This window comes from Achromobacter sp., from assembly GCF_050285585.1.
Classification (GTDB): Bacteria; Pseudomonadota; Gammaproteobacteria; order Burkholderiales; family Burkholderiaceae_B; genus Achromobacter.
In genome coordinates, this window is the sequence record NZ_JBLZXF010000002.1 from 336,665 (window position 1) to 393,641 (window position 56,977).

The window sequence follows — 56,977 nt, forward strand, 5'->3', positions numbered from 1 at the left end:
CTACCGTCGCGCCGTAGATGAAATCGTCTATCTTCGCGTCCTCGTTCAGGTCCGTGCCCAGCCCCGAATAGTAGAAACGGAACCAATATTGATTCACTGGCCGGTCTTCATCCTCGTGCGCATAGTGCGCCTCCCAGAGGCGGCAGATATTCGAATAGAACGTAGGATGCTTCCTGTCCAAATCCCGGTGACGGCCAAAGCCATCGAAGAAGAATCCGATGCGTATCACCGCGCCGCATTCGTTGCAGTCCTGCTTGGGATAAGCCGCCTCGTTCTCCGCCATTTTCTTGAGCACGGAGGCCGGCGTGCGATTCACCTGCGGCATTCCTCCGGATTCCTTGTCAGCCATTCTTGTCTCCTGGCGCCGTGCCCGCCGCCTTCAGCCTGGCGATTTTCTCTTCGGACATGGACTCCACCGCCTGCGCGAAATCTCCCGGTTGGCGTCCTGGCCTGGCCAGCACCGCGGCGATCTCCGGATCGGCGTCGAAATTCGACGCAACCGTGAAATACAGGTACATGTATTGCCGCATATCCTGCTTGTCCTCGATGCCATACTTGAGCCAGGCCGTCTTGGCCACCTTGGCCAAGACACGCCTGACTTCGGAACTGTCTCGATAATCCTGTAGGACATCGCGGTGCTGTAAATACAGCCACCGGGTGGTATCGACGATGGGAATGCGAACCTGCCCGAGCAGCTTGCGGCTGAGCGCCATTTCCATGTGCTCATCCGGATAGATGTGCAATTCGAGATACAGCGGCCCATCGCCAGCCGGGATGGCCGAAGCGGGAAAGTGCACCGGCGTTTCCTTGTTGAAAACCACCTCGTCCAACGTGCCATCGTCCAAGTGCTTGATGGCTTCTTCCCCGTCCACGCCTCTCCATCGCACCTTGAAATCGGTGCCTTTCAGCTTGTAGCAGCAGGTGACTGAACCCTCCCCTCCACCCGCGCCAATCGAGCCCGTTGAAGCCGAATTCCCCTCGGAGTCCGTGATCTCGATACTGTCCAAGTCCCAGGGCGTGTAGTTGTACGTGATGAAGGACAAGCCTCGATAGCTGGGCTCGCCATTGCAGCCCGCCAGCATTCCCAACCACAGCAACAAGACAATCAGGCTTTTACGCATCGTTCTCCTCCGCCCGCGGCAGGCTGTCCCACACCGCGTCAGGCACATCCGCCAAGGCTTGCGACAGGCCCGGGCCCCGGCCCTTGAATGCGCGCAACGCCGGCTGAATCGCCTCGTGTTCATCGAAACGCGGGGAAATGGTGATTCCCCACGCCACATAATCCAGCATGTCGCGCTCGGTCTCCACACCGTAGCCGCGCGCGCGCGCCATCTGCTCCAGCACGCGCTCGTACAGTTCGTCTTGCCGCAGGCCGCTGCCCAGCACTCCCAGATAGAGCCGGCGGATCTGCTGGGCCAGCTTGTCCGGATAATCCAGCTCCAATAGGGCGAGATGCTGTTCCAGCGTGAACGGATGCGGCCGCGGCAGGCCGGCAACGGCCTGCCGGCCGGCGCCGCGCCCCTTCCATTGGGCAAGCTCCCCATCGCGGCGCAGGTAGCGCACCAGGTTCATGGGCGCCAGGAAGCATTCGCGTTCGGCATCGCTCCAGACCTGGAACGCCCGGTCGAGGATGCGGCTGTCGTAGAAGTGCAGGTAGTATTCGCGGCCGTCCGGCAGGCCGTAATCGTTGAAATAGGCGCAATGCGCCATCAGTTCGGCCAGGGCCAAGGGCGACAGCAGGTAGGTCACCGCGAACTGTCCGCCATCCGTCTCGTGCAGCCTGCGCAGCATGCGCAGCAACTCGGAGGTATACGGCTCATCCGTGCCGCGCAGCAACTCGGCGCGCGCCAAGTCGTCGACCTCGATCAGCAAGGGTTCGATTTCACCGTAGACGGCCAGTTCGGTGCCCAGCCAGACCGAGCCGTAGCTGAGTTCGGCGCTGGCCCGGACAGGTTCGGCCAGTTCCGCCCGGCCGCGGAAATCAACCAGCAGGTAGGCATTCGCCGGCACGCCTGCTTCGGTGGAAAGGGTGTCCGCCTGCCGCAGCAGATCGCCAAGTAGGGCTTCCCAATGCTTCATGGCGCGCCCGGCCTCAAGCCTTGTCCGTGATGGACTGCACACCATCGTGCGCATCCAGCACGCATTGCTTGCAGACGGTGTATTGGGGGAAGGCGTAAGGCATGCGGTCCGGCCCCGAGAACTGCTTGTTCCCGGTCTTCACATCGATCCTGCCCGGGGCGGTCACCGTGATGTTGCCGCCTTCGAGCACAATGCTGGCGCCCGCCGCCGTCGCGATGCGGATCCGCTTGGGCGCCGCGCATTCGACGGAAGTCTGGGCGCTGCCTATCCTGATGTCCTTCTGCGCCTGGACGCGCAGGATGTCGTGCTGCGCCTGGACGTCCACATTGCCCTTGGCCGAGATCAGGTCCAATCCGGAGTCCGCCCCGCCCTGCTGCAGGCCGGCCACGATGCCCAGCCCCTGGCCGGTGTGCAGGCGCAGCGCGCCCATCACGGCCAGGTTCTGGTCCTTGCCCGAGGACCAGTGCACGGCTTCGCCGGCGGTGTATTGCATATGCTGGCCGGCGATCTGGGCGAGGCCGGCGCGGGCGGCCATCAGCACCACCGGATCGGTGGGGTGCGGCACTTTTCCTTCTGCCGCCTGCGTGTGCTTGGCCGATGCGTCGCCGCGCGCGCTTTCCAGGCTGTCGCCGGCGACGGTGCCCGACACGGTGCGGTGCATGGCGGCCAGGGGCGCCTTGCCGCCATCGAGCGCGCTCGCTTCCGGCCCCCGGGTGCCCAGCGCGGTTGCCAGGCGCAGCCCCTCGTGCGCGCCGGCCACGCTGTCCAGCGAGCGCGCCATCTGGTCCGTCTGGCCCGCCAGCGCCTGCAGGCCCGCGGCGTCACCCGCTCCGCTGGCGGGGCCGCCCGTGGAAACGTAGGTGCTGAGCAGCACGCCGGCGCCGCCGCGCACCGCGCCGTAGCCGTCGCTGCGCAGTTCCGCGCCCAGGCCGCGCAGGCCGCCGCGGTAGTTGCCGGCCTGGTGGATCAGGTGGCCCAGGTTCAGCTCGCTGGCCTCCTGGCTGCTCTTGATCTGCACGCGCAACTGGCCGTCGGTGTCGTCGAAGACGATCTGGTTGTAGCCGGCCCCGCCGAATTCCTTGCTTTTGAAGCCGCTCAGGGCGGCGGCGTTGCGGTGGTTCGCGTCGCCCGCGCCGGCGCCGTGCCAGGCGGGCGCATTGCCGGATGCCAGGTTGGCCTGCGCGCTGGGCGTGCCGTCGCGCGCGGCGGCGTAGACCTGAGTGTCGGCCTGGCCGCCCTGGCGGCCGCCCGGCGTGGCGGGCGTGCCGCCTTCGCCGCGGCCGTTGTACAGCGCGCCCACCACGATGGGCTGGTCCACGTCGTCGTCCAGGAAGCGCACCAGCACTTCCTGCCCGATGCGCGGCACGAAGCTGATGCCCATGCCCGCGCCGGACTGGCGTTGCGCCACGCGCACCCAGCGGCTCTTGGCCTCGCCGTCCTTGGCGTCGCCCTGCCAATGGAACTTGATGCGCACGTCGCCGCGCTTGTTGCGCAGGATCTCGTCCTGCTCCTTGGCTTGCGCGCCGCCTTCGGCATCGGTCACCACCGCGGTGTGCACCCCGTGCACGGAAGGCGCGCCGCTCAGGCGCGCGCCGCGTTCCTGCGGCAGCTCGGGGCGCCAGGGCCGGTCGCAGCGCACGGCTTCGAAACGATTCGCGTAGCCGACCTCGCGCGCCTTGGCCAGGACCGCGGCATCCGCCGACGGCGCCGCCGCGCCGGCTTGCGGCTCGCCTCCCGGAGGCGGCGGCGCGTCCTCGTCCAGCAGCAGGTGGGCGTCCAGCCCGCCCAGGCGCTGCGCCAGGGAAGCGCGCGTCTCGGGCGGCAGGTTGTTGATGCCCACGTGCTCGATGCGATCCAACGCGAATACCGGCTCGAAGCCGTCTTCGCCCGCCGGCCCCAGGGACGACATGGCTTGCAGCGTGAACCGCGTACCCGAACGGAAGGTGCGCACGCCGCCGCGGCCGATGAAGGTCTCGGCGCGGGCGCGCACGGCCTCCATGGCCAAGATGGCCTGACGCCTGGCCTGTGTCTCGTCGGCAAAGCCGCCGTGCCCCACGGGCTCGTACCATTCCAGGCCCGCCGCGTCGTCGTCGCCGTTGGCCGGGTTGACCAGCGCCTCGGCCGCCACCGCCCGCTTGCTGCTGTCGTGCCAGCCCAGGACGGTGATGCGGTCCGGCACGCGGCGGCGCTGGCGCGCCAGCGCCTGCACGGTGTCGCGGGATTCCGTGGCGTCGGCGCGATGAAAGCGCACGCCGCCGCCGGCGGACTCCTCGTCCTCCTGCAGGCCGCGGCTGTCGGTGAAGATCAAGAGCGCGTGCCTGGCCGGCACGTCTGCATCTTCCACCACGGTCCATCCCAGGCCCGCCTCGGCCAGCAGGCGGCTCAGGAATTCGTAATCGGTCTCGCGGTACTGCGTGACGTAGGGCCGCGGCGCCAGATCGGCCAGCGCCGGTTCCACGTCGGGCGCGATGCGGTAGGCATAGCCCTCGTATCCGTCCAGCACGTGGCGCACGATGTCCAGCACGGGCTTGGCTTCGAAAATGCGGCTGGTGCGGCGCTGCGTGGCCAGCCACAGCCATGGCGCGACCGTCAGTCGATAGCGCGCCAGGCCGGCGTCGCCGGACAGCAATTCCGCTTCGCGGACCACGCCGCTGCGGCTGGCGCGGCTGCCGTCCGCGCGCGTGGTCCACAGGGTGAGCGGGCGGGCGATCATGTCGTTCAGGGACAGACCGGCGCTGTCGGCCAGCGCCACGATGCGCATCTGCGCCACGACCGACAGCGCTTCGCGCCCGATCCAGCCTTCCACCTGCAGCGACGCGAGCGCGCCCTCGCCTTCCAGGCTGTAGAGGCGGGCATCGGAACTGAACAGGCCGGCGGTCGCGGTCGAATCCATTGCGGGTAAAACCTTTATCTAGGGGCTCAGGGCTCGATGTTGGCTTGCGGATTGGGGCATTCGGGCGCGGTTCCCCAATGGCCCGCGCAGACCCGCAAGCGGCACTGCTCGCTTTCCAGGAACCCGAGCTTGCGGCATTGCTCCAGGCGCGTGGGCAAGGGCGAGCCCGGCAGTTCCCGGACGAATACGCCATCCGTCTTGTAGACCTTCGTGCCGGGCGGCGAAGCGGGAGGCAGCCCATAGGACATCAGCGCCGCAAGCAGCGCCGCGTCGGAATCATTGCGCGGCGCCTTGGCGCGCGGCGGCGCGGACGGCGTCGTTGCGGCGTGCGCGCCGCCCGCGGCATGCTCGGCGCGCCGCACCGTCGGTCCCGCGCCCTTGGACGCCTCTGGCGCGGACAAGGCGGCTTGCGGCGGCGCGGCCGTGACCGCGAGCGCCGAGAGCGGGTTCTGCGCCACGCGGGTGTCGTCCTCGTCGGGCCGCGTCAATTGCGCCAGCGGATGATCTTCGATGATGGCCGCGGAGGATGGCTGCGCGCCGGCCTCGCTTGCAGCCGCGGGCCTGGCGGCTGCCGCCGCAGGCGGCGGCGCGGCGGCCGGCGGCGCATCGGATTTCGCCACCACGGGCAGGTCCGGCACATCGAACACGGCGAGCAGGCCCGCGCCCGCTGCGCCGATCAGCAACAACAGCAGCAACAGCAGCGGCGCCCGCGAACGGCGCTTTGGCGCCAGGTGCTTGACCTCGGCGTCTGGCACTCGCCCTTCGAGCGTTGCGAGAATGCGCGACGAGGCGCGTTCATTCGGAGACGGTGAACGTCCAGCCAGCAAACTAGGAACGGAGGTCGGTGATCGCGATCTTTTTTCGTCTTCTGCCATGCGAGGTCCCGTGTTTGCAGGGAAGCTTGCGCCCCCCTGTAACCAAGGGGTTCGAGAATACCCGATGACATCTGCCCGATCATCATTTCTTGTTACGAGTTCTAAGCCACGGACGCGTTTTGCAACGTCCAGGCGCTTGCCTGAATCCCAAATAGAACAAAAGATTACGCCTTCGTAACCGAGGGACCTCATTGCTTCTCCTGCTGCCCCTATATTTCCTGCTCGCCATCGGCGTGTCCGCGCTGCTCGTCTTCCCGTCATTCCGGGAGGCCGCCGCACGGGGCACGCGCGCGCTCGCACAGGGCGTGCGCCAGAGAATGGCGCGCGGCGCGGGCCACGCGGGAGGGGTCGTCGAAGGGTCCGCGCAGGCGGTCCGCGCGGGCTTCGGAAAGGCCGGCGGCGCATTCTCGGCCTACCGCTGGCATATCGCGATCGGCCTGCTGATCGTGTTGTTTCCGTCGCTTTTTGCTTTCGTCATGCGACACAATCACACATTTGTTTACGAGGACCGGACCGCCGGTCCGGACCCCCGCGTCCAGGCCTTGCTGACCGGCGAAAGGCTGGTGCCGCCCCCTCCGCTTCCCCCCGAAGCCTTCACCACGCGCGAAGTGGAACTGGTGCGCCCGAACCTGGGCGGCGCAAGCCGCGACTGGAACCTGCTGGACGCGGACTATCGCCAGCGGCTGCTGGCCGCGTACCGCGTCATGCGCGAGGAGCATGGCTACGAAATGGTCCTGATCGAAGGCTACCGCAGCCCCGAGCGCCAGACGCAGCTGGCCGGCATGGGATCGCACGTGACCAATGCCGGCGCCTACCAGAGCTACCACCAGTACGGGCTGGCCGCCGACAGCGCCTTCCTGCGGGAGGGGAAAGTAGTCGTCTCGGAGAAGGATCCCTGGGCCATGCGCGGCTACGAGCTCTTCGGCGAAACCGCCGAGCGCGTCGGCCTGACCTGGGGCGGGCGCTGGAAGATGATGGACTTCGGCCACACCGAGTTGCGCCGTCCGGGCGTCATGCGGCGCGACGGAGCCGCGAAATGATCCCGAACGCCCTCGCCGCCAACCTGATAGACCGCCCATGAGCCGCATCCTTAAAACCGGCCTTCTGCTGGCCCTCGTCTTCGGCGTCGTCTGGCTGGCCGTCATTATCTGGTGGCAGGAGTCGCACACGCTGCCCACGGGCACGGACATCGCCCTGTACCTGTTCGCGCTGCCGCTGGCACTGATCGCCGCCGGCTGGGCCGGCGGCCGGATCGTCCGTGCGCGCCGCGAGGCCAAGGCCGCGCCGGCTCCGGCCGAGCCAGCCGGCGAAGAGGAAGCCGCCCCGGCCGAGGACCTGGCGCGCGTGGTCGTGCTGGCGAGCACGGCGCGCGCGGCGCTGGGCTCCGATCCGGCCGCCATCCATGCCGCCCTGTCCAAGCATCAGCGCCCCGCGCTGGACACATCGCTGAAGAACGCGCAAGGCTTTCCCGTCTTCACCAGCCGCGCCGAGTACCTGGACACCGCCGCGCTGCGCGAAGCCGCGAGCGCGGAACCCGGCGCCGACGGCGCGCTGCCCGACGACTGCCTGCGTGCCGCCGCGCTGCTGTCCGAGGTCGTCGAAACGCTCTCGCAAGAAGCTCGCGCCCGCGTGCTGGACAAGGACGAACCTCGGCGCGACGAAGATTGGCCGCAGCTGCAGCTGGAGCTCTTGCTGCCGGCCGAATGGCCGCAGCGCGCGCGCATGCATGCCCAGGACCGGGCGCGCGACGCGGCCGTGTGGGTGCCCGGCCGCCTGGATGTCCGCGTCCACAGCGCTCCTGGAGCGCTCGCCAGCGATACGCTGCTGCGCCAGCTGGCGCAGGAACCCTTGAACGAGACGAGCGCCACGCTGCGCCTGGTGGCCGCGGCGGACTCCTATATCGATGCCGGCCTGGTGCAGGACTGGGATGCGGAAGGCCGGCTGGTCAGCACCGCCAATCCCCAGGGCCGGGTGCCGGGCGAGGCCGCCGCCGGCCTGCTGCTGGACCTGGCGCTGAGCGCGCCGGACGCCGCGCAGCCGGACGAGCCGCCCGCCAACGCCCTCGCGCTGACCCTGTCGCCGACCGCGCGCCGCGCCATTGAGGCGGACGCGCGCGGTGCCATCGGCGAACCGATGCTGGCCGAACTGACGACGCTGCTCCTGGAACGCCAGAAGCAGCGTCCGGACGATATCCGCGCGGTGGTCAGCGACGCTGACCACCGCGGCAGCCGCCCGCTGGAAACCGCGGGCCTGGCAAGCGCGGTATTCCCCGCGCTGGATCCGAACCAGGACTGTTTGTCCGTAGGCTCCGCCTGCGGTTACACGGGTGCCGCGTCGCACCTGCTGACGCTGGCGATCGCCGGCGAAACCTGCGCGCAAACGGACGCGCCAGTGCTCGCCGTCATGACCCAGGACCCCGCGTTGCGGACGCTGGCGCTGGTGTCCCGCCCCTGCCGCCCCTCTGCCTGAACCACAAGAAAACCCTTGAAAAACCATGCGTAGCCCCTCAGGTTTCTTCTCCAGCATATCCAGCGCGATGAGCGAAGGCCGACATTGGACGTCGCGCGTGCTGGCCAATCCGCGCACCTTCATGGTGATCGGCGTGATCGCCTTGCTGGTGTTCCTATTCCTGTTCGCCGGCACCGTGGAAATCGGGCTGGCCTGGGCGGGCATCGCCTTCGGCGCCTGCCTGCTGCTGTGGCTGTGCGCCTACCTGTGGCGCCGGCGGCGCACGCGGCGCGCCAACAAGAACCTGGGCGACATGCTGGAGCAGCAGGTGCAGACGGGCGCCGCCGCCAACCGCAACGACGTGGAGGCGTTGCGCTCGCGCCTGACCCAGGCGGTGCGCACCATCAAGACCTCGAAGATCGGGCAAGCCTCGGGCAACGAAGCGCTGTACGAGCTGCCCTGGTACATCGTGATCGGCAATCCGGCGGCGGGCAAGAGCAGCGCGGTCATCAATTCCGGCCTGCAGTTCCCCTTCGCCGATAAGAATGGCGCGGCCGTGCGCGGGGTCGGCGGCACACGCAACTGCGACTGGTTCTTCACCACGGAAGGCATCCTGCTGGACACGGCCGGGCGCTACTCGGTGCACGAGGAAGACCGCAACGAATGGATGGGCTTCCTGGACCTGCTCAAGCGCCATCGCCCCAAGGCGCCCATCAACGGCATCATCGTGGCCGCCAGCATCGAGGAGCTGACGGGCGCGGGCCCCGAATTCGCGATCAACCTGGCCAAGAACCTGCGCCAGCGCGTGCAGGAACTGACCGACCGGCTGGAAGTGTTCGCGCCGGTCTACATCATCTTCACCAAGGCCGACCTGATCTCCGGCTTCAGCGAGTTCTTCTCCGACAGCGACCAGCGCGAACGCGACCGCGTGTGGGGCGCCACCCTGCCCTACGGCGCGGAAGAAAACCGCGACGTGCTGGCGCTGTTCGATGAGCGCTTCGACGAGCTGTACGAAGGGCTGAAGGAAATGGGCACCGCGCAGATCTCGCTGCGGGCCAACCGCGAACTGCCCCCCGGCCTCCTGACCTTCCCGCTGGAATTCGCCGGCATCAAGCCCGCGCTGCGCACGTTCCTGTCCACGCTTTTCGAAACCAATCCGTTCCAGTACAAGCCGATGTTCCGCGGCTTCTACTTCACCAGCGCGCTGCAGGAAGGCGTATCGCAAAGCTCGTCCACCGAACGCCTGGCCGAGCGCTTCGACCTGCGCCCCGCGCAGCGCGCGCTGTCGCGCAACGTGTCCTCGCACAACGGATTCTTCCTGCGCGACCTGTTTTCCAGCGTGATCTTCGCCGACAAGAAACTGGTGCGCCAGCATGCCAGCCCGGCCAAGACCCGCATGCGCTACCTGACGTTCTTCGGCCTGGTGCTGGCGCTGGGCCTGGTGCTGGGCGGCTGGAGCTGGTCCTATCTGGGCAACCGCCAATTGGCGCAGAACGTGCAGGCCGACCTGGACAAGGTGGTGCGCCTGCAAAACGAGCGCACCGATCTGCAAAGCCGCCTGGAAGCGATGGAGATCCTGCAGGACCGCATCGAGCAACTGGACCGCTACTCGTCCAGCCGGCCGTGGTCGCTGGGCCTGGGGCTGTACCAGGGCGACGTGCTGAAGGACCGCCTGCTGGCCGAGTACTACAACGGCGTGCGCCAGTTCATGCTGGCGCCCGTGAAGACCAGCCTAGAGGATTTCCTGGCGAAGGTGGATACCTCGGCCGCTGCCGCCACCGGAGGCACGCCGCAACCGGCGCCGCAGCAAGCCCGCGCCGCGCACGCCCCGGGCGGCGACACGCTGTTCCAGGACGCCTCGCCAACCAACGCCGACGACGCCTACAACGCGCTCAAGACGTATCTGATGATGGCCAATCACCAGCACGTCGATCCCACCCACCTGTCCGACCAGATCACGCGCTTCTGGCGCGGCTGGCTGGAGACCAACCGCGGCGCGATGCCGCGCGACCAACTGATCCGCAGCGCCGAGCGCCTGATCTCGTTCTACGTCAGCCGCGCGCCGGACGCTGGCTGGCCGCAGATCGACACCAACCTGGCCCTGGTCGAGAAAACCCGCGGCAGCCTGCGCGCCGTGATGCAGGGCATGCCGGCCCGCGAGCGCGCCTACGCAACGCTCAAGGCCCGCGCCGCCACGCGGTTCCAGACCATGACGGTGGCGCGCATCGTCGGCGAGAACGACGCCGGCGTGGTAGCGGGCAGCTACGCCATCCCGGGCACCTTCACGCGCGAAGCCTGGGAGCAATACGTCCAACCCGCCATCAGCGAGGCCGCCAAGAAGGAAGTCCAGACCAGCGACTGGGTGCTGGGCGTGAACGCCCGCGACGACCTGACGCTGGAAGGCAGCCCCGAGCAGATCCAGAAGAGCCTGGCGACGATGTACAAGACGGAGTACGCCGAGGAATGGCAGAAGTTCCTGCGCGGCGTCACGATCAAGCCGTTCACGAGCTTCGAACAATCGGTCGGCGCGATGAACCGCCTGGGCGATCCGCAGACCTCGCCCATCGCCAAGCTCATCAACACCACGTACGAACAGACCTCCTGGGACAACCCCTCGCTGATCAACGCCGGGCTGCAGCAGGCGCAAAGCGGCGTGGTCGGCTGGTTCAAACGCGTGATCCTGCGCCAGACGCCGCCGGCGCCCGGTGCGACCACCGCCAATGGCGAAGCGATCCCCATGGGCCCGGTGGGCCGCGAGTTCTCCGACGTGGCGCGCCTGGTCGTCACGCGCGACAACCAGTCGCTGCTGGGCAACTACATGGGCGCGCTGTCGAAGATCCGCACCCGCTTCAACTTGCTGAACAACCAGGGCGATCCCGGCCCAGGCGCGCTCACGCTGATGCGCCAGACGCTGGAAGGCAAGGATTCCGAGCTGGCCGACGCCTTGAAGCTGGTGGACGAGCAGATGCTGGCCGGCATGAGCGCGACGCAGCGCGAAACGCTGCGCCCGCTTCTGGTGCGCCCGCTGATCCAGGCGTACTCCGTGACCATGCAGCCGGCGGAGGCCGAGCTCAACAAAGTCTGGAACGCGCAGGTCTACCAGCCGTTCAACCAGACCCTGGCCGAAAAGTATCCGTTCGCCAGCCGCGCCAGCGTGGAAGCCAGCAGCGACGAAATCGGCCAGGTCTTCGGCCCGCAAGGCAGCATCGCGCGCTACGTCAACGAGACCCTGGGTCCGCTGACCGTGCGCCGCGGCGACATCCTGACGGCGCGCACCTGGGGCGATATGGGCGTGAGCCTGCAGCCGACCTTCACGGCCAATTTCGCGCAATGGGTGGCGCCCCTGTCCGGCGGCGCCGCGGGCGCCGGCGCGGCCAGCCAGCCGCAGACGCTGTTCCAGATCCAGCCCAAGCCGGCCGGCGGCGTGACCGAATACACCATCGAGATCGACGGCCAGCAACTGCGCTATCGCAACACGCCGCCGCAATGGGTCAATTTCGTCTGGCCCAACGCGCAGGGCGCGCCGGGCGCGCGCATCACCGCCACCACCTTCGACGGCAGCGTGGTCGAGATCGTCAACGAGCCCGGCCGCTTCGGCCTGGAGCGCCTGATCTCCACCGCCCAGCGCACGGCGAATCCGGACGGCAGCTTCAACATGAGCTGGGGCAAATCCAATGTGACGGTGCCGGTGAAGCTGCGCATCATCAGCAACGCCCAGGCGCCTGGCGCCGGCGGCAGCGAGCCCGGCGGCAGCCAGGGCTTGCGCAACCTGCGCCTGCCCTCCTCCGTGGTCGGCACCTCCCCTGAATCCTCCGCCCAGACGCAATCCGGAGCGCCGAAATGAGCAACACGCAGTCCCCCCTGTTCCGCACGGCCTACTTCGGCAAGATCCCCAGCCGAGGCGATTTCGTGAAGAACACGTCGCATCCGCAGCTCATGGCCACGCTGGACGCCTGGGTCGCCGACACCATGGAGATCCTGGCCCAGGAACCGCACTGGAAGGCGCTCTACGACGAGGCCGAACCGATGCCCTTCGCCATCCTGGGATCGCGCGGCAAACTCGCCATCGCGGGGCACCTGCAGCCCAGCCAGGACCAGTCGGGCCGGCGCTTCCCCTTCCTGTCCGCCACGTCCCTGGAAGTGCAGCGCCCGCTGGAATTCATTGCGCGCAGCCCCATGGCGTTCAGCCGGCTCTGGAACCGCATGGGCGGCGCCGCGGCCATGCTGGCGACCGACAGCGACCCGGCCGCGGCCCTGCAGGCCCTGAACGAACTGGAAGGCGAGATCCGCACCGCCGCCGACGACGGCTTCGACGCCTTCGTGGACCTGCAGACCGTGGAACGCCTGGAAGCGATGCTGCGCGGCAACGGCCATGCGGCAAGCGTGCACGACATCATCCTGGCGCTGGGCATCCTGCTGGAGCCGGTGATGTCCAGCGGTTCCTCGCAGCTCGACAAGGGGCTGTCGCTGCCGCTGCCCGACGATCCCCTCTACATCAACCTCGTGGCGGCCTACTGGATGGCGCTGATCGCGCCGTTCCTGTCGCGGGCGGACTTCGAGATCACGATTTTCATCGGCCGCATCGGCGGCAAGCACCGGCTGGCGGTGGGGTTTCGCGGCGCGTCGCCGCAGACTCTGGCCAGCCTGCTTTCCACGCCACAGCTCTACGCCGAACAGCACATCGTGCTGGAAGACGCGCCCTGGGTGCGCAACCACGTGTCGGCCAGCCACGGGCTGGCCAAGCTTTCCAGCTATCTGGACCAACCGCGGCTATCCCTGCGCATTGCGCTGGACACCTTCCGCGAAGTCTTCACCGGAGCCTGACCATGCGCGTCTCTCTCCTGATCATGGCGGCGCTGTATTCCTGCGTCGCGGCGGCGCAAGACGGCGCGACCGTCGTTCCCGCAAACGTCATCCCCCAGCCGGGCCAGGTCGTGGCCAGCGGCGCCGTGCCCGACGAAGCCACCAAGGCCGACGTGCTGGCGCGGCTGCAACAGGTGTATGGCGTGGGCAACGTCATCGACCGCATCGACGTGGGCGGCGTGGTGGCGCCTCCGAACTGGTCCGAGCACGTGGGCAAGCTGATCGGCCAGCCCCTGAAGCAGATCAACCGCGGCCAGCTGGAAATCGACGGCACCCAGATCCGCCTGCGCGGCGAAGTGCAAAACGAAGCCTCGCGCCAGCAGATAGCCAGCAATTTCGCGACCTCTCTCAATCCCACCTACAAGATCGTCAACGGCCTGCGCGTATCGGCCGGCAAGGATGAGCAGGGCCTGCTGGACAACCTCCTGGCCAACCGCGTGGTCGAATTCGAAACCGGCAGCACCACGCTGACCGCTCGCGGGCGCGAGTTGCTGGACCAGGTGGCCGACGTGGTGCCCAAGCTGCACAGCGACAAGGTGCAGATCATCGGCCATACCGACAGCTCCGGCAGCCGCAGCACCAACCTGGCGCTGAGCCAGGCGCGCGCGGACGCCGTCAAGGCCTATCTGGTGGACAAGGGCTTGCCGCCCGGGCGCTTCGAAACGCTGGGCGCGGGGCCGGACCAGCCGGTGGCCACCAATGCCACCGCCGAAGGCCGGGCCAAGAACCGCCGGATCGAATTCCGGGCCAGCCGCTAGCGGGCGGCCGTCAGCCGTTGCTGTCCGACGGCTTCTGCACGCCCAGCAATTCTTCCAGCCCCGATAGCGTCTCGTCGTTCTTGAGAACCGTGCGCAGCCACAGGTGCAGCGACATCTCGCCCCAGCTGGCGGCCTTGTCGGCCAGATAGGCGACGGGGCTGTGGGGCTCGGTGCGGCGGAAGAATTCCGCCACTTCGCGCAGTTGCGCCAGCGCCTGGTCGCGCGTCTGGAGCGGGCCGCGCGCGGGCGCGGGCGCCGCGAGCGAGTGATCGGCAGGGGGCAAGGTCGGCTCCAGGCGTGTGGCGGGTTGCGCGGGCGCGGCTGCGGCGGCAGGCGGCGGCGTCATGTCCGCCCGCACCAGCAGGCCGGCGTCGCGCGCGAAGCGGTGCACCAGCTCGGTCACGTCCTTCAAGGCGTCGCGCACGGGGGAAAATGCCGGGCCCTCGTCGCCCAGGCGTTCGGCCAGGGTCTGCTCCAGCACGTCCAGCGCGGCGAAGCAGCTTTGCAGATTGGCTTCAAGTTCCGAATAGAAGGCCGGCGGCGTATCGCGGCGGGCGGCATCGAACTGCTCCAGCGTCAGCTTGCCGCGCGTAAGCTCGGCCGCGTTCTGAGGCGAGCGCTTGACCGCGTTGGCCAGCTGCGACGCGCTTTCCCATAGCGCCGCGCCGAAGCGTCCGCCCTCGGACTGCGTCAGCGGTAACTCTCGGACCAGTTGCTGGGATCTCGACAGCAGCCACGCCAGATTGCCCACGCGCTGCTGCACGTCGCCTTCGTCGGGCACGGGATGCAGGCCGTCCCAGTAGCGGCGGCACAAACCGTCCAGCAGCAGGAAGCCATCGCGCAGGCCGGCGAACCCGCGAGTCTTGGCCCAGGCTTCAGCCAGCCAGGCGGCCACGCGCACGTCCTTGCTGCGGTCGCGCAGCACGCCCGTGCAGATGCCGATCACTTGCGGCCAATCGGCTTCCTTGATGTCGATGACCCAGTCGCCCTGGTCCAGGTGCGGGTCGTCGTGGCGGCGGGCTTCGCGGATGGCGTCGAACTCGGCCGAGAACACCATGTCGGCGCCGCATGGCGCTTCGCCCGGAATGGGCTGCAGCAGTGTGTCGATATCGCTCATATTGGTCTTGTTGGATGTCTGGATGGGCCCCGCCGCGCTGCGCGCGGGGCGCCTGGAAGAGGCCCGATCTTCCCATATCTGTAACGGCGTTGCGTTTGAAGATGACACGTCCTATTACAAAGCGCATCACGCAGCCTGGATATCATGCGATGTCACCGGATCAGGAATCACCATGAACAAGTCATTCCACATGCTGCCCGACGGCCGCTTCATCAACGGCAAGCCGCGCCGCTGCCCCGACGGCACCTACGTCGGCGACGGCGGCCCCATTACACGGGCGCCCGACGGCACCTACGTGGCCGGCAAACCGCAGCGCGCCCCGGATGGCCGCTACCTGGGCGGCGACGGCCCGGTCCGCATGGCGCCCGACGGATCTTTCGTCATCGGCGTGCCTCGCCAGGCGCCGGACGGCACCTACCTGTAAGCACATATAACAAACCTGACAAAGCAACGAGCAGCCATGGCGCAGCTATCGGTGATACGCAAAGGCGACCGCACGTCCCACGGCGGCGTGGTCGTTACGGGCGACGAAACCGTCATTATTTTTGGCCAGCCCATGGCCCGGCTGGGCGACCGCGTCACCTGCCCCAAGTGCAGCGGCACCCACACCATCGTCGAAGGCACGGCAGGCGTCAGCTCGGACCGGCGGACGGCGCTGGAAGGCATGAAGACGTCCTGCGGGGCCACGCTGATCGCCAGCCAGCAGTTCTATCGCCTGGAGCACGGCTAGGGGCCGGCCCCCCGGGCGCGGACCTTGCGCCGCAGCCGGATGGGTCCGCCCGATCTCCGAGAGCATGGCTGCCCGCCCGCCTATTTCCAGGCAACGGACTCGGACGCCGTGCAGGCCTACCGGAAGCGTTGCGACGGGCCTCGGACCAAGCGCAAGTCCCGGCCCGGGGGCCTGGCTGCCGGCGCCGCGGCACACCCCAAGGCGTAAAATAGGCAGCAACCACAAGCTGCACGCTACGCGCCTGCCGTAGGGGCTCGCGCAGGAGACCATCATGAAATCTGCTCTGGTACGGCTGCTTTCCCTCGCGGCGGCGGCATTGTTCCTCGCCGGCTGCGCCCCGGGCGAGGGCGGGCCTCCCCACCCCGGCGCCGCGAATCCCTATAGCAGCGGCGGCTTCAGCGACGCGGGCCCCAACTATCCCGACACGGGCCGCTGACGCGGCGTCCGCTCGCGGTCAGGCATCCGACAGGACGCCCGACCGCAGCAAGGGCGCCAGGATCCCGGCCGTGTAGACGCGCGCCACATTCACCAGGAAATCGGTGAAATCCACCTTCGCGGCATGATCGGCGCGGTCCGAGATCACCCGCAGCACCGCGTAGGGAATACCGAACTCGTGGCAGACCTGCGCCGTCGCGCCGCCCTCCATTTCAAGGCAGAGCGCCTGCGGCAAGCGCAGTCGCAGTTCGTGCGCCTCGTCATTGTCATTGACGAAGACGTCCCCCGTCGCGATCAGGCCACAATGCACCCTCGGCCGGGGCCGCGAGGCCGCGCGCGCGTCCAGCGCCGGCGCATGGTTGCCGAGGAATTCCATGGCGCTATCCCGCAGGTGCCCGCTCAGGGCGGGATCGGCGTCGAACTGCGCGCGCCCCAACAAGGGAATCTCGTACTGGCCGAACAGGGGCCGCGCATCCATATCATGCTGCATCAACGCGCTGGCCACGACCACATCGCCCACCGCGACGTCCGCGTGCAGCCCCCCGGCCAGGCCGGTGAAAATCACGCGCGACGCCTTGAATTCCTGGATGACGATCGATGCGGTCGCCGCCGCGGCCACCTTGCCGATGCGGCTCAGCGCGATCACGCAAGGCGTGCCCCACAGGATGCCCACGTGGAAATCGCGCATGGCGATGCGGTGTATGACGGCGCCCGGGTCCATCGCGGCGAGCAGGTCGGCGATTTCTTCGTGCAAGGCGCCCAGTATGGCTAAACGTCCCATGAACTTCTTCTCTGTCGGTCATGCGCGGCCCGGAGCCGCCCAGCCCGCAACATACTCCAAGGCCGGCACGGGCGCCAACGCGCTCTCCGCGCGGCTCGCGGCCGGCCGCCCAGGCCTTCCGGCACGAGATATTCCGACTTAATGCGACACAAAACCCGAACCGCCGAAATGATGCGGGAAAACAATGCTGCCGGCGATCCATTTCAAGTAATCTGCCGCCAGTCATTGATCCGAGCCAGTGTCTTCGCATGTTTCGCAATGTCTTCGCTCTTAAATCCCTGGAAAGGTATTTCCTGACACTGGCCGCCGGCGTAGCTCTGCCGGTTTCCATGCTGACCGCCATCGTGGTGCAGCAGAACTGGCGCTCCCTCACCGCCACCGACGACGCCTTGAGAGGTTTCGTCATCGTGCGCGCGACGCTGAAAGCCATGGAGGCGGTCTCGGCCGAGCGCGGCCCCATGAACGCGGCCATGGGCGCCGACCCTCCCCTGCCAAGCCCGATCACGCGCGCGTTGGAAGACGCGCGCGAGCGCACGAATGCGCAGATCGCGGACCTTCTCTCCCTCTACCGCGCGCCCCAGAATACGAACGGCGCCAAGGAATTCACCCATCTCCAGCGCATCCGCCAGTCCCTGCTCGACGCCCGCGAAGGCGCCGACGCGGCGATCGCCGCGCCCAGGGCAAGCATCTCGGGCTTCAATCTGTGGACCGTCGTCGGGAACATGGTCGCGCTGGTCCCCGAACTGCGCGCGACGATGTCCGACGGCATCGCCCTGGTCGCCCGGAACCAGGGCGAAGACTTCGACCTGCTGACCCTGGCCTTGCTGGCCGGAGACCTGCGCGAACAAGCCGGACTGCTGGGCTCCACCTTCGCGCCCGCGCTGACCAAGCGTCGCTCGCTCACCGCCAGCGACCAGCTCCGGATTGAGCGCGTCGTGGGCCGCATCGATAAGTTGCGCGGGCTGATCGAGGCGAACATCGCCAGCATGCCGCGGCACGCCGCGTCGCCGGCATACCGGGATATGCAGGCGCAGTACTTCGGCGAGGGGATGAACTACATCGAAAGCGTGCGCGCCCAGGCGGAAGGCGCCGACGAAGGGGCTTCGGTGACCATGTACGAACTGGGCGCGAACTACGTGCCGCGGATGCAATCGATCGTGCGCTTCCGCGACCTCATGCTCGACGGCGTGGAGCGGCGCATCCGGGAAAGCCGGGTGGCCGCGATCCGGGTATTGCTGACCACCCTCGCGGCCGCGGCGATGCTCACGTCCGCCCTCATCATCGGGCTGGCCCTCTTCCGCAAGCGCGTCATCCGGCCCTTCGTCAGGGCCACCGACATCATCGGCAAGATTGCAAACGGCGGCGCGGTGGCGGACATCCCCGCGGATGAGTATCGCGGAGAGGTGAATCACATGTTCAAGGCCCTGAACGTGCTCAACGACAATGCCGCCGCCGTGCGCAAGCTGGAACTGGAGCGCGACCGCCTGATACAGGACCTGGCGATCATGGCCGAAACGGATTTCCTGACCGGCCTGCTGAACCGGCGCGCGTTCGAGAAGCGGCTCGAGGCCGCGTTGCGGGACCTGCGCCGCGATGAGGAAGGCCTGGCCTTCATCCTGTTCGACATAGACCACTTCAAGGCCGTCAACGATACGCACGGCCACGCCACGGGCGACGAAGCGCTCAGGACCGTCGCCGATCTGTGCCGCAGGACTTTCCGCCAATCGGACGTCGTCGCCCGCGTGGGAGGCGAAGAGTTCGCAGTGCTCTGCCGCAGCCGCGACGCCGATGCGGTCCACGAGATTGCCGAGCGCATGCGCGTGAGCATCTCGGACGCGCGGATAGCCGCCGGCGACGGCCGGCGCTTCGGCTTGACCGCAAGCTTTGGAGTCGCCCATGCCCGCGGCAGCGACGCCCGGGCCCTGGCGCAGCTTTCGCGCCGGGCCGACGAACTGCTGTACAAGGCCAAGCTGAACGGACGCAACTGCGTGCTGTGGGAAAGGCGGGTCTGACGCCAGGCCCGCCCCCCAACGTTCGATGCCCCCAAAAAGGAAGCGCCGTTGTCCCCGGGGTGATTCAAAAAAAGACCCCGGCGATCGCTCGCCGGGGCCAGTCCCGCACACGGCATAGATTGCTCAGTTCGAATACACCTTGATCTGATCGCTCTTGAGCGCGTCCGGCGTCAGGTTCTTTTCGATCCATTCCATCGACGTGTCGGTCACGCCCGGGGTGACCAGTTCGGCCGGGACGATCGTGATGTCGGCCAGCACCTTGAACGGGTACTTGTCGCTCTTTTTCGTCACGCCGAACAGCTGCGCCTCGAGGCCCTGGCCGTCGGCCCGGTGCATCTTCACGTCGCGGCCAAAGCCCTTGAAGGTCACGTCGTGCATGGCGGCCGCCACTTGCTCGGGGGTGGGCCATGCGCCGCCGTTGGCCTTGATGGCCTGCTCGTAGCCCGCCTTCAGGCCCTGGATCGCCTGCACCATGTGGTAGACGGAGTAGATGGGATAGGCGCCGGTCTTGTCGTGGAACTTCTTCACGAAAGCCTGGTGCTGCGGATCGTCCTTGGTCTCGGGGTGCAGGAAGTAATGGTCGCCCCGCGCGCCGACGTAGACGCCTTCGGGCAATGCGTTGCCCAGGCGCTCCAGCGAGCTCTCGGCCAGCGACAGGACGAAGGTCGAGTTCTTGAACAGATTGCGCTGCGAGGCCTGGCGCACGAAGTTGTCCAGATCGCCGCCCCACGACGTGGAGACGATGACGTCCGGGCGCAAGGCCTGCAGGCGGCTGATCTCGGTGGAGAAATCGGCGGCCCCGAACTTCGGGAACATCTCGGCCACGACCTTGACGTCAGGCTTGAACTTCTTCAGCGCGGCCAGGAAGATATCGCGCGAGTCACGGCCCCAGGCGTAGTCCTGGTTGACGATGGCGATCGTCTTGAAATCGGGCTTGACCTTCATCAGGTACAGCACCTGCGCGACCATTTCAGTGGTGGCGTTGGCCTGCGTGCGCACCACGTACTTGTACTTCTTGCCTTCCAGCGCCTTTTCCGTGCCGCAGTCCCACAGCACGTTCAGCACCTTCAGATCCTCGGCCACGGGAGCGACGATATTGCAATGGCCGCTGGAAATGGCCGACAGCATGACGCGCGTGCCGCCTTCCGCCAGGCGGCGGTACTCGGACAGGAGTTTCTCGCCGCCGCCGCCTTCGTCGATATAGCTGGGCACCAGCTTCACGCCGTCGATGCCGCCGTTGGCGTTGATGTCCTGGATCAGGATCTCCGCGGCATCGCGCGCCGGAACGCCGAATACCGAGGCCGACCCCGACAGGTAGGTCGAAATGCCGATGTTCAGTTCCTTGGGCTTGTCCGCCGCGTTCGACAGCGCCGCGGCGCCGGACAGCAGGGAGGCGCCCGCGAGCGCCGCCAGTCGAGAGAGTTTCATGGTCTAGTCTCCAGTGTTGTTATCGGGTCTGCGCCCTTAGAAAACGATGGCGTCGCGCAGGCTGCCGCCGGTGGCGAGGTGGTCGAACCCCTCGTTGATCTGGTCCAGCGAAAACGATTTGCCCATCATGCGATCGACCGGCAGCCTGCCCGCCTTGTAGAGGTCGATGTAGCGGCTGATGTCGATGGCCGGAACGCCCGAGCCCAGGTAGCTGCCCCGGATCTCGCGCTCTTCGCCCACCATCTGCGACAGCGACAGCGGAAAGCTGAACTTGGGATTGGGCAGGCCCGAGGTCACGGTCGCCCCGCCGCGGCGCGTGAGCTTGTAGGCGGTTTCGAAGGCCGGCACCGCGCCGGCCATGTCGAAGCCGTAGTCGACGCGGCCGCCGGCCAGATCGAACAGATCGTCGTCCGACTTGACCTGTTTGGGATTGACCACGTGCGTCGCGCCCAGCTCCTTGGCCAGCGCCAGCTTCTCGTCGCTGAGATCCACCGCGACCACGCGCCGGGCGCCGGCGGCGACGGCGGCCAGCAGGGCGCTCAGGCCCACGCCGCCCAGCCCGACGACGGCCGCGGTATCGCCCATCTTGATGCGGGCGCGGTTGATGACCGCGCCGGCTCCCGTCAGCACGGCGCAGCCGAACAGCGCGGCCTCGCGGTGGCTGAGCTCCACGTTGACCTTCACGCAGGAGCGGCGCGACACCACCGCATACTCGGCGAAACACGACACGCCGGTATGGTGGTTGAGGTACTCGTCGCCTATGTGCAGGCGGCGCTCGCCGCCCAGCAGCGTGCCCTTGGTATTGGCCGCCGCGCCCGGTTCGCACAGCGCCGGCCGGCCCTCCATGCACGGATTGCAGCAACCGCAACTGGGCACGAACACCAGAGCGACGTGGTCGCCCGGCTTCAGGTCCGTCACGCCGAGACCGGCTTCCACGACCTCGCCGGACGACTCGTGCCCGAGCACAATGGGCACGCCGCGGGGCCGGTCGCCATTGATGACCGACAGGTCGGAATGGCACAGTCCCGCCGCCTTGATCCTGACCAGCACCTCGCCGAAGCCCGGCGGGTCCAGTTCGACCTCGGCAATGCTCAATGGCCGGGTCTGGGCGTAGGGGCCTTCCACCCCCACTTCCCTCAACAGCGCCGCTCTGATTTTCATACGCCTATCATCCACAGAAAGAGGGGAACGCCCGGGCGGTGCCGGGCCTGCGGCCGCTATACCGTGCGGCCGCCGTCCACCGGAAACTCGACGCCGGTGATGAACTCGGCCGCGTCGCTGGCCAGGAACAGCGCCGCGGCGGCGACGTCGGACGGCTGGCAGAAGCGGCCCAGCGGAATGGTCGACACGAACTTGGCCCGGTTTTCCGGCGTGTCCGGCAGGCCCATGAAGAGTTCGAACATGCCCGTGATGCCCATGACGGGGCAGATGGCGTTGACGCGGATGCCGTCGGGGCCCAGCTCCACCGCCATGGACTTGGACAGCACGTTGACGGCGCCCTTGGACGCGTTGTACCAGCTGAGTCCCGGACGCGGACGGATGCCCGCGGTCGAGCCCACGTTCAGGATCACGCCACGCTTCTGCTCGCGCATGACGGGCACCACGGCCTGCGCCATGTGGTAGATCGACTTCACGTTGATGTCGAACATGCGGTCGAACATCGCTTCGTCCACATCCAGCATGGGCTGGTTCTTGTGGGTGATGGCGGCGTTGTTGACCACGATGTCCACGGAGCCGAAGGTTTCCCGGCAGGTGCGCACGACGTTGTCGATGTCGGACCGGCTGGATACGTCGGCCTTGATCGCCAGCGCGGCGGGGCCCACTTCGCGCGCCACGCGGTCCGCGGCTTCCTTGTTGATGTCGGCGATGACGACCTTGGCGCCTTCCTTGGCATACAGCTTCACGATGCCTTCGCCGAAACCGCTGCCCCCGCCCGTAACGATGGCGACCTTGCCTTGCAACTGACTCATTTCCTGTCTCCGCTTTTTGTCCGGCGATCACTCGCCATAGAATTGGATGATCGTCTTGGTCGTGCTCATTTCTTCCAGCGCGATGAAGCCCTTCTCGCGTCCGTGGCCGCTCTTCTTCACGCCGCCGAATGGCAGCTCCACACCGCCGCCCGCGCCGAAGCCGTTGATGTACACCTGGCCGCACTTGATGCCGCGCGCCACGCGTTGCTGACGCCCCCCGTTCTCCGTCCAGACCGCGCCCAGCAGGCCGTAGTCCGTCGCGTTGGCCAGACGGATCGCCTCGGCTTCGTCGGCGAAGGGCAATGCCACCAGCACCGGTCCGAAGATCTCCTGGGTCATCAGATCGGAGTCATGGGTGGCCGCGCTGAAGAGCGTGGGTTTGACGAAGTACCCGCCCTCGGGCACGCCGTCGGCGATACCGCCCTCGGCCACCACCTTCAGCCCATCCGCCAGCCCCTTGGCGATATAGCGGTTGACCCGGTCGAACTGCGCCTTGTTGACCACGGGACCGCAAGTGAGGTCCATGTCCGGCGTGCCGGCGCGCACCTTGGAGAACTCCTCCGCGAGCGCTTTCATGAAATCCGCGTAGATGCCCTGCTGCACCAGCAGGCGGCTGCCGGCGGTGCACGTCTGGCCGGCGTTGTGGACAATGCCCTTCACGATGGCGGGAATGGCAAGCTTGTAGCTGGCGTCGTCGAACACGATGTGCGCCGACTTGCCGCCCAGCTCCAGCACACACTTGACCGCGTTCAGCGCCGCGGCCTGCTGGATCAGCACGCCGACCTCGTTGGAGCCGGTAAACGTGATGAAGTTGATGCCGGGGTGGCGCGACAGGCTGGCGCCCGCCTCTTCGCCCAGGCCCGTCACGATGTTCAGGGCGCCCGCGGGGAAGCCCACTTCCAGGGCCAGCTCCGCCACCCGGATGATGGACAGGCAGGCGTCTTCGGCGGGCTTGACCACCGCGGCGTTGCCCATGGCCAGCGCCGGCGCCACGCTGCGGCCGAACATCTGCGCGGGGTAGTTCCACGGGATGATATGGGCAGTAACGCCGAGCGGCTCGCGAATCAGCTGGACGGAGTAGTCCTTCTGGAAGGGAATAGTCTGTCCGTGCACCTTGTCGGCGGCGCCGCCGTAGAACTCGAAGTAACGCGCCAGCACCGTAATGTCCGCGCGCGCGGTGGACATGGGCTTGCCGGTGTCACGCGATTCCAGCTGGGCCAGTTCCTCATGGTGGGCCAGCACGCTCTCGCCCAGGCGCAGCAGCAAGCGGCCGCGATCCAGCGCCGTCATGCGGCCCCATTCGCCGTCCAGCGCGCCGCGCGCGGCCTGCACCGCCGCATCCACGTCGGCCTGCTGGCCGCGCGGAATGGTGGTGAACACCTTGCCGTCCACCGGCGAAACCACCTCGATGCTGCGGCCGTCGGCCGCGTCGACCTGGCGGCCGTTGATGATCATCTGCGTCATGAATGTCTCCGTCGAATTCAGTTCAAGGAAATCGAGCCGCGCTCGATCGTCCAAATCTGGTCTGGGATGTCGCCAAGCAGTTTCACGTTGGACTCGGTGATCACCACGCAGAGGTCGGGTTGCAGCTCCTTCAGCCGCGCCAGCGCTTCGGTATAGTCGCGCGCCAGCTTGGGCGCGAGGCCCTGGAAGGGTTCGTCCAGCATCAGGAGGCGCGTGCCCACCATGACGGCGCGCGCCAGCGCCACCATCTTGCCCTGCCCGCCCGACAGGGCCGAGCCCGAGCGCTTGAGCATCGGCTCCAGCTGCGGCACCACCTTCAGCACCGCGGCGACCCGCGCCTGTATCTCGTCCCTGGACTGGCCCTGCACTTCGCAGGGCAGGTGCAGGTTCTCTTCCACGGTCATCGTGGGAAAGATCACCCGGTCCTCGGGCGCGTAGCCCACTTTCAGCGCCGCGCGCCGGTGGCCGGGCAGCGCGGTCAGGTCGATGCCGTCGAAGGCGATCTTGCCGGACTTGATCCGCGTCAGGCCCATGATGGTGCGCAACAGCGTGGTCTTGCCGGCGCCGTTGCGGCCGACGATGCCGATGGTCTTGGCGGGTTCGAAGGAAGCGCTGACGTCGCGCAGGATGCGGTTGCCGGCCAGGTCTACATTGACGCCCGATAGGTTCAGCATGTTCTCAGGCTCCCAGCACTTCGCTTTTGATCTGCGCGTTGTTCAAGACTTCATCGGGCGTGCCGTCCGCGGCCACCTTGCCCGCGATCCACGCCGCGACGCGGGTGGCGTAGCGCGACACGATGTCCACGTCGTGCTCGACGAACCAGCTGGTCACGCGCCGTTCCTCCAGCGCGTGCATGACGGTCTCCATCAGGCCGAACTTGTCTTCCGAGGCCACTCCGCTGGTGGGCTCGTCCATGATCAGCAGCTTGGGCTGCAGCGCCAGCGCCATCGCGACGTCGAGCAGCTTGCGCTTGCCCTCGGGCAGGCCGATGGAAAGCTCGTCCGCTTCCGGCAGCAATCCGACCAGGTCCAGCGTGGCATCGACTTCCTTCGCGTCGATGGTGCTTTCCAGCGAACGGAACCAGCTCAATTCCTTGTTGCGCCGCGCGGCGGCGATCTGCACGCACTGGCGCACGGTGTGCTCGGTGAACAGCTGCGGCAGCTGGAAGGAACGCCCCATGCCCAGGCGCACGATCTTGCGCGGCGCCATCGCGGTTACGTCGCGCCCGTCGAAATAGACCTTGCCCCTGGAGGGCGCCAGGTAGCCTGTGCAGATGTTGATAAATGTGGTCTTGCCCGCTCCGTTCTGCCCGATCACCGCCAGGCGTTCACCCTCGTGGAGTTCGAAATTGATATTGTCGGCGGCCACCACGCCGCCGAAGGCCAGGTACAGGTCTGTCGTCTTAATGAGGGGTTTCATCGTCAATTCCTCACCGGGATCCGCGCCGGGGATTCCACCCGGTTCTGCTCGCGCTTCTGCGCCTCGATGCGCTTCATGATCTGGCCGACGAAGCCGGTGGGGAACATGAAAATGACCAGGATCAGCGTCAGGCCCAGCAGGAATTGCCACAGGCCGGGGAAATAGGCGGCCGACACCAGCTTGACCGACTCGAATCCCACCGCGCCCAGGAACGCGCCCGCCGCATGGCCGGCGCCGCCCAGGATGGTGATGAACACGAACTCGCCGGATCGCAGCCAGGATCCGATTTCCGGCGTGACCAGCCCCTGCATCAACGCCAGGATGGCGCCCGAGAAACCCACCACGACGGCCGACAGCAGGTAGCCCTTCCACATGATGAAGTAGGCGGAAAAGCCGAGGTATTCCAGGCGCGTTTCGTTGGTCTTGATCGCGGACAGGGCCTGGCCGCTGCCCGAGCGGAAATAGCGCTGCACCCACCAGGCCAGCGCCAGCGACAGGACGAGCGTCAGCACCAGCAGCGCGCGCTCGAACGACTCCCGCTCCATCGCGATGCCCGCGATGGCGGGACGCACGATGCGCAGCCCGTCCGAGCCGCCGGTCAGCGTATAGAGCTTGCCCAGCAGCGCGAACAACACCATGCTCAGCGCCAGGTTGAGCATGCCGAAGAAGATGCCCCGGTACCGCACCACGAACAGGCCGATCACGATGGCCGCCAGGAAGCTGGCGAGCACGCCGGCCAGGATCAGGGTCAGCGCGTCCGCGCCTGGCACGGCGCGCGCCAGGAAGGCCACGGTATAGGCCGAGATGCAGGAGTACATCGCGTGGCCGAACGAAATCTGCCCCGCGCGGGCCATGACCGACACGCCGAGCGCCGCGATGGCGTAGGTCAGGCCAATGACGATGGGCGTGATGGTCCAGGAATACGTGTAGCCGAGAACGAGAGTGGCCAGCGCGGCCAGCAGGCTGATTGCGGGCACTTTCATCAGATCGTCCTCGCCTGGGCCACGGTGAACAGGCCGTGCGGCCGGATGATCAGCACCAGCACCATGATGATGTAGGGAACCGCCACTTCCAGTTCCGGCGCCGCGTAGACGGCAATCGCGCGGATGACGCCGATCAGCAGCGAGGCGATGAGCGCGCCGGTGATCTGACCCAGGCCGGCGGTGGCGACCACCGCGAACGACAGCACGGTCATGTCCGTGCCCGCGCCCGGCACCAGCGACGTGGTCGGCGCGGCCATGGCGCCGCCCAGCGCGCCGAGCATGGTGGCGATGACGAAGGTGACGTAGCCGATCTTCTTGGCGTTGATGCCCAGCGAGGTGGCGACCTCTCGGTTGTGCGTGGTGGCGACCGTCTGTTTGCCCAGCTTGGTGTGGCGCAGGAAGAATTCCAGGCACACGTAGGCCAGCAGCGCCGTCACCGGGACGACGACCAATTGGTACGTGGTGTAGGTGATGTCGCCGAGTTCGATGTTCCCCAGGCGGTTGACCACTTCGCTGGCGCTGTAGGGCTGGGCGCCCCACAGCATGCGCTGGATATCCTCCAGCATGAGAAAGCCGCCGAAGGTCAGCAGCAGCTTCAGGATGGGATCGTAGTTCTGGGCGCGCCGGATCAGCACGAACTCCATGATGCTGCCCAGCGCGAGCCCCACCGCGACGGCCGCCGCGAACAAGGCGGCGAACAGCAGGATGGGAGAGTCCGTCTTGGGCGCGAGGAACATCACGAAGCTGGCGGCCGCATAACCGCCGAACGCGTAGAAGGCGCCGTGGGCGACGTTCAGGATGCCCATCACGCCGAACACGAGGGTTAACCCCATTGATACCAGGAACAGCAGACTGGCGTATGCCACGCCATCCACCAAGGCGAGAGGCAGTAGATCCAAGGTCAAGCGTTTTCTCCCATTACGCTGAGCACCCGCCGCGCCCGCGCGACCGTTGCCGCAACAACGGAGACCGCGAGCCTTGCCGTGCGGGCTGTCGCCCTGGCGCGCACAGCGCGCCGATGTCTCGTTATCAACCTTTCCGTGTCCGGACGCAGCGTGTCGCGAGTCGGAGGAAAGGCGCTTATCCGGCACGTGCCGCGGGCCGTTGAGGGACGGGCGGAACCTGCCTGTTAATGGATTTGAAGTATAGGTATGCGCCTGTTCAGCGACTATTTATCTTTGTGCAAGCCAGGTTTCGCGATCCGTAGAGAGGCCGCGCATCAAGGGTTGTCCAGCGCCATCGCCGCAAGCGGCGCGCGGGTCTGGTAGGCAGGGATGATCCGGATCTGCTGCTCGCCCGGCACCTGCACATAACGGCCTAATCCATCCGGCACAAGCGCGCCCACGTCCAGGCTCGCCAGCGTGGCGCCGGCGGCGTCGCGCACTTCGATCCGCAGTTGCGCAGGCGCCAGCCCATAGGGCTGCCCCGGCTGCGGCGCCAGCACGCGGTCGCTGCGGGCCTGCGAGAACAACGCCACGAAGTCCGCCGCGTCGAACCCCCTCCCTGCTTCCGGCGGCGCCGCGGTCCAGTCCTGGGCGCCCCGGCGCATCCGCAAGGTGGCGCCCGGCGTAGCCAGGATCACCTGGGCGGCCTGGGCCGCGTCCCACGCATACAGACGCGCGGGCTTGCCGGAATCGTCGTGCAGATGAGTATGGCCGCCATGCGCTTGCGGCGACTCGGCCGCCTCGCGCCATTGCCACAGCGACAAGGCGATGCCCGCCGCCAGCAGCAGCGACCATCCGGCGCGGGCGGCGCTCACCGGCGCCTCCACCACATCAGCAGCCCGGCCAGGAGCGCCAGCATGGGCAAGGCCACGGTGCTGGTCCAGAAGACCGTCCGCATCTGGCGGTTGGTCAATTCCACCCGGCGGTTCTCGTAGTGGCGAGGCCGGATCGTCAGCAGCGCGTCCTCGCCCGCCAGCAGCGACACGGCGTTGGTGAACAGCGCGCCATTGCCCAGCACGGCGAAATGGCGATTGGTCGCGAAATCGCTGTCGCCGGCGACCAGCAGCGTGGGCCGCGCCGACCCGTCCTCGCCAGCCGCCTGGGCGTTGCGCGTGGCCAGCGCCATCAGCGCATAGCGCGCGGCGGAGCGGCCGGGCAATTGCGCCTGGTCCGAGGTCTGCGCCAACGGCGTCACCACCACGCCCCGGGGCAGGCTGTCGCCCGCCGGCTCCAGGCCCGCAGCGCCCGGAAAGAAACTCAAGGGCAGGCCGCGCGTCATCTTGTGGCGCGTGTAGTCGCTGACCGCCGGACTGCCGGGATCGTTGCGGTAGTGGCTGGCGGCATCCGCCAGCGCGCCCGGCGGCCGCGCGATCCCGAACGCGCCCAGCAGCGAGTCCAGTCCGTGCGGCGCATCCGGTTCGAGCAAGAGCAAAGTCTTGCCGCCGGCCAGGGTCCAGTCGCGCAGCGCCTGCGCGTCGCCGTCGCCGAAGGGCGCGCGCGGGCCCGCCGCCACGACGACCGCGCATCCCGGCAGCGCCTGCGCCAGGCCGCCCGCGTTCACGCCGCGGGTGGCGAACCCCAGGGTGCGCAAGGCATTACGGGCCAGCGCCATGCCGTGCTGCTCATGCACCTCAACGCGGGCCACCAGGTTTTCGTCGCCGTCGTGTTCTTCCAGATCGTCCAGCGACGACAGGCTGTCGAGCGGCGCCTCGCGATGGCCCTGCGTGAAGCAGATGGTCTGGGCGCCGCGCTGGCCGATGCGGATCAGGGCGTTGGTGAAATCCGTCTCGGTGCCGCCGTTGATCGTCATCCGGCGGGCGCCCGAAGCCAGCACGGCGCTGCCGGCGAACTGGATGCCCGCCTCGCGCGCCTCGGCCGGACGCAGCGCCGGGTCCACGCCGCGCACGCGGATCAGCGGATTGGCGCGCTCGTATTGGCGCAGCAGCTCCAGCGCGTCGACCATGCTTTTGTTGCGCAAGTCGTAGAACCAGGTCACCTCGACCGGCTGGGCGACCTGCCTGGCCACCTCCACGCTCTCCGGGGCCAGGCTGTACAGGCGCTGCGCGGTGAGATCGACGCGGCCCAGGTGGCGCGCGGCCCAGAGGTTCAGGGCCAGCAGCAGCGCCGCCACGGCCATCACGGGCAGCCACAACGCCAGGCGCTGCCCCGCCCTGCGCACGGAATGGCGGTTCATCGCAGCCTCCAGCGCTTGAGATTGACGGCCGCCACCATCAGCGCCAGGACCGTCAGGCTGGCCAGCGTGACCGTCGCCGGGCCGGGCAGCACGCCGCGGATGAAATCCACGTGCTGCGCCGACAGCGACAGCGCCTGGAAGAACGGCGATAGCGCCGGGAAGGCGTCCAGCGCCGCGGGGTAATCGATGAACCACAGCAGCACGAGGATGCCCCAGGTCGCGCTGGCCGCCACGATCTGGTTGGTGCAGGCGCTGGATACCGCGATGCCGATGGCCAGGAACAGCGCGCCATAGAGGAACACGCCGATATAGCCGCCGGCAATGGGTCCGTAGTCCGGCTGCCCATACCAGGCCAGCGGCAACACGGCGGAAGCCGTGCCCGCAAGCATCAACGCCAGCACCGTGAGTCCGGCCGCGTACTTGGCGGCCACCAGCGTGAAATCGGGCAGTGGCAGGGTCAGCAGCAATTCGAGCGTTCCCTGCCTGGCCTCCTCGGCGAATGCGCGCATGCTCACCAGCGGCATCACCAGGATCAGCAGGATGGTCATGTTGTGGAAGGCGGTCACCATCTGCCCCGTGCTGACGAAAAACAGGTTGAAGCTGAACAGATAGCCCGACAGGGCCCAGAACACGGCCACCACCGCCAGCGCCACGGGCGATCCGAAATCGGTGCGCAGCTCTTTGCGGTATAGGGCGAGAAAGCCTCTCATGCGCGCCTCCGCAATGGTGCGTCGCCCGGCGCCAGCGCGGCCAGCAGCCGCGCCTCGACGGCGTCCTGCATCGACAGGACCGCTCGCAGTTCCGCGTGCGCGAGCACGATGCGCAGCACCGCGTCGCAGGTCGCGCCTCCGCCCGCCTGGCTGTCCCAGCCGATGCGCCATTTGCTGTGCATTGCATCGACGGTTTCGGCATCTGCGCCCTTGACGCCGGGGCAGGCAAGCAAGGCGGCACGCAGGTCCGCGTGCCTTGCCTGGGGCAGCGCCAGGCTCAGTTGCAGCGCGGCCGGCGCCTCGCCCAGCACGGCGTCCTCGACCAGCCGGCCCTGGCGCAGGATGGCGATGCGCGTGCACAAGGCCTCCACTTCCTGCATCAGATGGCTGCTGAACACCACGGCGCGCCCTTGCGCGCAGCGCCGGATCATCGCGCGCGCCTCGACGATCTGCACGGGATCCAGCCCGTTGGTCGCCTCGTCCAGCAACAGGACCGGCGGATCGTTCAGCACGGCCTGGGCGAGGCCCACGCGCTGCCGCTGCCCCTTGGAGAGACGCCCGATCACCGTGCGGGCCACGCCTTGCAGGTCGAAACCCTCGATGGCCCGCTCGATCGCCTGCCGCCGGACCCCGGCGCCGCCGGCCACCTTCACGCCCGCGACGAAGTCCAGGTACTGCGACACCGTCAGCGCGTCGTACAGGGGCGCGCGTTCCGGCAGGTAGCCGATGTCCGCGTTGCCGCGCCCCGCGGCCGGCTGCCGGCCGCGGATCGTGATGCGGCCGCTGTCCGGCGCATAGAAGCCCGCCATCAGGCGCAAGGTGGTGGTCTTGCCGCTGCCGTTCGGACCCAGCAGGCCCACGATCTCGCCCGGCCCCACGGAGAGGCTCAGTGAGTGCAGGACCTGACGCGGCCCGAACGACTTGCAGACTTCATGCAAGGCGACAACCGGCTGCATGGCGGCCCTTAGTCGAAGACTTTGGTCTTGGCGTTCTGCGCGTGCTGTTCCGCGTCGTGGCTGTACCAAAGCTGGCCCTGCCGCGCATCGCGGATCTGCTTGAGGCGATCGATGGCCAGCATGGACGCCGCCGTATTCCAGGTAATGCCCGGAATCACGCCCGCCTCGTTCTCGCCGGTGTAGATCGCGTCCGCCGCCAGCAGCACCGTGCCGGTGTTCTTCAGCTTGACCTGCAAGGACTGGTGGCCCTGGGTGTGGCCCTTGGTGTCCAGCAGCACGATGCTGCCGTCGCCGAAGAGGTCGAAATCGCCCTCCACCTGAATGAAATCATAGTCGCGGGTGGTGTCGAAATCCTTCATGACGTAGGCGGCGCGCTGGAATTTCTCCGGCCACCAGGCGGCGCGCAGCTCCGCCTTCTGCACGACGTGGCGCGCCTTGGGGAACATCTTGATGTTGCCGGCGTGGTCCAGGTGGAAGTGCGAATAGACGACGTACTTCACGTCGTTCACGTCGAAGCCCGCGGCCTTCAGCTGGCGGTCCACCACCTCGTCGCGCCCCTGGATGGAATTGAACGCGCCGCAGAGCCCCTGGCCCCAATAGTTGGCACAGTTGCCATCGGCGGTGCCCTGGTTCATGCCGGTATCGAAGAGCACCAGCCCCCGGGGGTGCTGAATGACATAGGCCGGCACGGGAATCTTGATCTTGGTGCCCACGTCGACCATGGCCGTCATGAAGCCCTTGTCCAGCTCGATCTTGCCGACGGACAGCTGCATCAGCTTGATGTCCGGCGGCGCGTCCGCCGCGTGGACCCATCCACCCGCCACGACAGCCGCCGCGCCTAACAGCGTTTTCCAACTCTTGCTCATTGTTGTCTCCTCGAACCAACAGGGGAACCACGGCCGGACGGCCGCAGCCGATCAGCCGGCGCCCGGTGTATCCCGGGTTCGCCGCTGGCATGCAAAGGGCAGGATGTCTTCTGTGTGCGGGCTTCTCGGCGGCCGCGCCGATCCGCGCGGCCGGAAACGGCATCTGACGGCCGTTTTCCATGATGCGCAACTCTGACCCAAGCCCGGGGGAATGCCAATTGAGAATTGCTTAAGCAGGGCTTCGGCCGGCGCGAAGTGGCGGGGAATCCCTAATGACCCGCCGGTCGGGGCGGCCGGCGCGCCGGGGACAGGCGGTTCAGGCCGGGTGCCGCGCCTGCAATTCCGCGAACGATGTCAGCTCGCCCGCCAGGGCGCTGGCCATGACCGTGGGCGGGCTGGCCAGCCAGACGCGGCCGGGGCCCGAGCGCCCCGGGAAGTTCCGGTTGATGGCGCTGACGGTGACCTGCCCCGCATCGGTGGACGAGCCCGGCCCGCAATTGGCGCAGGCGCCGCAGGATGGCTGCAGGATGCGCGCGCCGGCCGCCGCGAAGGTCCGGTCGTAGCCTCGCGCCACGCAATAGTCCCGCACGGCGGTGGTGCCGTATTGCAGATACAGCGCCACGCCATCCGGAATGCCCAGGCCGCGTTCCACCGCCCAGGCCAGCACCTCGTGGTAGCGGTCGAAATCCTCGCGCTTGCCGGCGGTGCAGGAACCGCCATACGCGATGTCGATGCGGGGACGATCCCTCAGCGATGCCAGGGGCACGCCGTTGCCGGGATCGCCCGGCGCGGCCACCACGGGCGACAGGGCGCCGCAATCCACCGTCAATGTCATGGCATAGGCGGCGCCGGGATCGCTGCGCATCCACGGTTCGATGGGCGCATCCACGCCTCGCCGCTCGCGCAGGAAGCGCGCCGTCTCGGCATCCGGCGCCACGATGCCGGTCAGCCCGCCGAGTTCGGCGGTCATGTTGGTCAGCGTCGCGCGCTCGTCGATGGACAGGGCCGCCACCGCCTGCCCCGCGAACTCGAATACCTTGCCCACCCCCGCGCCCGACCGGATTTCCGGCAAGGCCAGCAAATGCAGCGCCACGTCCTTGGCCGTCACGCCCGGCGGCAGCTCCCCCGCCAGCTCGACCCGCAACGACTCGGGCACGGTCAGGCGCACGGCGCCGGTGACGAAGGCGTTCGCCATGTCGGTGGTGCCCACGCCGAACGCCACGCAGCCCAACGCGCCGCTATGCGGCGTGTGCGAATCCGTCCCCACCACCAACTGCCCCGGCCGCGCGTAGTGTTCCGCCATCATGGCGTGGGAGATGCCGGCCACGTTGGCGCCGGCGTCCTGGGCGGCCTGGGCCTCCGTCAGCGTGCGGTGCTGCCGCAGGCCATAGGTTTCGGCGAAGTCGCGCTGCGCCTGGCACATGGCGCGCACGTTGGGGACGATGCCGGCCCGCACGTGATTGGGACTCTCTTCCACGTAGGAAGTATGGTCCTCGAAGACCACGATGCGCTCGCTGTCCACCAGGCGTAGCGGCCTTCCGAAACGGGCATGCAGCATATGGGCCGCCATTCCGGTGTAGTACTCGTGGATGAAGCGCCAGTCCGCGCGGACGAACACGCCAGCCCCCGGCCCGGGCGCGGCCGGGGTCGCGGACGTGCTCAGCAGGTGGCGCCGGATGATTTTCTCGAACAGCGTGCGCGGCGCAGTATCCGCCGCGGCCGGCTGCGGCTCGACGCCGCCTAGCGCCGCCTGGCCGAAGGCCAGCAACCCGCCGGCCTTGACGATCTCGGCGGCCAGCGTGTCGCGGCCCGCCACGATTTCATCGATGCCGATCCTCTCCCCTCGCACCAGGCGTTCCGCCAGCCCCATGTCGGTGCTGGTGTACAGGCCGATGTTGTCGGCGTTCTGCCGGTAGATGCGCTCGAAGCTCTCGGCGATCACCAGCCGGACGCCGGCGGACTTCTCGGCCATGGGGCTGTGTTCGCGCGAAGACCCCTTGCCATAGCGCTTTCCGCCCACGACGACATTGACGCCGGCCTGCCTGATCGCATCCAGGCCGATCGGCAGGGCATCGCCGGCCCGCAGCCCGGTGTAGGGATAGCGGCCGAGCTTCTCGTCGAAATGGGTCAGGATCGGCACCGGCGTGATCTCGTCGGTGGAAATGTCATCGCGCAGCGGCCCCGCCTGCGCGAGGGTCAGGGACGCGCCCGCGAGTTGCGCAGCGATCCGCTCCGGATCGCGCGACAGGAACAGCAGGCGCGCCGGCGCCTCGAGTACGAAGGTAGCCATGTCGCCGCGCTATTCCGGAGTGACCGCCGCGGCCTTGACCAGGGCCTGGCTTTTGGAAATTTCGGCGGCCAGCGTCTGGACCGCGACCTCGGTGCTGCTGCCCTGCGACACGAATCCCTGCGGCGTCAACGTCTTCAGGACCGCCGGATCGTGCATGGTCTGCTGCGTCGCCGCCTGCAGCCGCTGGACGATGGCGGCAGGCAGCCCCGCCGGGCCGATCAGGGAAATCCAGGCGTCATACGAATAGCCCTTCACGCCGGACTCTTCCAGCGTGGGAACGTCGGGCAGCGCGGCGACGCGTTCGGGAGTGCTGACGGCCAGCGCGCGCAGCTTGCCCGCCTGCACCTGCGCAAGCACGGAAGGCACCGCCAGGAACGCCACCTGGATCTGGCCGGACATCACGTCCGTGATCAATGCGTTGCCGCCACGATAGGGGATGTGCATCATGTCGACGCCGGCCCGGGATTTCAGCAGTTCGCCGGCCAGGTGCAGCACGCTGCCGCTGCCCGACGAGCCGTAGTTGATCTTGCCGGGCTGCGCCCGGGCGGCGTCCAGCAGTTCGCCGATGCTGCGGTACGGCGAGTTCTCCGCCGCCACCATCACCAGCGGCGTCGTGCCGATGACCGAGATCGGCGTGACGTCCTTCACCGAGTCGTACGGCATGGTCTTGTACAGACTGGGATTGATGGCGTGATTGGACGAGACGATAGCCAACGTGTAGCCGTCGGGCTTCGCGGCCACCAGCTGGCGGGTTCCGGGGATGCCCGCCGCGCCCGCGAGATTCTCCACGATCAGGGGCTGGGCCAGCGTCTTGCCCAGGTTCTCTGCCACCACGCGCGCCACCACGTCGGCGGTGGAGCCGGGCGAGGTCGGCACGATCAGGCGGATCGGGCGGTCCGGGTAGCCCGCCGCAAACGCCTGGGCGCCCGGGCCGAGGGCGCCGAGCGCGAGCATACAGCCCGCGAGGAATCGGATGGGGGTCTTCATATTGTCTCCTTGTGAGGCGCAGCGGGGTCTCGTAGCCCCGTCCCGTCGCATGACGCGCCTTGACTATAAGGAGATGCCGCCGTACGCCGAAGTGTCCTCTCGGCACGCCTGCCATCGCGAAGCGAGATGGCGTCAGCCCTGCTGGGCGAGGAACTTGACCAGCGTGCCCGCCGTGGCGGACAGCTGGCTCTGGTCCAGGAACACGATGCAGAGCTGGCGCTGCGCCCAGTCGTCGGACAAGGGCCGCACCACCACGTCCAGGGATTGCAGATACAGTTCGGCCACCTGCTGCGGCATGACCGCGATGCCCAGGCCCGCATGGGTCATGCGGCACAGCGCGTCCAGGCTCGCCACCCGGATCTTGACCGACAGCGTGGCGCCCAGGGCCGCCGCCTGCGCCGCCAGCAACTGCGTCAACGCACTGTTCTCGCGCAGGCCGACGAAGGTTTCTTCCGCGATGTCCCGCAGGCTCAATTGCCGGGCGGCGGCCTTGGGATGCCGGGCCGGCAGCATCACCGCCAGCCGGTCGCGGCGGTACGGCAGCTGTTCCACTCCTTGCGCGCAGGCGATGCGATTGCAGATCCCGAAGTCGGCGGCGCGTTCGCGCACCAGGCGCAGCACGTCAGGGCTGTGCTGCTCTTCCAGATCGATGTCCACTTCGGGAAACAGGCGCTGGAACGCCGCCACGTCCTCGGGCAGGAACTGCACGATGGCCGACAGGTTCGCCACCAGCCGCACATGGCCCTTCACGCCGGCATACAGCCGCGAGAGCTCCGCCCCCATGGCTTCCACGTCGCCGATGATGCGTCGCGCATGGCGCAGCACCGTCTGCCCCGCCGGCGTCACGCTCACGCCTCGGGTATGGCGTTCGACCAGCGCCAGGCCGACCAGCGACTCCATGTCGGCGATCCGCCGGCTGACCGCGGAAGGCGCGATGAATTCGCGCTCGGCGGCGCGCGCGATGCTGTTTTCCTGGCACACCGCCGCGAACAGCCGCAGCGAAGTCAGGTCGAGTTTGCGCAGAAGGTTTTCCATGGTCGGGCGGGCGGGCGCGGGGCGGCGCCCCTCGATGCCGGCGATCGTACACCACGCCCGCGCCTCAGGCCGCCAGGGGCTCCCGCGCCCGCCCGCGGTAGCGCTCCCACAGCGCGGCCTCGCGCGAGCGCGCCCGTTCGACGCTTTGCTCCTTGACGTGGCCATAGCCGCGGATATCGTCCGGCAGCGCCGCCAGCGCCAGCGCCGCATCGCGGTTGCCCGCCTCCAGCGTCCGCGAGAATTCCTCCGCCAGGGCGAGGTAGTCGGCGGCCAGTTGCCGTTCCATGCGGCGCTCGGCGGTCTTTCCGAACACGTCCAGCCAGGTGCCGCGCACCCGCTTCATGGGCGCCAACAGCCGGAACGCCCGCGCCATCCACGGGCCGAAGGCGCGCTTGCGCAAGCGGCCCTGCGCGTCGCGCCGCGCGATGGCGGGCGGCGCCAGATGGTAGCGCAAGCGGTAATCTCGCCCCGGCTCGCCTTCGAACTGCTCGCGCAGCCTGGCTTTGAAGGCCGGATCCACGTACAGGCGGGCCACCTCGTATTCATCCTTGTAGGCCATGAGCCTGGCCAGGTTGCGGGCGACGGCCCGCGTGACCTCGAAGCCGCCCGGATCCGCCAGCAAGGCCTCGCGGGCGCGCACGGCCTCCACCGCGTCCACGAACTTCGCCGCATAGGCGTCGTCCTGGTAGCTTCGCAAGTGCGCGGCCAGGCGGCCGATGCGGGCATCCAGGGATTCCGGCAGCGCCAGGACTCCGGCCGCGGACTGCGGCCGGAGCGCGTCCGGCCCCCGGTGCGCGGCCTGGCGGCCCAGCTCAAAGGCGGCCAGGTTCTTTTCGACCGCCACGCCGTTCAATTCGATCGCGCGCCGCAGGCTGTCCAGCGATAGCGGCAGCCCGCCCTGCTGCCAGGCGTAACCCAGCAGCAGCGGATTGGCGTAGATACCGTCGCCCAGCAGCGCCTCGGCCAGCGGCCCCGCGTCGATGAAGCCGCAGTTGCCCCCCGTGCTGCGCGCCAGCGCGGCCTCGGCCTGCGCGCCCGGAAAGCGCCAGCCCGGCTGCGACAGGAACGCGGCCGTCGGCGCGGCCGCGCTGTTCACCACGGCCCGGCCGCGATCCGGCCGCAAGCGCGACAGCACTTCGGGCGACGCCGACACCAGCGCGTCGCAGCCGATGACCAGGTCCGCCTCGCCCAGCGCCACGCGCGTTGCGTGCAGGTCTTCGGGATGGTTGGCCAGCTGCACGTGACTGAGCACGGCGCCGCCCTTTTGCGCCAGTCCCGCCATGTCCAGCACGGTCACGCCCTTGCCTTCGATATGCGCGGCCGCCCCCAGCAGCGCGCCGATGGTCACCACGCCTGTGCCGCCCACGCCCGCGATCACCACGCGATAGGCCGCGCCCGCGGGAATATCGGCGCGAGCGGGCAGCGGCGCCTCGGGCAGCGCCGGCGCCCCCACCGGCCCGCCCGGCTTGCGCAGCACGGCGCCTTCGGCCGTCACGAAGCTGGGGCAGAAGCCTTCGACGCAGGAAAAATCCTTGTTGCAGGACGATTGGTTGACGCGGCGCTTGGTGCCCATCGGCGTATCCAGCGGCTCGACGGACAGGCAGTTGGACTTCACGGAGCAATCGCCGCAGCCCTCGCAGACGGCCTCGTTGATGAACGCGCGGCGCGGCGGGTCGGGATAGTCGCCGCGCTTGCGGCGCCTGCGCTTCTCGGTGGCGCAGGTCTGGTCGTAGATCAGCACCGTCGTGCCCGCGATGTCGCGCAGCGCGCGCTGCACCTCGTCCAGTTCCCGGCGGTGGTGCACCTCGACCGCGGCCGGCAAGGCGCCCGCGCCGGCGTATTTCCCCGGCTCGTCCGTCACTACCACCGTCTTCGCCACGCCCTCCGCCTGCATCTGCGCCGCGATCTGCGGCACCGTCAGCACGCCGTCCACGGGCTGCCCGCCCGTCATCGCGACCGCGTCGTTGTAGAGGATCTTGTAGGTGATGGACGCGCGCGCCGCGACCGCGGCGCGGATCGCCAGCAATCCCGAATGGAAATACGTGCCGTCCCCCAGGTTGGCGAAGATGTGGCGCTCGGACGTGAAGTCCTTCTGGCCCAGCCAGGCCACGCCCTCTCCGCCCATCTGGCTGAAGGTATCGGTCTTGCGATCCATCCACATCGCCATGTAGTGGCAGCCGATGCCGGCCACCGCGCGCGAGCCCTCGGGCACGCGCGTGGACGTGTTGTGCGGACAGCCCGAGCAGAACCAGGGCTTGCGCTCTTCCACCAGCGTGGGCCGGGCGGCCTCGCGCTCCTTGGCGTCGATCACCGCGAGCCGCGCCGCGATGCGGGCGCGCAGCGCCTCCGACAGGCCCGCCTTGTCCAGGCGCGCGGCAATCGCCCTGGCGATCAGCGCCGGCGACAGCTCATGGCGCGCCGGCAACAGCCAGCCGCCGCGCGGCGTGGACCATTCCCCGCCGCCATGCTCGCGTTCGTCGAACTTGCCGTATACGCGCGGCCGCACGTCATCGCGCCAGTTGTAGAGCTCTTCCTTCAGCGCGTACTCCAGTATCTGGCGCTTCTCCTCGACCACCAGGATTTCCTTCAGCCCCGTCGCGAACTCGCGCGCGTCCTGGGCGTCCAGCGGCCAGATGCAGCCCACCTTCAGCACGCGCACGCCCGCCTCGCGGCAGGCGGCCTCGTCCAGCCCCAGGTCATTCAAGGCCTGGCGCACGTCGAGATAGGCCTTGCCGGCCGTCATGATGCCGAAGTGCGCGCGCGGGGAATCCAGCACGATCCGGTTGAGCTTGTTGGCGCGCACGTAGGCAAGCGCCGCATACCATTTGTGGTCCAGCAGCCGCGCTTCCTGCGCCAGCGGCGAGTCCGGCCAGCGGATGTTCAATCCGCCCTCGGGCAGCGGATCCCGCGGCAGCGCGATGCGCACCCGTTCCGGGTCCACGTCCACCGACGCGCTGGACTCCACCACGTCGGTCACGCATTTCATGGCCACCCACAATCCGGTGTAGCGGCTCATGGCCCAGCCATGCAGGCCGTAGTCCAGGTATTCCTGCACGTTGGACGGATACAGCACCGGGATGCCGCTGGCGATCAGCACGTGCTCGGACTGGTGCGCCACCGACGAGGACTTCGCTGCGTGGTCGTCTCCCGCCAGCATCAATACGCCGCCATGCGCGGACGTGCCCGCCGAGTTGGCATGCTTGAGCACGTCCACCGACCGGTCCACGCCGGGCCCCTTGCCGTACCACATGCCGAATACCCCGTCGCGGGTGGCGCCGGGAAACAGATTCAGCTGCTGCGATCCCCAGACGGCGGTGGCCGCCAGGTCCTCGTTCACCCCCGGCTGGAACACCACGTCGTGCGACTGCAGGTGCCGCTTGGCCTTCCACAGCGCCTGGTCGAGCCCGCCCAGCGGCGATCCGCGGTAGCCCGAGATATAGCCGCCGGTGTTCAGGCCGGCCAGGCGGTCGCGCGCCTTCTGCATCAGGGGCAACCGCACCAGCGCCTGCGTGCCGCTCAGGTAGATGCGCCCTTGGGTCCGGGTGTACTTGTCGTCCAGCGTCAGGCCATGGGTATCGGCCGCGCCGGTGGGAAGTGAGGCGTTCACGCTTGTCTCCTGCGTTCCGGGTTTTGATGTTTTCCGCAGTGTAGGAACGGCGCTGGATATCGTATATTCATATATTCAGCTACCAGATATTCGATAAACAGATGGCTAACGACGTCACGCTGCGCCAGCTGCGCTACTTCGCCGCGGCCGCCCGCGCGGGCCGGTTTTCCATGGCGGCCGCCGATGAGCACGTCTCGCAATCCGCCGTCACCAACGCCGTCCTGGCGTTGGAAGCGCAGCTGGGCGTGCGGCTGTTCGACCGCCACCCCCACGGCGTCACGCTGACGCCCGAAGGGCACAATTTCCACCAGCGCACGCGCGACGTGCTCGACTCCCTGGACGACGCCCTGCGCGAGCCCGGCTTCCAGCGCTATGCGCTGCGCGGATCGGTGCGGATAGCGGCGTCCTACACCGTGCTGGGCTACTTCCTACCCGACCTGCTGGCGCGCTTCCGCCGGCGCTATCCCGACGTGGTGCTGGACCTGGTGGACCTGGACCGGCCCGACATCGAATCGGCGGTGGCCAGCGGCGAGGTCGAGTTGGGGGTGGCGCTGCTGTCCAACGTGGAAAACCGCGAACGCTTCGGCCACCAGGTGCTGGTGCGTTCCCGCCGCCAGCTATGGACGGCGTCCGGCCACCCGCTGCTGCAAGCTCCCGCGCCGCCTTCGCTGGCCGATATCGCCCGGTATCCCTACATCCTGCTGGAGATGGACGAAGGCGAACGCTCCGCGCTGGCCTATTGGCAGGCCCATGGCCTGCGGCCCGACATCGCATTCCGCACGAGGTCGATGGAAGCCCTGCGCGGGCTGGTGGCGCACGGCTTCGGCGTCACAATGCTGTCGGACATGGTCTACCGCCCCTGGTCGCTGGAAGGCCGCAAGATCGAGGCGGTGCCCATCGTCGACGCGGTGCCGCCCATGGAAGCGGGCCTGCTGTGGCATCCCCGCGCGGCCATCTCCAAGCCGGCGGAAGCCTTCCGCCAGTTCATGACGTACGCCTGCGGCGTCTGACGCCGCCGCTACACCAGCCCGGCGCCCTTGCGCCGCGTGAACTGAGCCAGCGAGCGCAACGCCAGCGCATGCATGGCGGCCACCGAAGGCAGCAGCGTTTCCTCCTTGCGGGTCAACACGCCTACGATGCGCTCCACGGTGGGTTCGGCCAGGGGCACGAAAGCCAGGCCGGTGGCGGCCGCCGGCCGCGCGAGCACCGGCAGCACGGTCACGCCCAGGCCGCTCACCACGCTGGCCAGCAGCGACGCGCGATTGGAAACCACCATGAACGGATCCTCGACCGCCCCGCCCAGCTGGCGGTTCCGCAGGGTATCGAAGGTGGCGTTGCCGATCAGCCGTTCGCCGGCCAGCGCGGACCACGGCACCGGGCCGCGCCGGCGCGCCAGCGGATGGCTCTTGCGGCAGACCAGGCCGAAGGCATCGCGCGCCACGGGAGTGAAGGCGACTTCGGCGGTGCGCGGCACCTGTCCGGCCACCCCCACCTGCACCTCGCCATTCAAGACCAACCGATGCACGTCCTGCGAAGACTCGTCGAAGGCGCGGATGCGGATCGCGGGGTGGCTGCGTGCGTAACGCTCAAGAAGACGCGGCAGCCACTCATCCGCCAGCGACGGCATGACGGCAAGCGACACCGGCCCCTGGCTGCCCAGCCCAAGTTGGCGAGCCGCGTCCAGCACCCAGTCGTGGGTGGACAGCAGTTCCCGGAACAAGGGCGCCACGGCAACGCCCAACGGCGTGAGCTGGGCGCGCTTGCCCGGCTCGAACAGCGGCGCGCCCAGTTGCTGCTCCAGATCCTGCATGGCCGCCGATACCGCTGCCTGCGAACGGAACGTGCCTTCGGCCGCCAGCCGGAAGCTGCCGTGATCGGCTGCGAGCAGGAACTGGCGCAGGTGCTGGATCTTCAATGGCGAAGGCATGGCGGCGGGAACTGAATTCGGATTTTCCGAAATTAACTTACGTTAATTTGGATTGTCAAAATCTCCAGGGGAGCCCAACAATGGACGCGTCTTTCATCCAATAGGTCGTGGAGCCGCGGAATGTCTCTCCAAGTGCGCAAGGTAGTCAGTTATGTCGAAAAAACCCTGATCGAAGGGGGCCGCGCGGCCGAACGCCCGCTGGTCATGATCGTGGCCGCCGCCGTGATCCGCAATCCGTGGGCCGGACTGCCATTCCAGGAAAACCTGCGCCCGCAGATCCTGGAAGCCGCGCCGCCGCTGGGCGAGCTGCTGGTGGCGGAGATCCTGCGCCAGGCCGGATCGGCGGATCAGGTCGAGGCATATGGCAAAGCGGCGGTGGTGGGCACGGCCGGTGAAGTGGAGCACGCCTCGGCCCTGATCCACACGCTGCGCTTCGGCAACGCCTACCGTAACGCCGTCGGCGGCACCAGCTATCTGAGCTTCACCAATATGCGCGGCGGGCCGGGCTGCGTGATCTCGATCCCCCTGATGCACAAGCAGGACGAAGGCCTGCGTTCGCACTACCTTACCGTGCAGACCACCATCAACGACGCCCCCGCGCCCGACGAAATCGTGGTCGCGCTGGGCGCCGCTACCTCCGGGCGCCCGCACCACCGCATCGGCAACCGCTATTCCGACCTGCAGGAACTCGAGCGCGAGGCCCAGGCGAAATGAGCGCCAGTTCCCGCCGATCCGGCCACGGCGAACCGCTGGTGCTGTTGCATGGCGTGGGTCTGGACCACACGTTGTGGGACGAGCTGACGCCGCTGCTGGAGCCGCATTTCGAGGTGCTGCGCTACGACCTGCTTGGCCACGGCGGCGCCCCGGGCGTCGACGATAGCGTGGCCGTGCCGGACTTCATCGCGCAGCTTGACGCCGAGCTGGACCTCGCCGGCTGGAGCCGCGCCAACGTGCTCGGCTACTCCATGGGCGGCCTGATCGCGGGGGCCTATGCCGCAGCCCGCCCGCAACGGGTCAAGCGGCTGGCGCTGCTCAGCACGGTGTTCCGCCGCAGCCCCGACGAAGTGCGCGCCGTGCTGGCGCGGCTGGAGGCGGCCGCCACTCAGGATCCGGCCGCCGCCGCCCAGGTGTCGCTCCAGCGCTGGTTCACGCCTGCCTTCCAGGCGCGGCGTCCGGAGCGGGTCGCCAGCATCGGCCAGCGCCTGCTGCGAAACAACCGCGCCCATTTCCTTGCCGCCTACCGCGTGTTCGCGCTGGGCGACCCGGTCCTGGCGCAAGCGGCCCCGGACATCGCCTGCCCCGTGCTGGTGATGACCGGTGAAGAAGACGTGGGCTCGACCCCGCGCATGACGCGCGAACTGGCAGCGGCCCTGCCCGATGCCCAGGCCCGTGTGGCGGCCGGCCAGCGGCATATGCTGCCTGTAGAGGAGCCCGCGGTCGTGGCATCGGCCCTGCACGGATTTTTCCTGCCGCAGGCCGACGAATCGTCCATTTCTTAGAGACGGCCGGCGGCTGGACCGCCAGGCGTGGACACGGAGACATAAACACATGAACCGCAGAAAGCTATTGAAGAACATGGCGGCCCTGGCCATTGCGCCGATGGGCGCCACGCTGGGCCGCGCCGCGTCCGCGCGCGAAGCGCCCTTGCGCGTGATCGTGCCGTTTCCGCCGGGCGGCGGCACCGACGTGCTCGGCCGCGTCATCGCCGCGTCGCTGGAGGGCGCACTGGACCGCTCGGTCGTCGTCGAGAACAAGCCCGGCGCCAGCGGCATGCTGGGCGCCGACTACACCGCCAACGGCGTCAAGGACGGCAGCGTGCTGCTGTTCGCGGGCCTGGTGCCTTCGGTGCGCTACTATGCCCGCCCCCCCGAGGACGTGCTGAAGCAACTGGCCCCCGTCTGCCCGATCGCGCGTTCGCCGTATATGGTGGCGGTCAACGCGGACCTGCCGGCCAAGACCCTGGCCGAACTGGTGGCCCGGGCCAAGCGTGAACCCAAGGGCCTGACCTTCGGCACCCCTGGCAACGCCACGCCGCAGCATCTCGCGACCGAACTTCTGCAAGCGGCCTGCGGCATCGAAATGCTGCACGTGCCGTACCGTGGCACGGGCCCGATGATGACGGATCTGCTGGGCGGACAGATCCAGGTGGTGGTTGCGACCGTCGCGGCCGTGGAGCCCTATCTGCAAGGCGGACGCCTGCGCGTGCTGGCCGTGACCAGCCCGCAACGCCTGCCCAAGTATCCTGACATCCCGACCGTGGCGGAAACCGGCTACGCCGGCTTCTCTGCGCAGATCCAGTTCGGCACTTATTGCGCCGCCGGCACGCCGGAAGCCACCATCGCGGCGCTGAACCAGGGCGTGAACCGCGCGCTGCAGGCCGAATCGGTGCGCTCCAAGCTCGCCGAGCAGGGCTTCCAGCCCACGGGCGGCACGCCAGCCCAGCTGCAACAGGCGCTGCTTGCCGAAATACGCGATGTGGCCGGGCTGGTGCAGGCCGGCAAGGTCAAGGTCGACCTGTAGCGATCTGTAGCTACCGGTAGCGAAGCGGCGCGCGGAAGAGGCAGGGACCCTGATTAGAATCCGGACTCCTCATCCTCTCCGCGCCCACGATGTCCCGCACTCCTCTCTTTCTGGTCCGCACTCTCATATTGCCCGCCCTGCTGGCCTGCGGCGCCGCCCAGGCCTCGGCGGAATGCCCCGAGGCCGCCGGCATCGTGAGCATGGCCTACCGGGGCAGCACGGCGCCGGATGCCCAGGGCCACATCCGCCTGCCCGACGGCAGCGGGGTCATCGAACTTTCCAACGCCGATTACGGCGCGCCTTTTTCCGTGACCTGCAAGGCCTGGCCCGCCAACCCCGACCTGCTGCTCGCCGCCGTGCCGCTGATGCAGGACGGCCCGGATCCCAACGACGGTCACGAAGGCGATCTGGACGTGCTGGTGCTGGACCGGCAAACCCTGCAGGTGCGCCAGCAACTGCGCCTGCCCGATCTGATGTCCGACGATGCCGTGCGCATCACCCAGGTGTCGTTCGACACCGCGCGCTATGACGTGGCGCCGGGACAGCGCGCCTTTGGCATCCGCATCGACCGCGAAGGGGCTTCGCGCGCCAATCCGTTCGCCCAGACCAGCCTGCGCCTGTTCACGATAAATGGGACCGAACTGGACCTCGTCCTGGACGGCCTGATTGTCAACAGTTCCTCGGGCGAGTGGGACACCAACTGCGCGGGTGAATTCAACGAGCGCGCGGTCAGCCTGGCGATGGGCGGCGCCCAGGGCCAGGGCTATCGCGACATCATCGCCACCGAATCCCACTCCGCCAGCCGCGCGGCGCCGCAGGACGGCGATTGCGTCGAGCGGCCGATTAATAAGGGCAGGACGCGCCATACGCTGCGATTCGACGGCGAGCAGTACCGCATTCCGGGCCCCTTGCGGGCAATGGACGCCACGCCCGCCGGATAAGCCGCCCTTTTGGCTGGCGGTCCGTCCGAGGCCGCTTGCACCCTGCCCATAGCCAGGGTAAATTGTTGACAATCTGATGCCGAAAGGCACGTTATTCCTATTTTTTCCTCAAAAACCGGAAAAATTGTCGACACAATGAGCAAAGTGCTGACGCTGCCGGGCGCCGCCCCGGGCGATAGCGAGACGCTTTCGGAACACATTTTCCGCAAGATCCAGTCCGCCATCGTCAAGGGCGAGATCGCCCCCGGCAGCAAGATTTCCGAACCCGAGCTGGCCCGCGTCCATGGCGTCAGCCGGGGGCCGCTGCGCGAGGCCCTGCACCGGCTGGAAGGCCAGCGGCTGCTGGTCCGCGTGCCGCATGCCGGCGCCCGCGTGGTGTCGCTGACCCGGCAGGAACTCTCCGAACTCTACGAAATCCGCGAATCGCTCGAAGGCACGGCCTGCCGCCTGGCCGCCGAACGCATGCCTCCCGCCGAGATCGCGGAGCTGCGCGGCGTGCTGGAAGCGCACGAGCGCGACGAGGCCTTCCAGGCCGGCCTGGGCTACTACCAGCAGGAGGGCGATTACGATTTCCACTACCGCATCGTCAAGGGCAGCGGCAACCAGATGCTGTTCCGCATGCTGTGCGACGAGCTCTACCAATTGGCGCGCATGTACCGCATCCAGTACTCGACGACGCCCAACCGCCCCCGGCAGGCCTACGCCGAACATCACCGCATTCTTGACGCCATCGCCGACCGCGATGGCGAGCTGGCTGAAATCCTGATGCGCCGCCACATCCGCGCATCCCGTCTCAACATCGAACAGCAGATCGCGCAGGGCAACCTGCAGCGCACCGAGGCATGAACCACAACTACCGCAAGCCCCTGCCCGGCACCCGCCTGGACTATTTCGACACCCGCGCCGCCGTCGAGGCGATCTCGCCCGGGGCCTATGACCGCCTGCCGTACACGTGCCGCGTGCTGGCCGAAAACCTGGTGCGCCGCTGCGACCCCGCCACGCTGACGGATTCGCTGAAGCAGCTGATCGAACGCCGCCGCGACCTGGACTTCCCGTGGTTCCCGGCCCGCGTGGTCTGCCACGACATCCTGGGCCAGACCGCGCTGGTGGACCTGGCCGGCCTGCGCGACGCCATCGCCGAGAAAGGCGGCGACCCCGCCAAGGTCAACCCGGTCGTTCCGGTGCAGCTGATCGTCGACCATTCTCTGGCCGTGGAGTACGGCGGCGACGATCCCGACGCCTTCGCCAAGAACCGCGCCGTGGAAGACCGCCGCAACGAAGACCGCTTCCACTTCATCGACTGGACCAAGCAGGCCTTCCGCAACATCGAAGTCGTGCCCCCGGGCAACGGCATCATGCACCAGATCAACCTGGAGCGGATGTCGCCCGTCATCTACACGCAGGACGGCGTTGCCTTCCCCGACACGCTGGTCGGCACCGACAGCCATACCCCGCACGTGGACGCGCTGGGCGTGATCGCCATCGGCGTGGGAGGCCTGGAAGCCGAGAACGTCATGCTGGGCCGCGCCTCCTGGATGCGCCTGCCCGACATCATTGGCGTAGAGCTGGCCGGCCGCGCCCAGCCCGGCATCACCGCCACCGACATCGTGCTGACGCTGACCGAATTCCTGCGCAAGGAAAAAGTGGTGGGCGCCTACCTGGAGTTCTACGGCGCAGGCGCCTCCAGCCTGACGCTGGGCGACCGCGCCACCATCTCGAACATGGCGCCGGAATATGGCGCCACGGCCGCGATGTTCTCCATCGATCAGCAGACCATCGACTACCTGCGCCTGACCGGCCGCGAGGACGAGCAGATCGCGCTGGTGGAAACCTACGCCAAGACCGCGGGCCTGTGGTCCGACAGCCTGAAGAACGCCGAATACGAGCGCGTGCTGCGCTTCGACCTGTCCAGCGTGGTGCGCACGCTGGCCGGCCCGTCCAACCCGCACCGCCGCCTGCCGGTCTCCGACCTGGCCGAGCGCGGCATCGCCGGGGCGGTGGAAAACGAGGCCGGCCGCATGCCCGACGGCGCCGTGATCATCGCCGCCATCACCAGCTGCACCAACACCAGCAACCCGCGCAACGTCATCGCCGCCGGCCTGCTGGCCCGCAACGCCAATCGCGCGGGCCTGACGCGCAAGCCCTGGGTGAAGAGCTCGCTTGCGCCGGGATCCAAGGCGGTCTCGCTGTACCTGGACGAGGCCGGCCTCACCGAAGACCTGGAAAAACTGGGCTTCGGCGTCGTGGCCTTCGCCTGTACCACCTGCAACGGCATGTCGGGCGCGCTGGACCCGAAGATCCAGCAGGAAATCATCGACCGCGACCTCTACGCCACCGCCGTGCTCTCCGGCAACCGCAACTTCGACGGCCGCATCCATCCCTACGCCAAGCAGGCGTTCCTGGCCTCGCCGCCGCTGGTCGTGGCCTACGCCATCGCCGGCACCATCCGTTTCGACATCGAGCGCGACGTGCTGGGGCAGGACGCCAGCGGCCGCGATATCCGCCTGAAGGACATCTGGCCCAGCGACGAAGAAATCGACGCCATGGTCAAGTCTGCCGTCAAGCCCGAACAGTTCCGCAAGGTCTACGCGCCCATGTTCGGCATCCAGGACGAGCGCCGCGCCGCCGTCAGCCCGCTGTACGACTGGCGCCCGATGAGCACCTACATCCGCCGCCCGCCGTACTGGGAAGGCGCGCTGGCCGGCGAGCGCACGCTGCGCGGCATGCTGCCGCTAGCCGTGCTGGGCGACAACATCACCACCGATCACCTGTCGCCGTCCAACGCCATCCTGATGGACAGCGCGGCCGGCGAATACCTGCACAAGATGGGCCTGCCCGAAGAGGACTTCAACTCCTACGCCACCCATCGCGGCGACCACCTCACCGCGCAGCGCGCCACCTTCGCCAATCCCAAGCTCTTCAACGAGATGGTGAAGAACGACGACGGCACGGTGAGGCAGGGCTCGCTGGCGCGCGTGGAACCGGAAGGCAAGGTCATGCGCATGTGGGAAGCCATCGAAACCTACATGAACCGCAAGCAGCCGCTCATCATCGTGGCCGGCGCCGACTACGGCCAGGGTTCCTCGCGCGACTGGGCAGCCAAGGGCGTGCGCCTGGCCGGCGTGGAGGCCATCGTGGCCGAAGGCTTCGAACGCATCCACCGCACCAACCTGATCGGCATGGGCGTGCTGCCGCTGGAGTTCAAGGCCGGCGTGAACCGCAAGACGCTGGGACTGGACGGCACCGAAAGCTACGACGTCATCGGCGAGCGCAAGCCGCGCGCCGATCTGACGCTGGTGATCCACCGCCGCGACGGCAAGACCGAGCAGGTGCCCGTCACGTGCCGCCTGGACACCGCCGAGGAAGTGTCGATCTACGAAGCCGGCGGCGTGCTGCAGCGCTTCGCCCAGGACTTCCTGGAAGCCGAATCCGCGGCCGGCGCCGACAAGAAGGCCGGCTGACCGTCCCTCCGCAAGGCGGGCGCCCCCCGCGCCCGCCCTTCCCTACACCGATACATCAGGACAGCCTCATGGCCCACGCTCCCCAGACCAAGATCACCGCCACCTACATGCGCGGCGGCACCAGCAAAGGCGTCTTCTTCAAACTGGACGACCTGCCCGAACCGGCGCGGGTGGCAGGCGCCGCCCGCGACGCGCTGCTGCTGCGCGTGATCGGCAGCCCCGACCCCTACGGCAAGCAGATCGATGGCATGGGCGCGGCCACGTCCAGCACCAGCAAGACCGTCATCATCGGCAAGAGCAGCCGCCCGGACCACGACGTGGACTATCTGTTCGGCCAGGTTTCCATCGACCAGCCCTTCGTGGACTGGAGCGGCAACTGCGGCAACCTGTCGGCGGCCGTGGGGCCCTTCGCCATCGCCAACGGTCTCGTCGATCCGGCCCGCGTGCCGCAAAATGGCACCGCCATCGTGCGCATCTGGCAGGCCAACATCGGCAAGACCATCGTCGCCCACGTGCCCATCACCGACGGCGCCGTGCAGGAGACCGGCGACTTCGAACTGGATGGCGTGACCTTCCCCGCCGCCGAACTGCGCCTGGAATTCATGGATCCGGCCGAAGACGGCGACGGCGGCTCCATGTTTCCCACCGGCAATCTTGTGGACGACCTGGAAGTGCCCGGCGTCGGCACGTTCAAGGCCACCATGATCAACTCCGGCATCCCCACCATCTTCCTGGACGCCGAGGCCCTGGGCTACACCGGCACGGAACTGCAGGACGCGATCAATGGCGACGCCGCCGCGCTCGCGCGCTTCGAGACCATCCGCGCCCACGGCGCCCTGCGCATGGGGCTGATCGGCAAGCTGGAAGACGCCGCCGGCCGCCAGCACACGCCCAAGGTCGCCTTCGTTGCGCCCCCCAGGGAATACGTTTCGTCCAGCGGCAAGAAGATCGCCGCCGGCGATATCGACGTGCTGGTGCGCGCCCTGTCCATGGGCAAGCTCCACCACGCCATGATGGGCACGGCCTCCGTCGCCATCGCCACCGCCGCCGCCGTGCCCGGCACGCTGGTCAACCTGGCGGCGGGCGGCGGCGAACGCGACAACGTGTGCTTCGGCCATCCGTCGGGCACGCTGCGCGTCGGCGCCGAGGCCAAGCTCGTGGACGGAGAATGGAAAGTCACCAAGGCCATCATGAGCCGCAGCGCGCGCATCCTGATGGAAGGCCGCGTGCACGTGCCGCGCGAAGGGTTCTGATCCGCCTTCTCAGCCCCGCGCCCCTGCCGCCTCCAACATGCGCGCGATCTCGGCCTGGCCGCGTTCGCGCGCATGCTTCAGCGGGGTCACGCCCTTGCCGTCCGCCAGGTTGACGTCGGCGCCGGCCTCGATAAGCCGCTTCACGATCGCCTGATGGCGCGCTCCGCCGTCGCCCAGGATCACGGCCTCCAGCAGGCCCGTCCACCCCAGGTTGTTCACGTGGTCCAGGTCCACGCCGGCCCGGATCAGCATATCGACGACTTCGACGTGCCCGCGCTCGCAGGCGGGGATCAGGGCCGTGCCGCCGTAGCGGTTGGTGCTTTTCAGATCCGCGCCGTGCGCCAGCGTCATCGCCAGGATGTCGCGGTAGCCTCGGGCGCCGGCAAGCAGGTAGGCGCTGTCGTGGATCGCATTCTTCGCGTTGACGTCGGCGCCTGCATCGATCAGGGCACGGGCGGCCTCCACATGGTTGCCCTGGGTTGCGCGCAGCAGCGGCGTATTGCCGCTGCCATCGCGCGTCTCCAGCGCGGCTCCCTGCTGCAGCAACGACCTGACGCGGCCGGCGTCTCCATCGCCCGCCGCCGCGAGCAGCGCCGCGTCCGGGCCCGCGGCGGCGGCTCCGCCCCCCACGCTCAGCAGAAACGCCGCCAGCCACATGCGGCATGCGCCAAAAATAGGCATATCGAAATCTCCCTTGATAAAGCGTCTCCGGACCGTCCCGGGCACGGGTCCTAGTATGGCGATACGGCGCGGTATTATGAAATTAATTGGCTTAATAGCTTTCAGTGGAAGTCCCAATGCTTGATCCGGTCTTGCTGCGCAGCTTCGTCACCGTCGTGGACACGGGCAATTTCACCCGGGCGGCCGAGTACCTGCACCTGACGCAGTCCACCGTCAGCCAGCACGTGATCCGCCTGGAAGACAACCTCGATTGCCGGCTGCTGGACCGCACTCAGCGCCACGTCCTGCCCACCGAGGAAGGCGAGCGCCTGCTCGGATATGCCCGCAGCATTCTCCGGCTGGCCGAGGAAGCGCGCGAAAGCGTCTCCGCCGCCCAGGCGAGCGCGGTGCTGCGCCTGGGCGCGCCCGAGGAGTTCATGGGCGCCACGCTGATGCCCACGATCGCGGCCGTGCAATCGGCCTATCCGCTCCTGCGCGTGGAGGTCGAGGGCGGGCTCAGCCACGAACTGCTGCGGCGCTACCGCGAAGGCGAGCTGGACCTGCTTCTCGTGAAGCAATGGGAGGTGGACGCGGACTGCCATGCGCAATGGCCCGAGCCGCTGTGCTGGATCGCCGCCCAGGACGCCGCGCCGCCCGCGCCCGACACGGCCGTGCCGCTGGTCGCCTTTCCGGCCGGCGCGCTGTATCGCCAGGAAATGACAGCCATGCTGGAGACCGGCGGAAAGCCGTGGCACGTGCGCTTCTCCAGCCCCAGCCTGCCCAGCCTGGTCTCCGCCGTCGCGTCGGGGCTCGGCATCAGCCTGCTGCCGGCCGCCTGCGTCACTGCGGAGCACCGCGTGCTGACGGCCGCCGAGGGCTTCCCCGCCCCCGGTGGCCTGCGCCTGGCGCTGTATGCCCGCTCTCGGCTCAGCGATGCCGGCCTGGCCTTGCGGCGCGCCCTGGAAGCCTATTGCGAACTGCGCGCCGGCAAGGTTACGCCGCCGGCTGCCTGACGGCCCTGCCGAAGCAAGCGGCGGCCTGCCCCACCGGCTCTCCCTTGCGGAACAGGAAGCGCTGCGCGGGCGCCGCCGCGACGGCCGCGGGCCCGTTGGGCGCGGGCAGCGCCACGAACGTGGCCTCGTTGCCCGGCCGCAGCCCATAGCCCTCCAGACCCAGCACCGCGGCCCCCGCGCTGGACGCCAGTTCCAGCGCCGCCAGCAGTTCGGCGTCGGTGTAGAAGCCCGAGCGGTAGCCGATCAGCATCGCCCGCTGCAGCATGTCGCCATTGCCGTAGGGCCACCAGGTGTCCTGGATGTTGTCGTTGCCGGCGAACACCCGCACGCCCGCCTCGCGCAGGCGCAGCACCGGCGGAAAGGCCCGGTCGCCCGGCGCGTTCGTCATGATCGCCACGCCGGCGTCGGCGAGCTTGCGCGCGATCTCGTCCAGCGCCTGCTGCCCCACGTCGCCCAGCGCGTAGGCGTGGCTGACCGCAACGCGTCCGGCGAGGCCCCGCGCCTTGGTCCGCGCCGCGATGCGGCCAAGCTGCTCCACCCCCGCCATGTCCGGCTCGTGCAGATGGATGTCGATCTTCGCGCCCAGCCGGTCGGCGATGCCGAAGATGCCGTCGAGCTGCCCCTCGGCGTCGCCGTCGAGCGTGGACGGATCGATTCCGCCCACCACCTCCGCGCCTTCGCGCACGGCCGCTTCCAAGAGTGGCAGCGTCCCTGGACAGGAGATCACGCCCGCCTGCGGAAACGCCACGAGCTGGATGTCGACGATGCCACGCCACTTCTCCCTTGCCGCCATCACTGCGTGCAAGTTCGCCAGGCCCGTGGTGGCGTCCACGTCGACGTGGCTGCGCATCGCCACGGTGCCGAAGGCCGCCGCCTGCGCGATGAGCGCGTCGGCGCGGCCTTCGATCGGAGGCGCATCGGCCAGCTCGCGTTTCTCGATGGCCAGCCGTTCGCGCAGCGTGGCCGCCGGCCGGTGAGAATGCCACCGGTCGCCCACGAAGCTCTTGTCCAGGTGGATGTGCCCGTCCACGAAACCCGGCAGCACCAGGTGGCCGCGCAGGTCTATCACCTCGGCCGCGTCCAGGGGCGGCAACTCGGCGCCGATAGCGAGGATGCGCCCGTCGCGGACGGCCAGGGCTTGCGGGGTTCCGTCGATTCCGACGGCATTGATGAATACGCGGTCTGTCATGGTTAGCCTTCGTCTTGCGGCGAGCCGCGCGCGCAGCCCGCGGCGTGGCCCTCAAAGCGCTCTACCTTATCGGAGCGCGGCGCCGGCGGCCAATTAAGTGTTGCGATGCCTGCCAATGGGAATCGCAATACCCGGCCAGGGCGCCCGCGCGCCTGGCGGCTTCAGGCTGGACTCGAAGTCGGTATGGTCCTATACTTTCGTATTGCTGTAGTTCACCACGCATGCCATCTGCCGACGAACGTCGCCAGGGCATCCGTCATAAGGCCGCGCACAGCGGCCCGGCGTGTAACGCCGAAACACCAAAACCCAGCCGCGCAGGCTGCGGAACAAATTTCCCTGCTTACCATGCAGGACCATCGCTCACCGCATTGAGCAACGTCTAAAGCAACGCACGTTCGGCGCAATGCGGCAGCAAGCACCTACACGGTGTGCCTTGTCGCTGTTCGGCCGAAGGATCCGCTTGCCGCTCCTTCGCCGGGCAGGCTCGCGATCGCGCCTACGGCCGCTCGCTCGGTGTTTCGGCTGCGTCATCGGGGTTTGCCGCCCATCGCATCCCGCGGAAACGGCCTTCATGCAGCCATGACTGTCCGTCATGAACACGCTGTCAAGGAGAAAGGACGAAGACGATGCAAGAGACAGAATTCTTTCAGCTATCGGCGACAACCGCCATCCTGCTGCTCGCAGGGTTCTATGGAGCGACGTTCCTCATGTCGCTGCTCATCGGCGAAAAGAACGAGAACGTCGACGGCTACATGGTGTCGAACAACGCGGTCGGATTCGGCCTTTCTACCGCCAGCATGATCGCCACCTGGATCTGGGCCGCATCGTTCTACGCCAGCGCCACCTCGGGCTACAAGTACGGGCTGTCCGGCCCCCTGCACTATGGTTTCTGGGGCGCGCTGATGATTCTCTTCATCTATCCCTTCGGCAAGCGGTTCCGGCAGCTCGCGCCCAAGGCCCACACCCTGGCCGAGGTCATCCACGCGCGGCATGGCACGTCCAGCCAGATGATCATGGCGGTGTCGAATATCGTGGGCAGCTGCATCAGCCTCATGGTGAACTTCACCGCGGCCGGCGCGCTGGTCTCCATCCTGAGCCCGCTGACCTTCATCCAGGGCGTGCTCATCGCCGGCCTGGGCGTGTTGTCATACACCTTGTGGTCGGGCTTCCGCACCTCGGTAATGACCGACTTCGCGCAGCTCGCCGCGATGATCATTGCGGCGGTCATCATCATCCCCCTGATCTTCTTCAACGCCGGCGGCCCCGATGTGCTGCAGGCCAATATGTGGCGCCTGAACGCGGACCAGGCCGACTTCTATTCCACCAAGGCCATCCTGGAACAGGGAGCGCCCTACTTCGTGGCGGTGCTCGCCTACGCCATCGGCAACCAGACGATCGCGCAGCGCCTGTTCGCCGTCCGTGAAGACCTGATCAAGCCCACCTTCCTGACCGCCACCGTCGGCTATGGCGCGGTCGTCATCGGCCTGGGCATGCTGGGCTTGCTGGCCCTGTTCGTCGGGCTCGAACCGGCCAACGGCGACATGAACAACATCATCCCCCAGATGGCGTCGACCTATCTGCCGCCCTTCGGCATCGCGCTGTTCTTCCTCCTGGTGGTCGGCTCGCTGTCCTCGACCGCGGACTCCGACCTGGCCGCCCTGTCGGCCATCGTCATGACCGACATCTACGCCAAGAACCTCTCGCGCGGCCGTCCGGATCCGCAGCGCATGCTCTGGTGGGGCCGCGTAACCATGATCGTGGCCACGATGGTCGGCGTCATTTTCGCGAGCCTGCGGCTGGACATCCTGGTCATGCTCGTCTTCGTCGGCGCGCTGTGGGGCGCCATCGTCTTCCCGGTGATCGCCAGCTTCTACTGGGACCGCGTCGACAACCGCGCCTTCGTCTGGTCGGTGCTCAGCGCCGTGGCCCTGTTCACCATCGTGCGCTTCGAATTGATCCCCATCGAAGGCATCGTCGCGGTGTTCTTCGAAATCTGCGCGGCCATCGGCGGCGGCGTGGTCCTGGGCCTCATGACCTTCGGCTTCTTCGGCCGCAAGGCGGCGATCGCCGTGGGCGTCGCCGGCCTGGCGGTCATGCTGCCCGCCTTCGTCGGGACGTTGCGCGAATACATCGTCCTGATGGGCTCCCTGACCGCCTACGGCGTCAGCACGGCAGTATGCGTCGGGCTGAGCCTGCGCAGCACGCAGCGGTTCGATTTCGACGTCCTGGCCGGCCGGGTGACCTCTTTCCACCGGGAACAGGAAGCGCAGGCCCAGGCCGCCGCGCAGCGCCCCATCGCCCAGCCCGCCAAGGGTTGACCCGTCCACGCAAACAAGGAGACCGATATGTGGTTGACGTTGTACTTCCTGGTCTGGCCGGCCATTTCCGCCTTCATCCTGACCCTGCTCTGCGTCACGCTGTGGCGCGACATCCGCGCCGCGAAACGCAGCGGCAAGGCCATGATCTGACCCCATGAACGCGGCCGGCCCGCCCGGCCGCTTGACCTTGCCATCATTGGAATCTTTATAGTGGGGCCATCAGTAGGAAATTCCCCGATTTCAAGGAGCGGCAATGAGTTCCACCCCTATAGACAGCATTGCGGTCAGCCTGCCGATCGAAGGCATGACCTGCGCATCCTGCGTCGGTCGCGTCGAGAAGGCGCTGAAAGCCGTGCCGGGCGTCGGCAAGGCCAGCGTCAACCTGGCCACCGAGCGCGCGGACATCACCTTCACCGGGGCGCCGGACGTGGCGGCCGCGGTCCAGGCCGTGCAGAAGGCCGGCTATGCCGTCCCCGAGACCGGGATCGAACTGTCGGTCACGGGCATGACCTGCGCATCCTGCGTGGGCCGGGTCGAGAAGGCCCTGAAGGCGGTTCCGGGCGTTAGCGGCGCGACGGTCAACCTGGCCACCGAACGCGCGCGCGTGACCGCAGCGGGCGGCGTCGCGGCCAGCGCGCTGATCCAGGCTGTCGCCAAGGCGGGCTACGAGGCCCGGGTGCTCTCCGGCGAGTCCAGCGACACCGACGCCGTGGCCGAACGCCAGGCCGCCGAGCTGAAGGCGCTCAAGCGCTCGCTGGCGATCGCGGCGCTTTTCGCGCTGCCCGTGTTCATCATGGAAATGGGCGCCCACATGGTGCCCGCCTTCCATCACCTGATCGCCGACACCATCGGCACGCAGAACAGCTGGTACATCCAGTTCGCGCTGTCCACCATCGTGCTGTTCGGCCCCGGCCTGCGCTTCTTCCAGAAGGGCGTCCCGGCGCTGCTGCGCGGCGCCCCCGACATGAACTCGCTGGTTGCGGTGGGCACTTCCGCCGCCTATGCCTACTCGGTCGTGGCGACCTTCGCCGCGGGCCTGCTTCCGGCCGGCACGGTCAACGTCTATTACGAAGCCGCGGCCGTCATCGTGGCCCTGATCCTGCTCGGCCGCTACCTGGAGGCCCGCGCCAAGGGCAATACCTCCGAGGCCATCAAGCGCCTGCTCGGACTGCAGGCCAAGACGGCCCGCGTCATCCGCCAGGGCGCGGCCACTGAAATCGCCATCGAGGACGTCGTGGCCGGCGACATGATCGAGGTCCGTCCGGGCGAACGCATCCCGGTGGACGGCGAAGTCGTGGAAGGCAGCAGCTTCATCGACGAATCCATGATCAGCGGCGAGCCCGTGCCGGTCGAGAAGACGCCCGGCTCCGAGGTCGTCGGCGGCACCGTCAACCAGAACGGCGCGCTGACGTTCCGCGCAACCAAGGTCGGCAACGACACGGTGCTGGCGCAGATCATCCGCATGGTCGAGCAGGCGCAGGGCTCCAAGCTGCCGATCCAGGCGCTGGTCGACCGCATCACCATGTGGTTCGTGCCCGCGGTCATGGCGGCCGCCATCCTGACCTTCATCATCTGGCTGGCGTTCGGCCCCGAGCCCGCGCTGACCTTCGCGCTGGTCAATGCCGTCGCGGTGCTGATCATCGCCTGCCCGTGCGCAATGGGCCTGGCCACGCCGACCTCCATCATGGTGGGCACGGGCCGCGCCGCGCAGATGGGCGTGCTGTTCCGCAAGGGCGAAGCGCTGCAATCGCTGAAGGACGCCCAGGTCGTGGCCGTGGACAAGACCGGTACGCTGACCAAGGGCCGCCCCGAGCTGACCGACCTGATCGTGGCGCCGGGGTTCGAGCGGGC

Annotated in this window: 48 protein-coding genes (2 of these 48 cut by a window edge); 21 read left to right on the forward strand and 27 right to left on the reverse strand. The window is 68.1% G+C overall.

Annotated features, from left to right (window positions below; all coding sequences use genetic code 11):
- The 5 genes in view from ACN6PJ_RS04740 to ACN6PJ_RS04760 are tightly spaced (at most 26 nt apart) and all read right to left on the reverse strand, a layout consistent with a single transcriptional unit that may run on beyond the window.
- On the reverse strand, window positions 1–349 hold the beginning of the coding sequence (locus ACN6PJ_RS04740) for a hypothetical protein (protein ID WP_427994744.1). Its footprint begins 1,973 nt before the window's first position; 349 of the gene's 2,322 nt are visible here — the first part of the coding sequence; the start codon lies at window positions 347–349; its stop codon lies beyond the left edge, outside the window.
- Window positions 342–1,121, reverse strand: a complete 780-nt coding sequence (locus ACN6PJ_RS04745; protein WP_427994745.1) for a hypothetical protein — start codon at window positions 1,119–1,121, stop codon at window positions 342–344. Before ACN6PJ_RS04745 ends, ACN6PJ_RS04740 begins: the two co-directional genes overlap by 8 nt.
- Window positions 1,114–2,079, reverse strand: coding sequence for a DUF4123 domain-containing protein (locus ACN6PJ_RS04750; protein ID WP_427994746.1), 966 nt, complete (start codon window positions 2,077–2,079; stop codon window positions 1,114–1,116). Before ACN6PJ_RS04750 ends, ACN6PJ_RS04745 begins: the two co-directional genes overlap by 8 nt.
- Before the next feature lie 13 nt (window positions 2,080–2,092).
- Window positions 2,093–4,972: a type VI secretion system Vgr family protein gene (locus ACN6PJ_RS04755; protein WP_427994747.1), complete on the reverse strand. Its 2,880-nt coding sequence runs from the start codon at window positions 4,970–4,972 to the stop codon at window positions 2,093–2,095.
- Window positions 4,973–4,998: 26 nt separating this feature from the next.
- Complete coding sequence (locus ACN6PJ_RS04760; protein ID WP_427994748.1) at window positions 4,999–5,727, reverse strand: hypothetical protein; 729 nt, start codon at window positions 5,725–5,727, stop codon at window positions 4,999–5,001.
- A 311-nt stretch (window positions 5,728–6,038) separates the two neighbouring features.
- Here ACN6PJ_RS04760 and ACN6PJ_RS04765 point away from each other — a divergent pair, with 311 nt between their 5' ends.
- The 5 genes from ACN6PJ_RS04765 to ACN6PJ_RS04785 all read left to right on the forward strand — a co-directional run bounded on the left by ACN6PJ_RS04765 (window position 6,039) and on the right by ACN6PJ_RS04785 (window position 13,916).
- Entirely contained in the window at window positions 6,039–6,887 is an 849-nt protein-coding gene (locus tag ACN6PJ_RS04765) for a M15 family metallopeptidase (protein ID WP_427994749.1), read from the forward strand.
- A 37-nt stretch (window positions 6,888–6,924) separates the two neighbouring features.
- Entirely contained in the window at window positions 6,925–8,316 is a 1,392-nt protein-coding gene (locus ACN6PJ_RS04770) for a hypothetical protein (RefSeq protein WP_427994750.1), read from the forward strand.
- Window positions 8,317–8,383: 67 nt separating this feature from the next.
- A complete protein-coding gene (gene tssM / locus ACN6PJ_RS04775) occupies window positions 8,384–12,139 on the forward strand; it encodes a type VI secretion system membrane subunit TssM (RefSeq protein ID WP_427994885.1) in 3,756 nt (1,251 codons plus the stop codon).
- Entirely contained in the window at window positions 12,136–13,119 is a 984-nt protein-coding gene (tagF, locus tag ACN6PJ_RS04780; RefSeq protein WP_427994751.1) for a type VI secretion system-associated protein TagF, read from the forward strand. Before tssM ends, tagF begins: the two co-directional genes overlap by 4 nt.
- Window positions 13,120–13,121: 2 nt before the next feature.
- Window positions 13,122–13,916 (forward strand): OmpA family protein, encoded by a 795-nt coding sequence (locus ACN6PJ_RS04785; protein ID WP_427994752.1) that lies wholly within the window; start codon window positions 13,122–13,124, stop codon window positions 13,914–13,916.
- Window positions 13,917–13,926: 10 nt separating this feature from the next.
- On the opposite strand, the gene tssA is transcribed toward ACN6PJ_RS04785, so the two are convergent.
- Window positions 13,927–15,033, reverse strand: a complete 1,107-nt coding sequence (tssA, locus tag ACN6PJ_RS04790) for a type VI secretion system protein TssA (protein WP_427994753.1) — start codon at window positions 15,031–15,033, stop codon at window positions 13,927–13,929.
- A gap of 172 nt (window positions 15,034–15,205) precedes the next feature.
- On the opposite strand from tssA, the gene ACN6PJ_RS04795 reads away from it, so the two are divergent.
- From ACN6PJ_RS04795 to ACN6PJ_RS04805, 3 genes are all read left to right on the forward strand, one after another.
- Window positions 15,206–15,457 carry a hypothetical protein gene (locus ACN6PJ_RS04795; protein ID WP_427994754.1) on the forward strand — a complete coding sequence of 84 codons (252 nt, stop codon included), beginning with the start codon at window positions 15,206–15,208 and terminating at the stop codon, window positions 15,455–15,457.
- A gap of 36 nt (window positions 15,458–15,493) precedes the next feature.
- Entirely contained in the window at window positions 15,494–15,763 is a 270-nt protein-coding gene (locus ACN6PJ_RS04800) for a PAAR domain-containing protein (RefSeq protein ID WP_427994755.1), read from the forward strand.
- 271 nt (window positions 15,764–16,034) lie between these two features.
- Window positions 16,035–16,199 carry a hypothetical protein gene (locus ACN6PJ_RS04805; RefSeq protein ID WP_427994756.1) on the forward strand — a complete coding sequence of 55 codons (165 nt, stop codon included), beginning with the start codon at window positions 16,035–16,037 and terminating at the stop codon, window positions 16,197–16,199.
- Window positions 16,200–16,217: 18 nt separating this feature from the next.
- Here the strand turns inward: ACN6PJ_RS04805 and ACN6PJ_RS04810 are convergent, their stop codons facing one another.
- Window positions 16,218–16,979: a 5'-methylthioadenosine/adenosylhomocysteine nucleosidase gene (locus ACN6PJ_RS04810; protein WP_427994757.1), complete on the reverse strand. Its 762-nt coding sequence runs from the start codon at window positions 16,977–16,979 to the stop codon at window positions 16,218–16,220.
- A 329-nt stretch (window positions 16,980–17,308) separates the two neighbouring features.
- On the opposite strand from ACN6PJ_RS04810, the gene ACN6PJ_RS04815 reads away from it, so the two are divergent.
- Window positions 17,309–18,991, forward strand: coding sequence for a diguanylate cyclase (locus tag ACN6PJ_RS04815; RefSeq protein WP_427994758.1), 1,683 nt, complete (start codon window positions 17,309–17,311; stop codon window positions 18,989–18,991).
- Between the two features lie 123 nt (window positions 18,992–19,114).
- Here ACN6PJ_RS04815 and ACN6PJ_RS04820 read toward each other — a convergent pair whose 3' ends face one another.
- The 17 genes from ACN6PJ_RS04820 to ACN6PJ_RS04900 all read right to left on the reverse strand — a co-directional run bounded on the left by ACN6PJ_RS04820 (window position 19,115) and on the right by ACN6PJ_RS04900 (window position 39,844).
- Window positions 19,115–20,419 carry an ABC transporter substrate-binding protein gene (locus ACN6PJ_RS04820; protein WP_427994759.1) on the reverse strand — a complete coding sequence of 435 codons (1,305 nt, stop codon included), beginning with the start codon at window positions 20,417–20,419 and terminating at the stop codon, window positions 19,115–19,117.
- A gap of 36 nt (window positions 20,420–20,455) precedes the next feature.
- Window positions 20,456–21,580: a zinc-dependent alcohol dehydrogenase family protein gene (locus ACN6PJ_RS04825; RefSeq protein ID WP_427994760.1), complete on the reverse strand. Its 1,125-nt coding sequence runs from the start codon at window positions 21,578–21,580 to the stop codon at window positions 20,456–20,458.
- Between the two features lie 56 nt (window positions 21,581–21,636).
- Window positions 21,637–22,389, reverse strand: a complete 753-nt coding sequence (locus ACN6PJ_RS04830) for a glucose 1-dehydrogenase (RefSeq protein WP_427994761.1) — start codon at window positions 22,387–22,389, stop codon at window positions 21,637–21,639.
- A 27-nt stretch (window positions 22,390–22,416) separates the two neighbouring features.
- Window positions 22,417–23,853: an aldehyde dehydrogenase family protein gene (locus ACN6PJ_RS04835; RefSeq protein ID WP_427994762.1), complete on the reverse strand. Its 1,437-nt coding sequence runs from the start codon at window positions 23,851–23,853 to the stop codon at window positions 22,417–22,419.
- A gap of 17 nt (window positions 23,854–23,870) precedes the next feature.
- A complete protein-coding gene (locus ACN6PJ_RS04840) occupies window positions 23,871–24,527 on the reverse strand; it encodes an ABC transporter ATP-binding protein (RefSeq protein WP_427994763.1) in 657 nt (218 codons plus the stop codon).
- A 4-nt stretch (window positions 24,528–24,531) separates the two neighbouring features.
- Window positions 24,532–25,272 carry an ABC transporter ATP-binding protein gene (locus tag ACN6PJ_RS04845; RefSeq protein ID WP_427994764.1) on the reverse strand — a complete coding sequence of 247 codons (741 nt, stop codon included), beginning with the start codon at window positions 25,270–25,272 and terminating at the stop codon, window positions 24,532–24,534.
- Between the two features lie 2 nt (window positions 25,273–25,274).
- Window positions 25,275–26,255 carry a branched-chain amino acid ABC transporter permease gene (locus ACN6PJ_RS04850; protein WP_427994765.1) on the reverse strand — a complete coding sequence of 327 codons (981 nt, stop codon included), beginning with the start codon at window positions 26,253–26,255 and terminating at the stop codon, window positions 25,275–25,277.
- Complete coding sequence (locus tag ACN6PJ_RS04855) at window positions 26,255–27,160, reverse strand: branched-chain amino acid ABC transporter permease (protein ID WP_427994766.1); 906 nt, start codon at window positions 27,158–27,160, stop codon at window positions 26,255–26,257. The genes ACN6PJ_RS04850 and ACN6PJ_RS04855 overlap by 1 nt, the downstream gene beginning before the upstream one ends.
- Window positions 27,161–27,474: 314 nt before the next feature.
- Window positions 27,475–28,014: an electron transporter SenC gene (locus ACN6PJ_RS04860; RefSeq protein WP_427994767.1), complete on the reverse strand. Its 540-nt coding sequence runs from the start codon at window positions 28,012–28,014 to the stop codon at window positions 27,475–27,477.
- On the reverse strand, window positions 28,011–29,393 hold the full coding sequence (locus tag ACN6PJ_RS04865; protein WP_427994768.1) for a GldG family protein: 1,383 nt from the start codon (window positions 29,391–29,393) through the stop codon (window positions 28,011–28,013). Before ACN6PJ_RS04865 ends, ACN6PJ_RS04860 begins: the two co-directional genes overlap by 4 nt.
- The gene (locus tag ACN6PJ_RS04870; RefSeq protein WP_427994769.1) at window positions 29,390–30,103 is read right to left on the reverse strand and encodes an ABC transporter permease; all 714 of its coding nucleotides are present in this window, start codon (window positions 30,101–30,103) and stop codon (window positions 29,390–29,392) included. Before ACN6PJ_RS04870 ends, ACN6PJ_RS04865 begins: the two co-directional genes overlap by 4 nt.
- Complete coding sequence (locus ACN6PJ_RS04875; RefSeq protein WP_427994770.1) at window positions 30,100–31,059, reverse strand: ABC transporter ATP-binding protein; 960 nt, start codon at window positions 31,057–31,059, stop codon at window positions 30,100–30,102. The genes ACN6PJ_RS04870 and ACN6PJ_RS04875 overlap by 4 nt, the downstream gene beginning before the upstream one ends.
- 8 nt (window positions 31,060–31,067) lie before the next feature.
- Complete coding sequence (locus tag ACN6PJ_RS04880) at window positions 31,068–31,925, reverse strand: N-acyl homoserine lactonase family protein (protein WP_427994771.1); 858 nt, start codon at window positions 31,923–31,925, stop codon at window positions 31,068–31,070.
- A 316-nt stretch (window positions 31,926–32,241) separates the two neighbouring features.
- The gene (locus ACN6PJ_RS04885) at window positions 32,242–34,215 is read right to left on the reverse strand and encodes an aconitase family protein (protein ID WP_427994772.1); all 1,974 of its coding nucleotides are present in this window, start codon (window positions 34,213–34,215) and stop codon (window positions 32,242–32,244) included.
- Window positions 34,216–34,224: 9 nt separating this feature from the next.
- Window positions 34,225–35,202, reverse strand: a complete 978-nt coding sequence (locus ACN6PJ_RS04890) for a Bug family tripartite tricarboxylate transporter substrate binding protein (RefSeq protein WP_427994773.1) — start codon at window positions 35,200–35,202, stop codon at window positions 34,225–34,227.
- Window positions 35,203–35,334: 132 nt separating this feature from the next.
- Window positions 35,335–36,237 (reverse strand): LysR substrate-binding domain-containing protein, encoded by a 903-nt coding sequence (locus ACN6PJ_RS04895; RefSeq protein ID WP_427994774.1) that lies wholly within the window; start codon window positions 36,235–36,237, stop codon window positions 35,335–35,337.
- Window positions 36,238–36,301: 64 nt separating this feature from the next.
- Window positions 36,302–39,844 carry an indolepyruvate ferredoxin oxidoreductase family protein gene (locus ACN6PJ_RS04900; protein ID WP_427994775.1) on the reverse strand — a complete coding sequence of 1,181 codons (3,543 nt, stop codon included), beginning with the start codon at window positions 39,842–39,844 and terminating at the stop codon, window positions 36,302–36,304.
- A gap of 101 nt (window positions 39,845–39,945) precedes the next feature.
- On the opposite strand from ACN6PJ_RS04900, the gene ACN6PJ_RS04905 reads away from it, so the two are divergent.
- Window positions 39,946–40,854 (forward strand): LysR family transcriptional regulator, encoded by a 909-nt coding sequence (locus ACN6PJ_RS04905; RefSeq protein WP_427994776.1) that lies wholly within the window; start codon window positions 39,946–39,948, stop codon window positions 40,852–40,854.
- Between the two features lie 8 nt (window positions 40,855–40,862).
- Here ACN6PJ_RS04905 and ACN6PJ_RS04910 read toward each other — a convergent pair whose 3' ends face one another.
- On the reverse strand, window positions 40,863–41,771 hold the full coding sequence (locus ACN6PJ_RS04910; protein WP_427994777.1) for a LysR family transcriptional regulator: 909 nt from the start codon (window positions 41,769–41,771) through the stop codon (window positions 40,863–40,865).
- 120 nt (window positions 41,772–41,891) lie between these two features.
- Between ACN6PJ_RS04910 and ACN6PJ_RS04915 the strand changes: the two genes are divergently transcribed.
- The 7 genes from ACN6PJ_RS04915 to prpF all read left to right on the forward strand — a co-directional run bounded on the left by ACN6PJ_RS04915 (window position 41,892) and on the right by prpF (window position 49,946).
- The gene (locus ACN6PJ_RS04915) at window positions 41,892–42,485 is read left to right on the forward strand and encodes an amino acid synthesis family protein (RefSeq protein WP_427994778.1); all 594 of its coding nucleotides are present in this window, start codon (window positions 41,892–41,894) and stop codon (window positions 42,483–42,485) included.
- Window positions 42,482–43,270, forward strand: coding sequence for an alpha/beta fold hydrolase (locus ACN6PJ_RS04920; protein WP_427994779.1), 789 nt, complete (start codon window positions 42,482–42,484; stop codon window positions 43,268–43,270). Before ACN6PJ_RS04915 ends, ACN6PJ_RS04920 begins: the two co-directional genes overlap by 4 nt.
- A 49-nt stretch (window positions 43,271–43,319) precedes the next feature.
- Window positions 43,320–44,291 (forward strand): Bug family tripartite tricarboxylate transporter substrate binding protein, encoded by a 972-nt coding sequence (locus ACN6PJ_RS04925; protein WP_427994780.1) that lies wholly within the window; start codon window positions 43,320–43,322, stop codon window positions 44,289–44,291.
- An 89-nt stretch (window positions 44,292–44,380) separates the two neighbouring features.
- Window positions 44,381–45,232: a hypothetical protein gene (locus tag ACN6PJ_RS04930; protein WP_427994781.1), complete on the forward strand. Its 852-nt coding sequence runs from the start codon at window positions 44,381–44,383 to the stop codon at window positions 45,230–45,232.
- 135 nt (window positions 45,233–45,367) lie between these two features.
- The gene (locus ACN6PJ_RS04935) at window positions 45,368–46,078 is read left to right on the forward strand and encodes a GntR family transcriptional regulator (protein ID WP_427994782.1); all 711 of its coding nucleotides are present in this window, start codon (window positions 45,368–45,370) and stop codon (window positions 46,076–46,078) included.
- Window positions 46,075–48,693 (forward strand): Fe/S-dependent 2-methylisocitrate dehydratase AcnD, encoded by a 2,619-nt coding sequence (acnD, locus tag ACN6PJ_RS04940; RefSeq protein WP_427994783.1) that lies wholly within the window; start codon window positions 46,075–46,077, stop codon window positions 48,691–48,693. The genes ACN6PJ_RS04935 and acnD overlap by 4 nt, the downstream gene beginning before the upstream one ends.
- A 68-nt stretch (window positions 48,694–48,761) precedes the next feature.
- Window positions 48,762–49,946, forward strand: a complete 1,185-nt coding sequence (prpF, locus tag ACN6PJ_RS04945) for a 2-methylaconitate cis-trans isomerase PrpF (RefSeq protein ID WP_427994784.1) — start codon at window positions 48,762–48,764, stop codon at window positions 49,944–49,946.
- A gap of 9 nt (window positions 49,947–49,955) precedes the next feature.
- On the opposite strand, the gene ACN6PJ_RS04950 is transcribed toward prpF, so the two are convergent.
- On the reverse strand, window positions 49,956–50,627 hold the full coding sequence (locus tag ACN6PJ_RS04950) for an ankyrin repeat domain-containing protein (RefSeq protein WP_427994785.1): 672 nt from the start codon (window positions 50,625–50,627) through the stop codon (window positions 49,956–49,958).
- A 116-nt stretch (window positions 50,628–50,743) separates the two neighbouring features.
- Between ACN6PJ_RS04950 and ACN6PJ_RS04955 the strand changes: the two genes are divergently transcribed.
- The gene (locus ACN6PJ_RS04955; protein WP_427994786.1) at window positions 50,744–51,619 is read left to right on the forward strand and encodes a LysR family transcriptional regulator; all 876 of its coding nucleotides are present in this window, start codon (window positions 50,744–50,746) and stop codon (window positions 51,617–51,619) included.
- Here ACN6PJ_RS04955 and ACN6PJ_RS04960 read toward each other — a convergent pair.
- On the reverse strand, window positions 51,600–52,808 hold the full coding sequence (locus tag ACN6PJ_RS04960) for an amidohydrolase family protein (RefSeq protein ID WP_427994787.1): 1,209 nt from the start codon (window positions 52,806–52,808) through the stop codon (window positions 51,600–51,602). The two genes, ACN6PJ_RS04955 and ACN6PJ_RS04960, sit on opposite strands and share 20 nt — an antisense overlap.
- A gap of 626 nt (window positions 52,809–53,434) precedes the next feature.
- Between ACN6PJ_RS04960 and ACN6PJ_RS04965 the strand changes: the two genes are divergently transcribed.
- The 3 genes from ACN6PJ_RS04965 to ACN6PJ_RS04975 all read left to right on the forward strand — a co-directional run.
- Window positions 53,435–55,126, forward strand: a complete 1,692-nt coding sequence (locus ACN6PJ_RS04965; protein WP_427994788.1) for a sodium:solute symporter family protein — start codon at window positions 53,435–53,437, stop codon at window positions 55,124–55,126.
- A gap of 27 nt (window positions 55,127–55,153) precedes the next feature.
- A complete protein-coding gene (locus ACN6PJ_RS04970; RefSeq protein ID WP_427994789.1) occupies window positions 55,154–55,276 on the forward strand; it encodes a putative transporter small subunit in 123 nt (40 codons plus the stop codon).
- Window positions 55,277–55,379: 103 nt separating this feature from the next.
- A protein-coding gene (locus tag ACN6PJ_RS04975) for a heavy metal translocating P-type ATPase (RefSeq protein ID WP_427994790.1) crosses the window boundary here: on the forward strand, window positions 55,380–56,977 show its 5' portion. The gene runs 880 nt beyond the window's last position; the window shows 1,598 of its 2,478 coding nt (coding positions 1–1,598); the start codon lies at window positions 55,380–55,382; its stop codon lies beyond the right edge, outside the window.

Bases quoted from the DNA above. Each gene is read 5' to 3' on its own strand.
- ACN6PJ_RS04820 (WP_427994759.1), bottom strand. From the start codon at position 20,419: ATGAAACTCTCTCGACTGGCGGCGCTCGCGGGCGCCTCCCTGCTGTCC.
- ACN6PJ_RS04870 (WP_427994769.1), bottom strand. From the start codon at position 30,103: ATGAGAGGCTTTCTCGCCCTATACCGCAAAGAGCTGCGCACCGATTTC.
- ACN6PJ_RS04755 (WP_427994747.1), bottom strand. From the start codon at position 4,972: ATGGATTCGACCGCGACCGCCGGCCTGTTCAGTTCCGATGCCCGCCTC.
- ACN6PJ_RS04805 (WP_427994756.1), top strand. From the start codon at position 16,035: ATGAAATCTGCTCTGGTACGGCTGCTTTCCCTCGCGGCGGCGGCATTG.
- ACN6PJ_RS04880 (WP_427994771.1), bottom strand. From the start codon at position 31,925: ATGAGCAAGAGTTGGAAAACGCTGTTAGGCGCGGCGGCTGTCGTGGCG.
- ACN6PJ_RS04750 (WP_427994746.1), bottom strand. From the start codon at position 2,079: ATGAAGCATTGGGAAGCCCTACTTGGCGATCTGCTGCGGCAGGCGGAC.
- tssM (WP_427994885.1), top strand. From the start codon at position 8,384: ATGAGCGAAGGCCGACATTGGACGTCGCGCGTGCTGGCCAATCCGCGC.
- ACN6PJ_RS04885 (WP_427994772.1), bottom strand. From the start codon at position 34,215: ATGGCTACCTTCGTACTCGAGGCGCCGGCGCGCCTGCTGTTCCTGTCG.
- ACN6PJ_RS04835 (WP_427994762.1), bottom strand. From the start codon at position 23,853: ATGACGCAGATGATCATCAACGGCCGCCAGGTCGACGCGGCCGACGGC.
- ACN6PJ_RS04745 (WP_427994745.1), bottom strand. From the start codon at position 1,121: ATGCGTAAAAGCCTGATTGTCTTGTTGCTGTGGTTGGGAATGCTGGCG.
- tssA (WP_427994753.1), bottom strand. From the start codon at position 15,033: ATGAGCGATATCGACACACTGCTGCAGCCCATTCCGGGCGAAGCGCCA.
- tagF (WP_427994751.1), top strand. From the start codon at position 12,136: ATGAGCAACACGCAGTCCCCCCTGTTCCGCACGGCCTACTTCGGCAAG.
- ACN6PJ_RS04850 (WP_427994765.1), bottom strand. From the start codon at position 26,255: ATGAAAGTGCCCGCAATCAGCCTGCTGGCCGCGCTGGCCACTCTCGTT.
- ACN6PJ_RS04770 (WP_427994750.1), top strand. From the start codon at position 6,925: ATGAGCCGCATCCTTAAAACCGGCCTTCTGCTGGCCCTCGTCTTCGGC.
- ACN6PJ_RS04825 (WP_427994760.1), bottom strand. From the start codon at position 21,580: ATGAAAATCAGAGCGGCGCTGTTGAGGGAAGTGGGGGTGGAAGGCCCC.
- ACN6PJ_RS04960 (WP_427994787.1), bottom strand. From the start codon at position 52,808: ATGACAGACCGCGTATTCATCAATGCCGTCGGAATCGACGGAACCCCG.
- ACN6PJ_RS04815 (WP_427994758.1), top strand. From the start codon at position 17,309: ATGCTGACCGCCATCGTGGTGCAGCAGAACTGGCGCTCCCTCACCGCC.
- ACN6PJ_RS04955 (WP_427994786.1), top strand. From the start codon at position 50,744: ATGCTTGATCCGGTCTTGCTGCGCAGCTTCGTCACCGTCGTGGACACG.
- ACN6PJ_RS04865 (WP_427994768.1), bottom strand. From the start codon at position 29,393: ATGAACCGCCATTCCGTGCGCAGGGCGGGGCAGCGCCTGGCGTTGTGG.
- ACN6PJ_RS04890 (WP_427994773.1), bottom strand. From the start codon at position 35,202: ATGAAGACCCCCATCCGATTCCTCGCGGGCTGTATGCTCGCGCTCGGC.
- ACN6PJ_RS04905 (WP_427994776.1), top strand. From the start codon at position 39,946: ATGGCTAACGACGTCACGCTGCGCCAGCTGCGCTACTTCGCCGCGGCC.
- ACN6PJ_RS04875 (WP_427994770.1), bottom strand. From the start codon at position 31,059: ATGCAGCCGGTTGTCGCCTTGCATGAAGTCTGCAAGTCGTTCGGGCCG.
- ACN6PJ_RS04910 (WP_427994777.1), bottom strand. From the start codon at position 41,771: ATGCCTTCGCCATTGAAGATCCAGCACCTGCGCCAGTTCCTGCTCGCA.
- ACN6PJ_RS04840 (WP_427994763.1), bottom strand. From the start codon at position 24,527: ATGCTGAACCTATCGGGCGTCAATGTAGACCTGGCCGGCAACCGCATC.
- ACN6PJ_RS04830 (WP_427994761.1), bottom strand. From the start codon at position 22,389: ATGAGTCAGTTGCAAGGCAAGGTCGCCATCGTTACGGGCGGGGGCAGC.
- ACN6PJ_RS04950 (WP_427994785.1), bottom strand. From the start codon at position 50,627: ATGCCTATTTTTGGCGCATGCCGCATGTGGCTGGCGGCGTTTCTGCTG.
- ACN6PJ_RS04785 (WP_427994752.1), top strand. From the start codon at position 13,122: ATGCGCGTCTCTCTCCTGATCATGGCGGCGCTGTATTCCTGCGTCGCG.
- prpF (WP_427994784.1), top strand. From the start codon at position 48,762: ATGGCCCACGCTCCCCAGACCAAGATCACCGCCACCTACATGCGCGGC.
- ACN6PJ_RS04965 (WP_427994788.1), top strand. From the start codon at position 53,435: ATGCAAGAGACAGAATTCTTTCAGCTATCGGCGACAACCGCCATCCTG.
- ACN6PJ_RS04810 (WP_427994757.1), bottom strand. From the start codon at position 16,979: ATGGGACGTTTAGCCATACTGGGCGCCTTGCACGAAGAAATCGCCGAC.
- ACN6PJ_RS04895 (WP_427994774.1), bottom strand. From the start codon at position 36,237: ATGGAAAACCTTCTGCGCAAACTCGACCTGACTTCGCTGCGGCTGTTC.
- ACN6PJ_RS04920 (WP_427994779.1), top strand. From the start codon at position 42,482: ATGAGCGCCAGTTCCCGCCGATCCGGCCACGGCGAACCGCTGGTGCTG.
- acnD (WP_427994783.1), top strand. From the start codon at position 46,075: ATGAACCACAACTACCGCAAGCCCCTGCCCGGCACCCGCCTGGACTAT.
- ACN6PJ_RS04800 (WP_427994755.1), top strand. From the start codon at position 15,494: ATGGCGCAGCTATCGGTGATACGCAAAGGCGACCGCACGTCCCACGGC.
- ACN6PJ_RS04930 (WP_427994781.1), top strand. From the start codon at position 44,381: ATGTCCCGCACTCCTCTCTTTCTGGTCCGCACTCTCATATTGCCCGCC.
- ACN6PJ_RS04935 (WP_427994782.1), top strand. From the start codon at position 45,368: ATGAGCAAAGTGCTGACGCTGCCGGGCGCCGCCCCGGGCGATAGCGAG.
- ACN6PJ_RS04845 (WP_427994764.1), bottom strand. From the start codon at position 25,272: ATGAAACCCCTCATTAAGACGACAGACCTGTACCTGGCCTTCGGCGGC.
- ACN6PJ_RS04970 (WP_427994789.1), top strand. From the start codon at position 55,154: ATGTGGTTGACGTTGTACTTCCTGGTCTGGCCGGCCATTTCCGCCTTC.
- ACN6PJ_RS04915 (WP_427994778.1), top strand. From the start codon at position 41,892: ATGTCTCTCCAAGTGCGCAAGGTAGTCAGTTATGTCGAAAAAACCCTG.
- ACN6PJ_RS04795 (WP_427994754.1), top strand. From the start codon at position 15,206: ATGAACAAGTCATTCCACATGCTGCCCGACGGCCGCTTCATCAACGGC.
- ACN6PJ_RS04925 (WP_427994780.1), top strand. From the start codon at position 43,320: ATGAACCGCAGAAAGCTATTGAAGAACATGGCGGCCCTGGCCATTGCG.